This window comes from Pseudomonas corrugata (assembly GCF_050920615.1).
Classification (GTDB): Bacteria; Pseudomonadota; Gammaproteobacteria; order Pseudomonadales; family Pseudomonadaceae; genus Aquipseudomonas; species Aquipseudomonas corrugata.
On record NZ_CP130434.1, the window covers coordinates 1,552,227 to 1,609,000 of the forward strand.

Consider the following 56,774-nt stretch of genomic DNA (forward strand, 5'->3'; position numbering starts at 1 on the left):
GGAACGGCAGGCCGGACAGGGCCCAGTCGATGTGCCAATCCAGTTGATGCTTGTCGAGAATGTCGGCGACGCGCTGTTGCAGGCCTTCGACGGTGGACTCGGTGGAGAAGCGGAAGTTGAACACCGCCACCAGGTCGCCCGGGATCACGTTGGTCGCGCCGGTGCCGGCGTTGAGGTTGGAGATCTGGAAACTGGTGGGCGGGAAGAAATCGTTGCCATGGTCCCAATGTTCGGCGGCCAGTTCCGCCAGTGCCGGAGCCGCCAGGTGGATCGGGTTCCTCGCCAGGTGCGGATAGGCCACGTGGCCTTGCTTGCCGCGCACGGTCAGCTTCGCCCCGAGGGAGCCGCGACGGCCGTTCTTGACCACGTCACCCACCAGGGTGGTGCTCGACGGCTCGCCGACGATGCACCAGTCCAGGCGTTCCTGACGGGCCTTGAGGCGCTCGACTACAGCCTTGGTGCCGTGGTGGGCCGGGCCTTCTTCATCACTGGTGATCAGGAAGGTGATCGAGCCCTTGTGGTCCGGGTAGTCAGCGACGAACCGCTCAGCCGCCACCACCATCGCCGCGAGGCTGCCTTTCATGTCGGCCGCGCCTCGGCCACAGAGCATGCCCTCATCGTCGATGACCGCATCGAACGGATCGAGCTGCCAGGCCTGCACCGGACCGGTCGGCACTACATCGGTGTGCCCGGCGAAGCACAGCACCGGACCGTCATGCTTGCCGTGGCTGGCCCAGAAGTTATCCACATCCTCGATGCGCATCGGTTCGAGCTTGAAACCTGCATCGCCCAGGCGCTGCATCATCAGTTTCTGGCAATCGGCATCCACCGGCGTCACGGACGGACGGCGGATCAGGTCGCAGGCGAGTTGCAGGGTCGGCGAGAGGTCGGCGTGGGCCGTCATGGAAACTCCGGGAATATTGTGTGAACGCAAGGCGAGTGCTGAAGCGGGCAGGCTCCCGCAAAATGGCGGTTATCTTATAGCAAAACGGCAATCGTTGGCCGCAGTGTCTATCGGCTGGAGCACAAAACCTTGTGGGAGCGAGCCTGCTCGCGATGGTGGAGGATCTGTGGCGGTGATATTGACTGAAGCACCGCCATCGCGAGCAGGCTCGCTCCCACAATGGTTTTCCGGTGCCCTATAATGCGCGTCGGTTTTTGGGGTATTGGTCATGAGTACAGAAGATCCACGGTTTGCCGGCATCGCCCGTTTGTATGGCCTCGAAGGCCTGGAGCGCTTGCGGGCGGCCCATGTGGCGATTGTCGGGGTGGGCGGGGTCGGTTCCTGGGCGGCGGAAGCCATTGCCCGGTGTGGTGTGGGCGAGATTTCGCTGTTCGACCTGGACGACGTCTGCGTCAGCAACGCCAACCGCCAGTTGCACGCCCTGGACAGCACCGTCGGCAAACCCAAGGTCGAGGTGATGGCCGAGCGTCTGCGCGGGATCAATCCTGATTGCACGGTGCACGCCGTGGCGGATTTCGTCACCCGCGACACCATGGCTGAGTACATCACGCCGAACATCGACTGCGTGATCGACTGCATCGACAGTGTCAACGCCAAGGCAGCGCTGATCGCCTGGTGCAAGCGCCGCAAGATCCAGATCATCACCACCGGCGGCGCGGGCGGGCAGATCGACCCGACGCTGATCCAGGTCTGCGACCTGAACCGTACCTTCAATGACCCGCTGGCGTCGAAAGTACGTTCTACCCTGCGCCGCGACTACGGCTTTTCTCGCACCGTGACCCGTCACTACAGCGTGCCCTGCGTGTTTTCCACCGAGCAACTGCGCTACCCCAAACCCGACGGCAGCATCTGCTTGCAGAAGAGTTTTGTCGGCGACGGCGTGAAGCTCGACTGCGCCGGCGGGTTTGGCGCGGTGATGATGGTGACGGCGACGTTCGGCATGGTCGCGGCGACCAAGGCTGTGGATAAGATTGTCGCGGGTGTGCGGCGGCCGGCGGATAGGCTAAAGAGCGGGCAGTAACCGCTTTTGTGGCGAGGGGATAAATCCCCTCGCCACAATCATTGCGCCAGTTGGTGCATCCGCTTCAACACTGCATTCAAGCCATTGCTGCGCGACGGCGACAGCTGTCGCGACAGTCCCAACTGATTGAACCAGCCCGGCAAATCCACCTGCTGCAACGCTTCGGCCGACAAGCCGTTGACCCGTGCCAGCAGCAGCGCCACCAACCCGCGAATCAACCGCGCATCACTGCTGGCAGCAAACTGCCAGTGTCCGTCCTGCAACCGCCCCACCAGCCATACCTGACTTTCGCAGCCATTGACGAGGTTGGTGTCGCACTTGTCCGCCTCGTTCAGCGGCGGCAGGCGGTCGCCCCACTGCATCAGCAGCCGGGCCCGTTGTTCCCAGTCCGAGGCGTCCTGGAAGATTTGCAGCGCTGTGGCGGCATCGGCCGGCAGGTTCATCGCAGCATCTCCAGGGCCTGATCGAGGGCTTCGAAGAAACGCTCGATATCGGCGGAGTCGTTGTACAGCGCCAGCGATACCCGGATCGCTCCCGACAGCTGCAGATGCTTGAACAGCGGCATGGCGCAGTGATGCCCGGCGCGCACGGCAATGCCTTGCTCGGTCAGCAGATGAGCGAGGTCGGCGTTGTGCACGCCGTCCACCACGAAACTGACCAGCGCCAGCCGTGGATTGCCCACCAGGCGCACGCCGTTGCGCGCCAGCAGGCCGTGGAGCAGGTAGTCGTGCAACGCAGTCTCATGGTCAATGACATCTTGTGCGTCGAGGGTGGACAGGTAATCCAGGGTCGCCCCCAAGCCTATCACGCTGGCGATGGGCGGTGTGCCGGCTTCGAAGCCCAGGGGCGCAGGGCGGAACGTGGCGCGGTGGTAGTCGGCCTGCTGCACCATTTCGCCACCGAACTGCCAATGACGCAGCTCGCGAAGCGCTTCGTCGCGGCCGAACAACACCCCCAGCCCTTCGGGCCCGTAGAGCTTGTGGCTGGAAAATACATAGAAATCGCAGCCCAGGCCCTGCACATCGTGACGGCCATGGACCACTCCCTGGGCACCGTCGATGACCGTCAAGGCGCCTTGGGCCTTGGCCAGTGCCAATAGCGGCGGCAAGGGTTGCCAGGTGCCAAGCACATTGGACAGTTGGCTCACGGCGAGCAAGCGTGTACGCGGGCCGATCAGGTCGGCGGCGGCGTCGAGGTCGATGACGCCGTGGGAGTCGAGCGGCAACACCACCAGCGTCAATGAACGGCGCTCGGCCAGTTGCTGCCAGGGCAGCAGGTTGGCGTGGTGCTCCAGGGCGCTGATGACGATTTCATCGCCTGGATTGAACAGGTGTTCGAGCCCGTAGGCCAGGAGATTCAGCGCCGAAGTGGCGCCGTGGGTAAACACGATCTGTCCGCATTCCCCCGTATTGAGCCATTGCGACACCTTGAGACGACTGTCTTCGAACGCTTGGGTGGCATGGGCGCCGGGCAGGTGTTGCGCACGGTGCACATTGGCTGCGCCGTTGGCGTAGTAATGCGCCAGGGCATCCAGCAATGCTTGGGGTTTTTGCGTGGTGGCGGCGTTGTCCAGGTAGGTCTGGCCTTGCCGTTGCAGGGCGGCGATGGCCGGGAAATCGGCACGCCAGGGGGATGGAATCAACATGCTTTCGGGCCCTGCTGAAGTGAAGCTGGACCCTGTGGAAGCGGGCCCTGTGGGAGCCGAGCTTGCTCGCGATGGGAGCAACACGGTTTAACTGCAAGACCGTGTCATCGTTCATCGCGAGCAAGCTCGGCTCCCACAAAGCTTGCTCCCACAGGTGACGGTAAAGCGGCTTAGTTATGCGCGTGCAGTGCTTCGTTCAGCTCGATGGCCGACTTGTGGGTCTTGCATTCCACCGCGCCGGTTTCGGAGTTGCGACGGAACAGCAGGTCGGGCTGGCCGGCCAGGTCGCGGGCCTTGACCACTTTGACCAGCTGGTTGTTCTCGTCCAGCAGCGCCACCTTGGTGCCGGCGGTCACGTACAGGCCCGATTCCACGGTGTTGCGGTCGCCCAATGGAATACCGATACCGGCGTTGGCGCCGATCAGGCAGCCTTCGCCGACCTTGATCACGATGTTGCCGCCGCCCGACAGGGTGCCCATGGTGGAGCAGCCGCCGCCCAGGTCCGAGCCCTTGCCGACGAAGACGCCAGCCGACACACGGCCTTCGATCATGCCCGGGCCTTCGGTGCCGGCGTTGAAGTTGACGAAACCTTCGTGCATCACGGTGGTGCCTTCGCCCACGTAGGCACCCAGGCGGATCCGTGCGGCATCGGCGATACGCACGCCGGCCGGAACCACGTAGTCAGTCATTTTCGGGAACTTGTCCACCGAGAACACTTCCAGCAGCTCGCCACGCAGGCGGGCTTCGAGCTGGTGCTCAGCCAGTTCGCCCAGGTCGATCGCACCCTGGCTGGTCCAGGCCACGTTCGGCAGCAGCGGGAAAATGCCAGCCAGGTTCAGGCCATGGGGCTTGACCAGGCGATGGGACAGCAGGTGCAGCTTGAGGTAGGCCTCGGGGGTGGAGCTCAGTTGCGCATCTTCAGCCAGCAGGGTGGCGACCAGCGGCTTGTGGCTTTCGGCCAGGCGGGTCAGTAACGCGGCTTGCGCGGCATCGACACCCTTCAGAGCCTCAGCCAGTTGCGAGGCCTGGGCGGTGGTGAAGGTGATGGCCTGGTTGCCTTCGCTGTAACCCAGGATCGGCGCGATGGCCTTGACGATGTCGGCCGACGGGTTGAGCAGTGGTTGTGCGTAGAACACTTCCAGCCAGGCGCCTTGACGGTTTTGGGTGCCGACGCCGAAGGCCAGGCTGAACAGGGTAGTGGACATGAGCATTACCTCAACAAAATGGACTGGGCAGGCTTACTTGATTTCTGCCGCGTAGATATCTGGCTTGAAGCCAATCAGGGTACGGTCACCGAGATCGAGCACCGGGCGCTTGATCATCGAGGGTTGGGCGAGCATCAGTTCGATGGCTTTCGACTGGTCGAGATCGGCTTTGCGTTCGTCGTCGAGCTTGCGAAAGGTCGTACCGGCACGGTTCAACACCACTTGCCAGCCATGCTCGTCGCACCATTGGGTCAGGTGCTCACGGTCGATGCCGGCGCTCTTGTAGTCGTGAAAGTCGTAGCGCACGGCGTGCTCATCGAGCCAGGTGCGCGCCTTTTTCATGGTGTCACAGGCTTTGATGCCGAAAAGGTGCAACGTTTTGCTTGAATCGGTCAAGGAACTGCCCCCTTTGCAGGTGCCGGAAATAAAAGGTGAAGGATTATGCCATGACCGGACGGCTGTGGGAGCGTGGCTTGCCCGCGATGAACGATGACGCGGTCTTCTGGCAGAGGCGAGGCTTGGTAGCCTAACTGGCTCAAGAGCCTGGACACCGATTCTGCATCGGTTAGTAAGGCTTTCGAACTTTCATATTGTCCTCAACCCGGTATTGCATAGGCTGCCTACTTTGTATGCGACTTGACCTGCCCTTTGCATCGGAATAACCGGCACGGGAAGGCAGGCCTTCACTCCTGCGATTACGCGTTGCATGTCCTCAGAGCCTAGGCGAGGAACAAAAGTATTCGCGGCCCTTTCAATCCTCGACCCTCTTTAAAAGCAAAGCCGCCCGAAGGCGGCTTCAATTGACACGCGGTTGAGCTTGCTTCGCCCTTTCCGCGCCGCTGGGTCAACCTCGAGAGAGACCCAGACTCCTGCCAGCTTTCGCTGGTGACGGGGTCGATTATGGCTAGCGGCGATAGCGAATTCAAACCAGCTTGAACTCTCGAAACAAGGTTGCATGGGATCTGTCAATGGACTAAGTCCACGAAATCAATGGCTTGGCCTGACGCAGTACGTTTTATTTCATTTCTTGTCTGAGCAGGCGCTTGTGGTCTGTCAGACGCACCGAAGTTTCCGACAAGTTTTTAAGGTTGTCCGTCGGAAGCGAGGGCTCTAGCCTCTGGGGGTCGCTGCCAATTCAGCGACCGGACGTGAGAATCCGATTTCCCCTAGTAGGCGCGCAGGCGCCGACCATATAAAGTGCAGGCGCTTTTCGCCTGGGCATTGTGTTATGGCGGCTGTGCGCGGGCATGCTTCGGCATGGCCGGGCTTCTAGGGACCCGGATTCTCACCCCGCGTATGGCTGCCACCCTCCAGTCCGTGAGAAGACCCGGTGGCGGCTTCTAATTTCCCTAGGAGCAATGACATGATCAAGGAAACGCCGAATCCTCCAAAACCAGCACCCACTTTCCCCTACGGCGACTACGCCCCCGAAAAGCTGCAAGAAGCTGCTGATCGTGCGCTGGATCATTACCTCAAGCCTGACGACAGCGAGTCAGACCCCGAATCCTCTACGCAGTTGTTCATTGTGGCGGACAGTGTCGACACCGAAGTTCTGTTAGCCAACCTCAGCGAAACCCTGGCCTCGGCCAATGCCATGCTGAGTGACCTGGCCTTCGATCTGGCCGGTTCGCGGCGGCATGTGGCATTGGGGGTGGTGCAGATGATTGAGTTGGGGGCACTGCTGGCGGAGAAGGCTTTGGACCGGGTAGAGGTTCGGGCCTGATGCAATAAGTGCCGGCCTCATCGCGAGCAGGCTCGCTCCCACAGTGGATGGATGTACTCACAAGACTTGTGATCGACACCGGACCCTGTGGGAGCGAGCCTGCTCGCGAAAGCGGTGGATCAGCTTGCGATGTTGTCGACTGTGCCGCCGTCATCGCGAGCAAGCTCGGCTCCCACAGGTTTCGGCGTCGCTACGGGGAGAGTGGGAACCCGTAATTCAGTGTGGGAGCGGGCTTGCTCGCGAAAGCGGTGTTTCAGTCTACGGATAGGCCACTGAACTGACGCCTTTGCGAGCAAGCCCGCTCCCACAACAACCCTTAACCCCGGCGCTGGATGAATGCGCGGATTCGCTCCGCCGCTTCCACGCATTCGGCCAGCGGTGCGACCAGGGCCATGCGCACGCGGCCGGCGCCCGGGTTGACGCCATCGACTTCGCGGGACAGGTAGGAGCCCGGTACCACGGTCACGTGTTCCTGTTCGAACAGATCCCGGCAGAAGGCTGCGTCGTCGCCCGCCACGTTTGGCCACAGGTAGAAGCTGCCATCAGGGCGTTGCACGTCCAGCACTGGGCTGAGGATGTCCAGCACGGCGTCGAACTTCTCCCGGTACAGCGTCCGGTTGGCCCGTACATGTTCTTCGTCGTTCCACGCGGCGATGCTCGCCAGTTGGGTCTGCACCGGCATCGCGCAGCCGTGATAGGTGCGATACAGCAGGAAACCCTTGAGGATGTCTGCGTCGCCCGCCACGAAACCGGAGCGCAGGCCCGGCAGGTTGGAGCGCTTGGACAGGCTGTGGAACACCACGCAGCGCTTGAAATCCTGACGGCCGAGTTCGACGCAGGCGCTGAGCAGGCCCGGTGGCGGGGTCTGTTCGTCGAAGTACAGTTCGCTGTAGCACTCGTCGGCGGCGATCACGAAGTCGTGCTCATCGGCCAGGGCAATGAGTTTCTTCAGCACGTCCACCGGAATCAGGGCGCCGGTCGGGTTGCCAGGGGAGCACAGGAACAGGATCTGGCAGCGCTTCCAGACGTCTGGCGAGACGGCGTCGAAATCCGGGTTGAAGCCATTCTCGTCCAGGCACGGCAGGTAGTGCGGCTTGGCTCCAGCCAGGAACGCGGCGCCTTCATAGATTTGATAGAAAGGGTTGGGGCTGACTACCAGCGCATCGTCGCCACGGTTGACCACGGTCTGGGTGAAGGCGAACAGCGCCTCCCGGGTGCCATTGACCGGCAGCACATGGCGCGCCGGGTCAAGCCAGCCGTTGGGCACGCTGAAGCGTCGCTCGCACCAGTCGGCGATGGCTTCCCGCAGGGCGGGGATACCCAACGTGGTCGGATAGACGGCCATCTGGTCCAGGTTGCCGGCCAGGGCTTCGGCGACAAAACTGGGTGAACGGTGCTTGGGTTCGCCGATGGACAACGCGATCGGCCGCTTGTCCGGGTTGGGCGTGACACTGCCAAGCAGGGCGCGAAGCTTTTCGAACGGGTAGGGCTGCAACTGGTTCAGAGCGTTGTTCATGGGGGCCTCGTTCAATGTGGGACTGTGGGAGCGAGCCTGCTCGCGATAGCGGTGGGGCAGGCGATCTCAATGCTGAATGTCGCGCCGCCATCGCGAGCAGGCTCGCTCCCACAGGGGAATTTATGGGTCAGATGTTGATGCGTGTCAGGTGGGTATCAGGTTCCTGGTTGACGCTCAAATGCTGGACGATCGCGTCCTGCAGGCGACTGCACAGCAGAGGATCGGACAGCGGCTGGTTGTGGGCGTCGGTGATGAAGAAGACGTCTTCCACTCGCTCGCCCAGGGTGGCGATCTTGGCGTTCTGCAACGACAGGTCGAACTCCAGGAAAATATGACCGATCCGTGCCAGCAGCCCGGGACGGTCCGGGGCGCTGAGTTCCAGCACCGTGATCTGGCGGTGGGCATCATTGTGGATCGTCACCTGCGGGGCGAACGCGAAGTGCTTGAGCTGGCGTGGCACCCGCCGCTGGATGATGGTCGGGTAGTCCGCCGGGTTGCGCAGGGCGTTGGTGAGACCGTCGCGAATCTGCTTGACCCGTGTCGGGTTGTCGCCAATCGAATCGCCGTCGGTATCGAGCACGATGTAGGTGTCGAGGGTGAACTGGCTGCTGGACGTGATGATCCGCGCATCGTGGATATTGAGGTTGAGCTGGTCCATGGCGGCCACGGTCACGGCGAAGAAGTCATGTTGGTCTGGCGCATAGATGAAGATCTGCGTGCCGCCTTCGAACTCGCGCTGCGTAGTCTCCTTGATCAACACCAACGGCCCGCCGTCGGCCGGTTGTTGCAGGATCGCGTCGCTGTGCCAGGCCACGTCGCCGGCGGTGTGGCGCAGGAAATAATCATCGCCCAGTTGTGACCAGAGCTGTTCGACATCGTCCGGGTCGGTGCCACCGCGCACCAGGATATCCAGTGCAGCGCTTTGGGTGCGACGGATCTGCTCTTCACGGTCCACCGGGTTTTCCAGGCCACGGCGCAAGGCCCGCTTGGTTTCAGTGTAAAGCTGGCGCAACAGGCTGGCCCGCCAGGAGTTCCACAAGGTCGGGTTGGTGGCGTTGATGTCGGCCACCGTCAGCACGTAGAGGTAATCCAGGCGCGTTTCATCACTGACGATCTGGGCGAAGTCGTGGATCACCTGCGGATCGGACAGGTCCTTGCGCTGGGCGGTGGTCGACATCACCAGGTGATTCTGTACCAGCCAGACGATCAATCGGCTGTCCCAAGCGGGCAACTGGTGCCGCTGGCAAAACGCCTCGGCATCCACCGCGCCGACTTCCGAGTGGTCGCCCTGGCGACCCTTGCCAATGTCGTGGTACAGCCCGGCCATGTAGATCAGTTCAGGCTTGGGCAGCTTGCCCATGAGTTTGCTGGCCAGCGGGAATTTTTCCGAGACCTGGGTGTACTGCAGCTTGCGCGAATGCTTGATCAGGTTAAGGGTATGGGCATCGACGGTATAGATATGAAACAGGTCGTGCTGCATCTGCCCGACGATAAAGCCAAACTCCGGCAGGTAGCGCCCCAGGATCCCGTAGCGGTTCATGCGTCGCAGGTTGCGGTGCACGCCGATCTTGCACTTGAACAGCTCGATGAACAGGCTGGTGTTGCGGATGTCGTTGCGGAAGTCGTCATCGATCAGGTGACGGTTCTCCCTCAGCAGGCGAATGGTATCGGCGCGTACTCCCTTGATCTCCGGCTGCTGGGCCATCAGCACGAAGATTTCGAGCATGGCGAAGGGGGTGCGACGGAACACATTGGCATTACGTGCTTCGATGTAGCCGTCGTGCAACTGGAAGCGGGAGTTGATCGGCTGCGGCGGCGCGGTATCTTCCGGTGCGAGGATGACTTCCTCGAAGTGCTGGATGATCAGTTCGCTGAGCTGGGCGATGCTCATCACCACCCGGTAGTACTGCTGCATGAAGTTTTCGATGGCCTGCTTGGCATCCTGGCCTTCGAAACCCAGCAGGGCCGCGATGGAGCGCTGGTGGTCGAACAGCAAGCGGTCTTCGGCACGCCCGGCGAGCATGTGCAGGGCGTAGCGGACCTTCCACAAAAACTCCTGGGATGAGGCCAGCAAGGCGTTCTCGCTCTCTACCAGGAACCCTTCGCCGGCAAGGTTGCGCAGGTTCAGCGTGCCGTACTGGCGGCGGGCGACCCACAGGATGGTCTGGATATCCCGCAGCCCGCCCGGAGAGCCTTTGACGTTGGGTTCCAGGTTGTATTCGGTGTCGTTGTACTTGTGGTGGCGGGCCTTTTGCTCGGCGCGTTTGGCCAGGAAGAAGTCCTTGCTCGGCCACATGTGCGCCGTGCTGGTCACCTCGAGCATGCGCTGGCGCAGCCCCTCGGGGCCGGCGATGGTGCGACTTTCCATCAGGTTGGTCACCACCGTCAGGTCGGCGCGGGCCTCGTCGGCGCACTCCTGTACCGAGCGCACGCTCTGGCCGACTTCCAGGCCGATGTCCCACAGCAGGGTCAGGAAACGCTCGATGGAGTCACGAAAGATCTCGTGATCGGCGTTGTCCAGCAGGATCAGCAGGTCGATGTCGGAATAAGGGTGCAATTCGCCACGCCCATAGCCACCCACTGCCACCAGGGCGATGTCGGCATCCAGGCTCCAGTCGAACTGCTCCCAGGCCTTCTGCAGGATGTTGTCGACGAACCAGGCACGGTCCTCGATCAGCCGGCGGATATCCCTGCCATCGCGAAAGCGCTGGTCGAGTACTTCGTGGGCCTGGCGGATCGCCTTCTTGAAGGCCGAGATGGGACTTGCCTTCAGGGCCAGTTCAGCCTGGAACTGGCCGCGGTCGAAGAGTTCTGGATCCACCTGCGGCATCGAATGGCTTTCCTTTCTATCTAAAGCTGTACGCTGGGTTCGGCTCAGGCGGAAACGCGAGGGATGGTGTCGTCGCCGCGCAGGGTGAAGATCTCGTACCCGGTCTCGGTCACCAGCAGGGTGTGCTCCCATTGGGCCGACAATTTGCGGTCCTTGGTGATGGCGGTCCAGCCGTCGCCCAGGACCTTGGTGTCGGCGCGCCCCTGGTTGATCATCGGCTCGATGGTGAAAGTCATGCCCGCCTGGAGCTCCATGCCGGTACCGGCGCGGCCGTAGTGCAGGATCTGCGGTTCTTCGTGGAAGACCTTGCCAATGCCGTGGCCGCAGAATTCACGCACTACCGAAAAGCCGTTCTTCTGCGCGTGTTTCTGGATCACTTCGCCGATGTCTCCCAGGCGGCAGCCCGGCTTCACCAGTTCGATGGCCATGTACATGCATTCCTGGGTGACTTTCGACAGGCGCTGGGCCCACTCCGGCACGTTGCCGACATGGAACATGCGGCTGGTGTCGCCGTGATAGCCATCCTTGATCACGGTGACGTCGATGTTCAGTGTGTCGCCATCCTTCAACGGTTTCTCGTTGGGAATGCCGTGGCAGACCACATGGTTGATCGAGGTGCAGATCGACTTGGGGAAGCCCTTGTAGTTGAGCGGCGCCGGAATGGCTTTCTGCTCGTTGACAATGTAGTCGTGGCAGATACGGTCCAGCTCTTCGGTGGTCACGCCCGGCTTGACGTAATCGGCGATCATTTCCAGCACATCGGCGGCAAGTTTGCCGGCGACGCGCATTTTTGCGATGTCCTCGGGAGTCTTGAGGGTGACGGTCATACAGGCTCTCTCTGCGCCCGGCGGCGCTGTTCGAAACGAAATGGGCGGCGGATGATGACCAGCACGGCCCTGAAAACGCGATTCTAACAGACGAACAGTACAAAGAACTGCCCAGGCCGAACTCAGTGGCGAGGGGGAGGGGGGGAAGCAAAGCTTGCTCGCGACCCAGGCGACTCGATTTCTGAGGGACCGCATAGGCTTCATCGCGGGCAAGCCTTGCTCCCACAATCCCTCGCCACAGAGGATTTCAGAATCCGTATTCCGTTTTCGCCCTTGCTGTGGTATAAAATGCGCCGCTTTCCGGGGATGACCCCGTGAGCTTAAATCCACACACGTGTCGACACGATGACCTGGGTGCCTTCGGCTTATACAGCTGCTGGTTGGTCATTGGGATACGTGGAGGCCAAACCCGACTTATCAAGGAACTATCATGTCCCAAGTCAACATGCGCGATATGCTGAAGGCCGGTGTGCACTTCGGTCACCAGACCCGTTACTGGAACCCGAAAATGGGCAAGTACATTTTCGGCGCGCGTAACAAGATCCACATCATCAACCTTGAAAAAACCCTGCCGATGTTCAACGAAGCACTGACCTTCGTAGAGCGCCTGGCCCAGGGCAAAAACAAGATTCTGTTCGTCGGCACCAAGCGTTCCGCTGGCAAGATCGTTGCTGAAGAAGCAGCACGTTGCGGTTCGCCGTACGTCGATCACCGCTGGTTGGGCGGCATGCTGACCAACTTCAAGACCATCCGCGCTTCCATCAAGCGTCTGCGTGATCTTGAGGTCCAGTCCGAAGACGGCACTTTCGCCAAGCTGACCAAGAAAGAAGCGCTGATGCGCACTCGCGATCTTGAGAAGCTGGACCGCTCCCTGGGTGGTATCAAGGACATGGGCGGTCTGCCTGACGCGCTGTTCGTGATCGACGTTGACCACGAGCGCATCGCGATCACCGAAGCCAACAAGCTGGGTATCCCGGTCATCGGCGTTGTCGATACCAACAGCAGCCCGGAAGGCGTTGACTACATCATCCCAGGCAACGATGACGCCATCCGCGCCATCCAGCTGTACATGGGTTCGATGGCTGACGCTGTTATCCGTGGTCGCAACAATGTTCAAGGCGGCACCGAAGTCTTCGCTGAAGAAGCTCCGGCAGCAGCCGCTGAGTAATTGACGCCCTGGCGTTGACTCAGTAAGCAAAAAGGGGGCTTGGCCCCCTTTTTGCCACCTCGAAAACCATTTGTCGCCAGCGCAGCTACCTGTTTGTAATCTGCCGCGGTCTATAAGCAGTGGTTTTCAGGAAGAATTGATCGCCCGTTCGATCGGGTGGAATGGTTGAAAACCTATCCAAGAGGATTTTGAAATGGCAGAGATTACTGCAGCGTTGGTCAAAGAACTGCGCGAGCGTACCGGCGAAGGCATGATGGACTGCAAGAAAGCCTTGACCAAGGCTGGCGGCGACATCGAGAAAGCCATTGATGACATGCGCGCTTCGGGCGCCATCAAGGCTGCCAAGAAGGCTGGCAACGTTGCCGCTGAAGGCGCCATCGCCATCAAGGACGACGGTAAGGCCGCCGTTCTGCTGGAAGTGAACTCCCAGACCGACTTCCTGGCTCTGCAGGACGACTTCAAGGCATTCGTCGCTGCCAGCGTCGACAAGGCCTTCGCTGACAAACTGACCGACGCAGCGCCGCTGATCGAAGCTCAGGAACAAGCGCGCCTGGTACTGGTTGGCAAGACCGGCGAGAACGTCAACATCCGTCGTCTGGTTCGCGTTGAAGGTGACGTGGTCGGTACTTACCTGCACGGCAACAAGATTGGTGTGGCTGTCGTCCTCAAGGGCGGTGACACCGAGCTGGCGAAAGACATCGCCATGCACGTGGCAGCGACCAACCCTGAATTCCTGCTGCCTTCGGACGTTTCGCCTGAAGCGATCGAGCGCGAAAAAGGCGTTTTCCTGCAGTTGAACGAAGAGAAGCTCAAGGGCAAGCCTGCCGACATCGCCGAGAAGATGGTGGCCGGTCGTATCTCCAAGTTCCTGGCTGAAGCCAGCCTGGTTGAGCAGGCGTTCGTCAAGAACCCTGAAGTCAAGGTCGGTGACCTGGCGAAGAAAGCCGGTGCTGAAATCGTCTCCTTCACCTACTTCAAAGTAGGCGATGGCATCGAGAAGCCGGTCGACAACTTCGCTGAAGAAGTTGCCGCCCAGGTAGCAGCTGCCAGCAAGCAATAAGACAGGTTTTTACAACTGTCGCCCAGAAGAGGCTGCCCGCTCACGCGCGCAGCCTCTTTTCGGATGAGGATGCCGATTTTTATTGGTTTCCTGTCGGAACTGGCTTACAAAGCCGTGTTCCGATGGCGCTGTGTCAGCGTCACGCTAGAGTGAGAGCAGGCTGCAAACAGTCTGCCAAGAATTTTCGTAAATACGCCGCAGGAGAGATTCGCAATGGCTCAGCAGGGCAGTGGTTATCAGGCTCGCTATAAACGCATTCTACTCAAGCTTAGCGGCGAGGCCCTGATGGGCTCGGAAGAGTTCGGGATCGATCCGAAGGTGCTGGACCGTATGGCCCTCGAAGTGGGTCAGTTGGTCGGGATCGGCGTTCAGGTCGGTCTGGTCATCGGCGGCGGCAATCTGTTCCGTGGTGCGGCGCTGAGCGCGGCCGGCATGGATCGGGTTACGGGCGACCACATGGGCATGCTGGCCACTGTGATGAATGCCCTGGCTATGCGCGACGCCTTGGAGCGTGCCAATATCTCGGCCATCGTGATGTCGGCCATTTCCATGGTTGGCGTGACTGATCACTATGATCGCCGCAAAGCCATGCGCCACCTCAACGCCAAGGAAGTGGTGATTTTTGCCGCCGGTACCGGTAATCCGTTCTTTACCACGGATTCGGCGGCCTGCTTGCGAGCGATCGAAATCGATGCCGATGTCGTGCTCAAGGCAACCAAGGTCGATGGTGTGTACACCGCCGACCCGTTCAAGGACCCGCATGCCGAGAAGTTCGATCATCTGACCTACGATGAAGTGCTGGATCGCAAGCTGGGGGTCATGGATCTGACGGCTATCTGTCTGTGCCGCGACCACAAGATGCCATTGCGTGTCTTCAACATGAACAAGCCCGGTGCCCTGCTGAATATCGTGCATGGTGGCGCCGAAGGAACCCTGATCGAGGAAGTTCAACAATGATCAACGAAATCAAGAAAGACGCTGAGCAGCGCATGCAGAAGTCCGTGGAGTCTCTGGCGCACAACTTCGGTCGCATCCGTACCGGCCAGGCACACCCGAGCATCCTCGAAGGTGTGATGGTGCCTTACTACGGCTCCGATACCCCGATCAAGCAAGTGGCCAACATCACTGTCAAGGACGCGCGCACCCTGCAAGTCGTGGCTTTCGAGCGCAACATGCTCGCCGCGGTCGACAAGGCTATCGGTAGTGCCGGTTTGAACCTGAACCCGACCAACCTGGGTGAGTTGCTGCTGATCTCCATGCCGGCCCTGACTGAAGAAACCCGCAAGGGCTTCACCAAGCAGGCTCGCGATGTGGCTGAAGATGCCCGTGTCGCTGTGCGCAACATCCGCCGCGACGCCAACAGCCAGTTGAAGGACCTGGTCAAGGAAAAGGAAATCAGCGAAGACGAAGAGCGTCGCGCCACTGGCGAAATCGATGACCTGACCAAAAAATATGTGGCTAAGATCGATGCGGATTTGGCACAGAAAGAAAAAGACCTGATGGCCGTATAAGGGTCTCGTTTTCATGGATAAGACCAAGCAGGCCGCGTCGTTCGCGGTGCCGCGCCACGTAGCGATCATCATGGACGGCAACAACCGCTGGGCCAAGAAACGCTTCATGCCCGGTGTCGCCGGGCATAAGGCGGGGGTCGATGCGGTTCGCGCGGTCATCGAGGTGTGCGCCGAGGCTGGCGTCGAGGTGCTGACCCTGTTCGCGTTCTCCAGCGAAAACTGGCAGCGTCCGGCCGACGAGGTCAGTGCCTTGATGGAGTTGTTCCTCAAGGCCTTGCGTCGTGAGGCCAAGCGTCTCAACGAAAACAGCATCAGTCTGCGCATCATCGGTGATCGCTCGCGGTTTCATCCGGAGTTGCAGGCTGCGATGCGCGAGGCCGAAGCCGCGACGGCCGGCGCTGACCGCTTTGTCCTGCAGATTGCCGCCAACTACGGCGGTCAGTGGGACATAGCCCAGGCTGCCCAGCGGCTGGCGCGGGAAGTCCAGGCCGGGCACTTGCGGCCGGAAGACATCACGCCGGAACTGCTACAGACCTGTCTGGCTACGGGTGACCTGCCGCTGCCGGATCTGTGCATCCGTACCGGTGGCGAACATCGCATCAGCAATTTTCTCCTTTGGCAGCTGGCTTACGCCGAGCTGTACTTCTCCGACCTGTTCTGGCCGGACTTCAAACACGAAGCCATGCGCGTTGCGCTGGCCGATTTCGCTTCCCGTCAGCGTCGTTTCGGTAAAACGAGCGAGCAGATCGAAGCTGGAGCCCGGGTTTAATGCTCAAACAACGAATCATCACTGCACTGATCCTGCTGCCCATCGCCCTGGGTGGGTTCTTCCTGCTTGACGGTGCGGGTTTCGCCCTGTTCATTGGGTTGGTCGTGACGCTGGGGGCGTGGGAATGGGCGCGGCTGGCGGGTTTCGCCGCGCAGTCGGCCCGTGTGATCTATGCCGCAGTCGTGGCGGCCATGCTGTTCGTCATGTACGTGGTGCCCGGTATTGCGCCCTGGGTGCTGGGCGCTTCGGTGCTATGGTGGGCGACGGCGACCTTCCTGGTATTGACCTACCCCCACACGACCCATCACTGGTCCAACGCCGCGACCAAGCTGTTGATCGGCCTGTTGATCCTGCTGCCGGCCTGGCAGGGGCTCATCTGGATCAAACAAGGTGCGCTGGGTAACTGGCAGATCATGGCCGTGATGGTGCTGGTCTGGGGGGCCGATGTCGGGGCTTACTTCTCCGGCAAGGCATTCGGCAAGCGCAAGCTCGCGCCTAAGGTCAGTCCCGGCAAGAGCTGGGAAGGGGTCTACGGTGGTCTGGCCCTGAGCCTGGTCATTACGACGATCGTCGGTGTCATGCGGGAATGGACGGCCGGCCAGTTGCTGATCGGTCTGTTTGGCGCCGCCCTGATTGTCTTTGTCTCGGTGGTCGGGGACCTGACCGAAAGCATGTTCAAGCGCCAGTCCGGCATCAAGGACAGCAGCAACCTGCTGCCTGGTCACGGCGGCGTGCTGGATCGTATCGACAGCCTTACCGCCGCAGTCCCGATCTTTGCTGTGCTGCTGTGGATGGCGGCATCGTGAGTCGCCCCCAGCAGATCACCGTCCTTGGCGCTACCGGGTCGATCGGCCTGAGTACGCTGGACGTCATCGGCCGGCATCCGGAGCGTTATCAGGTGTTCGCCCTCAGCGGCTTCACGCGTCTGAGCGAGCTGCTGGCTTTGTGCATTCGTCACACCCCGCGGTTTGCCGTGGTGCCCGAGACTGGCGCAGCACGGGCGCTGCAGGATGAGCTGCGTGCAGCTGGTCTGCAGACCCGCGTACTGGTGGGAGAGGAGGGGCTGTGCGAAGTGGCCTCCGATCCTGAAGTCGATGCGGTGATGGCGGCGATTGTCGGTGCTGCGGGCCTGCGCCCGACGCTGGCAGCGGTGGAGGCCGGCAAGAAGATCCTGTTGGCCAACAAAGAAGCGCTGGTCATGTCCGGCGCGTTGTTCATGCAGGCAGTGGGCAAAAGTGGTTCGGTACTGCTGCCGATCGACAGTGAACATAATGCGATTTTTCAATGCATGCCGCGGGATTTCTCCCGTGGCCTGGGTGCTGTGGGTGTTCGGCGGATCTTGCTGACAGCTTCCGGCGGTCCGTTCCGGCAGACACCGCTGACAGAATTGGAGCATGTTTCACCCGAACAGGCCTGTGCCCATCCGAACTGGTCCATGGGACGCAAGATTTCCGTGGATTCGGCCAGCATGATGAACAAGGGGCTTGAGCTGATCGAGGCTTGCTGGCTTTTCGATGCCAGGCCGTCCCAGGTCGAAGTGGTCATTCATCCTCAGAGCGTGATCCACTCTCTGGTGGACTATGTAGATGGTTCGGTACTGGCCCAATTGGGCAATCCGGACATGCGCACACCCATCGCCAACGCGCTGGCCTGGCCGGATCGAATCGATTCGGGTGTGGCGCCGCTGGACCTGTTTGCCGTCGCCCGCCTGGATTTCCAGGCCCCCGATGAGCAGCGCTTCCCTTGCCTGCGCCTGGCGCGGCAGGCGGCCGAGGCAGGCAACAGTGCCCCGGCCATGCTGAACGCCGCCAATGAGGTGGCGGTGGCCGCGTTTCTCGATGGACGTGTCCGTTACCTCGAGATCGCGAGTATCATCGAGGAAGTCTTGAATCTCGAGGCCGTGGTTGCCCTCGATGACCTCGACGCAGTGTTCACCGTGGATGCTCGGGCCCGCGAGCTGGCGGGTCAGTGGTTGAGGCGCCACGGACGTTGAAGCTGCGGTACGTTAGCCGGGGCTGCCCTGGACAGGATTGCGGAGAAAACAGATGAGCGCGCTCTATATGATTGTCGGCACCCTGGTTGCGTTGGGTGTGCTGGTCACTTTTCACGAATTCGGTCATTTCTGGGTCGCCCGTCGCTGTGGCGTGAAGGTCCTGCGTTTTTCCGTCGGCTTTGGCATGCCCTTGCTGCGCTGGCATGACAAGAAGGGCACCGAATTCGTTGTGGCCGCCATCCCGCTGGGCGGTTACGTGAAAATGCTCGACGAGCGTGAAGGCGAAGTGCCCGCCGATCAGCTCGATCAATCCTTCAATCGCAAGACTGTCCGGCAGCGCATTGCCATCGTGGCGGCGGGGCCGATCGCCAACTTCCTGCTGGCCATGGTGTTCTTCTGGGCGCTGGCCATGTTGGGTAGCGAGCAGGTACGTCCTGTCATCGGCGCGGTCGAGGCTGGCAGCGTCGCGGCCCGGGCGGGATTGAGCGCGGGAGAGGAAATCGTTGCCATCGACGGCGAGCCGACTTCCGGTTGGGCTGCCGTCAACCTGCAACTCGTGCGCCGCCTGGGTGAAAGCGGTTCGTTGAAGTTGATGGTGCGCGAGCAGGGCTCGGCAACGGATTCTCCGCGGGAACTGGTGCTGGACAACTGGCTCAAGGGGGCCGATGAGCCGGATCCGATCCGTTCCCTGGGCATTCGCCCGTGGCGTCCGGCGCTGCCGCCGGTGCTGGCCGAACTTGATCCGAAGGGGCCGGCTCGGGCTGCCGGGCTCAAGACCGGTGATCGTCTGTTGGCCGTTGACGGCCAGTCGGTCAGTGACTGGCAGCAGGTGGTTGATGCGGTTCGTGTACGTCCTGATACCAAAATTGTGCTGCGCGTCGAGCGCGACGGTGCTCCAATCGACGTCCCGGTGACCCTGGCCGCCCGCGACGAGAGCAAGACGCCGGCAGGTTACCTGGGGGCGGGCGTCAAGGCTGTCGACTGGCCGCCGGAGATGATCCGCGAGGTCAGTTTCGGCCCGGTTGCGGCGATTGGCGAAGGTGCGCGTCGTACGTGGACCATGAGTGTCCTGACCCTCGACTCACTGAAGAAAATGTTGTTCGGCGAGCTCTCGGTAAAAAACTTGAGTGGACCGATAACCATTGCTAAAGTGGCGGGCGCTTCTGCCCAGTCGGGCGTTGTTGATTTCCTGAATTTCCTTGCTTATCTGAGCATTAGCCTGGGGGTTCTGAATTTGCTGCCCATCCCGGTACTGGATGGGGGGCATCTGCTGTTTTATCTGATCGAGTGGGCGCGTGGTCGTCCCTTGTCGGATCGGGTTCAAGGTTGGGGGATACAGATCGGTATCAGCTTGGTGGTCGGGGTGATGTTGCTTGCCCTGGTCAACGATCTGGGTCGTCTGTAACGCTTCGCTGAATTGCGAATCTGCCGCATTTTGCGGCAGTTTGTTTATTGCCAGTTGGAATAAGAAAGGACTTCATGAAACGTCTGCTGCTAACCGCGGTTCTTACCGTGTTGATGATCGCCGAAGTTCACGCCGAGTCCTTCACTATCTCTGATATTCGCGTCAACGGCCTCCAGCGGGTTTCCGCGGGTAGCGTCTTTGGTGCCTTGCCGTTGAACGTCGGCGAGCAGGCGGATGATCGGCGCCTGGTGGAGTCCACTCGTGCGCTGTTCAAGACCGGTTTCTTTCAGGATATCCAGCTGGGCCGTGACGGTAACGTCCTGGTCATTACGGTCGTCGAGCGGCCGTCAGTCGCCAGCATCGAGATCGAAGGCAACAAGGCGATTTCCACCGAAGACCTGATGAAAGGCCTCAAGCAGTCCGGCCTGGCCGAAGGCGAGATCTTCCAGCGTGCCACCCTCGAAGGTGTGCGTAACGAGCTGCAGCGCCAGTACGTCGCCCAAGGGCGCTACTCGGCCACCGTCGACACCGAAGTGGTACCGCAGCCGCGCAACCGTGTGGGCCTGAAGGTCAACATCAACGAAGGCACCGTGGCAGCCATCCAGCACATCAACGTGGTGGGCAACACGGTTTTCCCCGACGAAGACCTGATCGACCTGTTCGAACTCAAGACCACCAACTGGCTGTCGTTCTTCAAGAACGATGACAAGTACGCCCGTGAAAAACTCTCCGGTGACCTGGAGCGCCTGCGTTCCTACTACCTGGACCGTGGCTACATCAACATGGACATCGCTTCGACCCAGGTGTCCATTACCCCGGACAAGAAGCACGTCTACATCACCGTCAACGTCAACGAAGGCGAGAAGTACACTGTCCGCGATGTCAAGCTCAGCGGTGACCTGAAGGTGCCCGAAGACCAGGTCAAGTCCCTGCTGCTGGTACAGAAAGGCCAGGTGTTCTCGCGCAAGCTGATGACCACCACGTCCGAGCTGATCACCCGTCGCCTGGGTAACGAGGGCTATACCTTCGCCAACGTCAGCGGCGTGCCGCAGCCCCACGATGAAGATCACACTGTCGACATCACCTTCGCCGTAGACCCGGGCAAGCGTGCCTACGTCAATCGCATCAACTTCCGTGGCAACACCAAGTCCGAGGACGAGGTGCTGCGTCGTGAAATGCGTCAGATGGAAGGTGGCTGGGCTTCGACCTACCTGATCGACCAGTCCAAGACCCGTCTGGAGCGTCTGGGCTTCTTCAAGGAAGTCAACGTCGAGACACCGGCAGTGCCGGGCGTCGACGACCAGGTCGATGTGAACTACAGCGTCGAAGAGCAAGCGTCCGGCTCGATCACCGCCAGTGTCGGTTTCGCCCAGAGCGCCGGCCTGATCCTCGGTGGCTCGATCACCCAGAACAACTTCCTGGGTACCGGTAACAAGGTCAGCGTCGGCCTGACCCGCAGCGAATACCAGACCCGCTACAACTTCGGTTTCGTGGACCCCTACTGGACCGCTGACGGTGTGAGCCTGGGCTACAACGCCTTCTATCGCACCACTGACTATGACCAGCTCGACTCCGATATCTCCAGCTACGCAGTGGACAGCTATGGTGTCGGCGCCAACATCGGTTATCCGATCAGCGAGACCTCGCGCCTGACGTTCGGTCTTACTGCCCAGCAGGACAAGATCAACACCGGTAAATACACCGTCGACGAGATCTTCGATTTCGTTAACAAGGAAGGCGACAGCTACCTGAACTTCAAGGCGTCTGCCGGTTGGTCCGAATCGACCCTGAACAAGGGCGTTCTGGCTACACGTGGTCATTCCCAGAGCCTGGTCCTGGAAACGACGACGCCTGGCAGTGACCTGTCGTTCTTCAAGCTCGACTATCGCGGCCAGCTGTTCCAACCGTTGACCGACACCTACACCATGCGCCTGCATACCGAACTGGGCTATGGTGATGGCTACGGGTCGACCGATGGCTTGCCGTTCTACGAGAACTACTACGCAGGTGGTTTCAACTCGGTACGTGGTTTCAAGGACAGCACCTTGGGGCCGCGCAGTACGCCGAGCAAGGGTACCAACCCAGGTACCATCCGCGACCCGGACCAGGATCCGCTGCCATTCGGTGGCAACGTACTCATCCAGGGTGGTCTCGAGGTTCTGTTCCCGATGCCGTTCGTCAAGGATCAGCGCTCGCTGCGGACCTCGGTATTCTGGGATGTGGGTAACGTCTTCGACTCCACGTGCAGCGACACCACCAACGCTAACGGCACCAAGTCCAACACTCAGTGCAACGACATCAGCCTTAGCAACATGGCCAGTTCCGTTGGTGTAGGCGTGACCTGGGTCACCGCGCTCGGTCCTTTGAGCTTCGCGCTGGCGATGCCGGTCAAGAAACCGGATAACGCTGAAACCCAAGTGTTCCAATTCTCCCTCGGCCAGACGTTCTAAGCGTCTGACCCAAGATAACGACAATGGATTTTGTAGGAGTACATCGTGCGTAAGTTGACTCAATTGGTTCTCCTGGCGACCGTGCTGGTCGCAGGTCCGGCTTTTGCCGACATGAAGATCGCCGTACTGAACTATCAGATGGCTTTGCTGGAATCCGACGCGGCAAAGAAATACGCCGTGGACGCAGAGAAAAAGTTCGGTCCGCAGCTGACCAAGCTCAAGAGCCTGGAAAGCAGTGCCAAAGGTATCCAGGATCGCCTGGTCGCCGGCGGCGACAAGATGGCCCAGGGCGAGCGTGAGCGTCTGGAGCTTGAATTCAAGCAAAAGGCCCGTGACTTCCAGTTCCAGTCCAAGGAACTGAACGAAGCGAAAGCCGTTGCCGACCGTGAAATGCTCAAGCAGCTCAAGCCGAAGCTCGACAGCGCCGTGGAAGAAGTCATCAAGAAGGGTGGTTTTGACCTGGTGTTCGAGCGTGGCGCAGTGATTGATGTCAAACCTCAGTACGACATCACGCGCCAGGTCATCGAGCGCATGAATCAGCTGAAGTAATCCATGACAGCGACTATCAAACTCGGCCAGTTGGCCGAGTTCCTCGGAGCCACCCTGCGTGGCGACCCGGAGAAGGCAATTACTGGGCTAGCCACTTTGCAAGAGGCTGGCCCAGCTCAGTTGAGCTTCCTGGCAAATCCTCAATATCGCAAATACCTGGCCGATAGCCGGGCCGCTGCGCTGTTGCTCAAGGCCGCCGATGCCGAAGGTTTTGCCGGTGATGCGCTGATCGTGCCCGATCCATACCTGGCGTATGCGCGGATTTCCCATCTGTTCGACCCCAAGCCCAAATCGGCTGCCGGCATTCATCCCAGTGCGGTGATTGCGGCAGATGCGGTGGTCGACCCGACGGCCAGCATCGGACCTTTCGTGGTCATCGAGGGTGGGGCACGGGTGGGTGCCGGTGTCACACTGGGGGCTCATTGTTTCATTGGCGCCCGTAGCGAGATTGGCGAGGGCGGCTGGCTGGCTCCACGGGTCACCTTGTATCACGATGTGCGCATCGGCAAGCGAGTGGTGATCCAGTCCGGTGCGGTGCTGGGCGGTGAAGGATTCGGTTTCGCCAACGAGAAAGGTATCTGGCAGAAGATTGCCCAGATCGGTGGTGTCACCGTCGGCGATGATGTGGAGATCGGCGTCAATACCGCCATCGACCGCGGTGCGCTGGCTGACACGGTCATCGGCAATGGCGTGAAGCTGGACAACCAGATCCAGATTGCCCACAACGTCCAGGTCGGTGACCACACCGCCATGGCGGCCTGCGTGGGTATCTCCGGCAGTACCAGGATCGGCAAGCACTGCATGCTCGCCGGTGGGGTCGGGCTGGTGGGGCACATCGATATCTGTGACAACGTTTTCCTGACCGGGATGACCATGGTGACCCACTCGATTACCGAGCCGGGTGCCTATTCTTCCGGTACAGCGATGCAGCCTGCGGCCGAATGGCGCAAGAGCGCGGCCCGTATCCGTCAGCTCGATGACATCGCTCGACGCCTGAAACAGGTGGAAAAGCGTGTAGGGGACGTGACCCCTGACGGTAATGCTTCATCAGATGGCTGATACCATTTCCATATCAAGTGTGCACGGCCGCCAGGCTTCCTTGATTTGCTAGCGGAGCGCGCGTCTATCGCGCACCTCCCAATCTTTACATAGGCTTCCCCCCGAAATGATGGACATCAACGAGATTCGCGAATACCTGCCTCACCGTTACCCGTTCCTGCTCGTGGATCGGGTAGTGGAGCTGGATATTGAGGGCAAGCGCATTCGCGCCTACAAGAATGTCAGCATCAACGAGCCGTTCTTCAATGGTCACTTCCCTGCGCACCCCATCATGCCGGGCGTGCTGATCATCGAGGCCATGGCTCAGGCTGCCGGAATCCTTGGTTTCAAGATCATGGACGTGAAACCTGCGGACGGTACGCTCTACTACTTCGTCGGGTCCGACAAGTTGCGTTTCCGTCAGCCGGTGACCCCAGGCGATCAATTGATCCTCGAAGCCACGTTCATCAGTTGCAAGCGCCAGATCTGGAAGTTCGAATGCCAGGCTTCGGTCGACGGCAAGCCTGTCTGCTCCGCTGAAATCATTTGCGCGGAACGCAAGCTATGAGTTTGATTGACCCTCGCGCAATCATCGATCCGACGGCCGTCCTGGCCGCCGATGTCGAGGTCGGCCCTTGGTCGATTATCGGCGCAGGTGTGGAAATCGGCGAGGGTACGGTGATCGGCCCGCACGTGATTCTCAAGGGGCCTACCCGGATCGGCCGGCACAATCGTATCTACCAGTTTTCTACGGTAGGCGAGGACACTCCCGATCTCAAATACAAGGGTGAAGAAACCCGCCTGGTCATCGGCGATCACAATGTGATCCGCGAGGGCGTGACGATTCACCGTGGCACCGTTCAGGATCGTTCCGAAACAACCCTGGGCGACCACAACCTGATCATGGCCTATGCCCATATCGGCCATGACAGCGTCATTGGCAACCATTGCATCCTGGTCAACAACACCGCACTGGCCGGCCATGTCCACGTGGACGACTGGGCGATCCTGTCCGGCTTCACCCTGGTTCACCAGTACTGCCATATAGGCGCCCACAGCTTTTCCGGCATGGGCACCGCCATTGGCAAGGATGTTCCGGCTTATGTCACCGTGTTCGGCAATCCGGCCGAGGCTCGCAGCATGAACTTCGAAGGCATGCGCCGGCGGGGCTTCAGCGAAGAAGCGGTTGCCGCACTGCGTCGGGCCTATAAGGTTGTCTATCGCCAGGGTTTGACCGTCGAGCAGGCGCTCGTCGAGTTGGCAGAAGCATCGACCCAGTTCCCGGAAGTCGCGGTGTTCCGCGACTCCATCCAATCCTCGACCCGCGGCATCACTCGCTGACCATGGGCAATTTGCGTGTTGCGCTGGTGGCGGGCGAAGCTTCCGGCGATATCCTGGGTGCTGGCCTGATGCGAGCGCTCAAGGCGCAGCATCCGGCGGTCGAGTTCATCGGTGTCGGTGGGCCATTGATGCAGGCCGAGGGGCTGAGCTCCTATTTCCCAATGGAACGCCTGTCGGTGATGGGGCTGGTGGAGGTGCTTGGTCGGCTGCGAGAGTTACTGGCCCGGCGCAAGAAGCTTATTGCGACCCTGATTGATGAAAAGCCGGATGTGTTCATCGGTATCGACGCGCCGGATTTCACCCTCAACATCGAACTCAAGTTGCGTCAGGCCGGGATCAAGACGGTGCACTACGTCAGCCCATCGGTCTGGGCCTGGCGGCAGAAGCGCGTGCTGAAGATTCGCGAAGGCTGCGACCTGATGCTGACGCTGCTTCCATTCGAAGCCAGGTTTTATGAGGAGAAGGGCGTGCCGGTGCGGTTTGTCGGGCACACCCTGGCCGACACCATTCCCCTGGAAGCCGATCGCGAGGATGCCCGCCAGACGTTGGGCTTGTCCGACGGGCCGCTGGTGGCGCTGATGCCTGGCAGCCGGGGTGGCGAGGTAAGTCGCCTGGGTGGTTTGTTTTTCGACGCCGCCGAGCGCCTTCGGGCAATGCGTCCCGACGTGCGTTTTGTCCTGCCGTGTGCCAGTGCGCAGCGGCGTGAGCAGCTTGAGGCATTGTTGGTCGGTCGCGACCTGCCGGTCACGCTGCTCGACGGTCGCTCCCACGAGGCGTTGGCTGCTTGCGACGCGGTATTGATTGCGTCAGGTACTGCTACCCTTGAGGCGTTGCTGTACAAGCGCCCGATGGTGGTTGCCTATCGTCTGGCACCGCTGACGTTCTGGATCCTCAAGCGCATGGTCAAGAGTCCTTACATCTCCCTGCCGAACCTGCTGGCCCAGCGTTTGCTGGTGCCCGAGTTGCTGCAGGACGATGCAACGGCCGATGCATTGGCCAATACGCTGGCGCCGTTGATCGACGGCGGCCAGGAACAGACCCGCGGCTTTGACGAGATCCACCGCACGTTGCGTCGCGACGCCTCCAACCAGGCCGCAGACGCGGTACTGACCTTGATCGGTGCCAAACCATGAAGCATTCGAAGCAACAGATGGGCCTGGACTTCAACCTGGTCGCCGAAGTCGAAGAGCTGGTGGCGGGCGTCGATGAAGTGGGGCGTGGCCCGTTGTGCGGCGCGGTGGTGACGGCGGCGGTGATTCTCGACCCGAACCGGCCGATCCTGGGTCTCAACGATTCCAAGAAGCTCACCGAGGCCCGTCGCGAGAAGCTCTACGACGAAATCTGCGAGAAAGCCCTGAGCTGGTGCATCGCCCGGGCCGAGGTCGAAGAAATCGATGAGCTGAATATCCTGCACGCCACCATGCTCGCCATGCAGCGTGCGGTGCAAGGCCTGCACATTACACCGAAGCTGGCGATGATCGATGGCAATCGTTGCCCGAAACTGTCGATGCGCGCCGAGGCGGTGGTCCAGGGGGACGCGAAGGTGCCGGCTATCGCGGCGGCATCGATCCTGGCCAAGGTCAGCCGTGACCGGGAAATGAGCGCCTTTGAACTGATTTACCCAGGCTATGGCATCGGTGGCCACAAGGGTTACCCGACGCCCGTGCATCTGGAAGCCTTGGCACGCCTGGGGCCAACGCCGATCCACCGGCGCTCGTTCGCGCCGGTGCGGCTGGCTTATGAGGCGCGTGAAGGTTTGGTAACAGCGGGTCCCCTTCAGCCAAGTGCAATCCCCTGCGCAAGCGAGCTCGCTCGCGAAGAGGGCGGCACGGTTAACATTGATGTGGCCTGATACACAGCCTTCGCGAGCAGGCTCGCTCCCACAAGGTCGGTATTTCGACTGACGGGCATTCGCCACTCATACCCAAGGCCCGGTACAATCCGGGCCTTGTTGTTTTCATGACTTAACGCAGGATCACTATGCCGGCTTCATTCGTTCATCTACGCCTGCACACTGAATACTCCCTGGTCGACGGTCTGGTGCGGATCAAACCACTGGTCAAGACCCTGGTGGGCATGAACATGCCTGCCGTGGCGGTCACCGACCAGAACAACATGTGTTCGCTGGTCAAGTTCTACAAGACCGCCATGGGCGGTGGAATCAAGCCGATCTGCGGAGCCGACCTGTGGCTGTCCAGCAAGGATCCGGACGCACCGTTGAGCCGTATCAGCCTGCTGGTCATGAACGCCGTGGGTTACCGCAATCTGACTGAGTTGATCTCCCGCGGCTTTATCGATGGCCAGCGCAACGGTTCGATCATCATCGAGCGCGAGTGGGTGGCCGAGGCCAGCGAAGGCCTGATCATGCTGTCGGCGGCCAAGGAGGGTGAAATCGGCCTAGCCCTGCTCAGCGGCAACGCCGACGAAGCCGAGACCCTGGCTCGGGACTGGATGGACGTGTTCCCGGACCGCTTCTACATCGAAGTACAGCGCACCAACCGTCCCAACGACGAAGAGCACCTGCACGCTGCAGTGGCGCTGGCCGACAAGATCGGCGCGCCGCTGGTGGCGACCAACGACGTGCGCTTCATCAAGCAGGAAGATTTCGAAGCCCACGAAACCCGCGTCTGCATCGGTGAGGGCCGGGCTCTCGATGACCCGCGCCGGCCCAAGAACTACAGCGATCAGCAATACCTCAAAAGCGCCGAGGAGATGGCCGAGTTGTTCAGCGATCTGCCCGAGGCGCTGGAAAACACCGTCGAGATCGCCAAGCGCTGCAACATCGAAGTGAAGCTGGGCAAGCACTTCCTGCCCAACTTCCCGATTCCCGATGGCATGACCATCGACGAGTATTTCCGTAAAGTGTCGTTCGACGGCCTGGAGGAGCGCCTCAGCGTCCTGCTGCCCAAGGACACCACTCAAGACTACGAAGCCAAGCGCCAGGTCTACATCGACCGGTTGAATTTTGAGCTGGATATCATCATCCAGATGGGCTTCCCCGGTTACTTCCTGATCGTGATGGACTTTATCCAGTGGGCCAAGAACAACGGCGTGCCGGTAGGGCCCGGTCGTGGATCGGGTGCCGGGTCGCTGGTGGCTTATGTACAGAAGATCACCGACCTCGATCCGCTGGAATATGACCTGCTGTTCGAACGTTTCCTCAACCCGGAACGGGTTTCCATGCCCGACTTCGACGTCGACTTCTGCATGGATGGTCGTGACCGGGTAATCGATTACGTGGCCGAGAAGTATGGCCGCAACGCGGTGAGCCAGATCATCACCTTCGGTTCCATGGCCGCCAAGGCGGTGGTGCGTGACGTGGCCCGGGTACAGGGTAAGTCCTATGGCCTGGCGGATCGTCTGTCGAAGATGATTCCGTTCGAAGTCGGCATGACCCTGGAAAAAGCCTACGAACAGGAAGAAATTCTGCGGGACTTCATCAAGGTCGATGAAGAGGCGGCGGAAATCTGGGAGATGGCCCGCAAGCTCGAAGGCGTGGTGCGTAACGTCGGCAAGCATGCTGGTGGCGTGGTGATCGCGCCAACCAAGCTGACCGACTTCTCGCCGATCTATTGCGACGAAGAGGGCGACGGCCTGGTAACCCAGTTCGACAAGGATGACGTCGAGGCGGCGGGCCTGGTGAAGTTCGACTTCCTGGGGCTGCGTACCCTGACCATCATCGATTGGGCGCTCAAGACCATCAACCGCGACCGGGCCAAGGTCGGCGAGGAGCCGCTGGACATCGCGTTCATTCCTCTGGACGACAAACCGACCTACAGCCTGCTGCAGAAAGCGGAAACCACGGCGGTGTTCCAGCTTGAATCCCGCGGCATGAAGGAGCTGATCAAGAAGCTCAAGCCCGACTGCCTGGAAGACTTGATCGCACTGGTGGCCCTGTTCCGTCCGGGCCCGCTGCAATCGGGTATGGTGGACGACTTCATCAACCGTAAACACGGTCGCGCCGAGCTGGCGTACCCGCACCCGGATTACCAGTACGACGGCCTCAAGCCGGTACTGGCGCCGACCTACGGCATCATCCTGTATCAGGAACAGGTGATGCAGATTGCCCAGGTCATGGCCGGCTACACCCTCGGCGGCGCGGACATGCTGCGTCGGGCAATGGGTAAGAAAAAGCCCGAGGAGATGGCCAAGCAGCGCGGCGGTTTCATCGAGGGTTGTGCGAACAACGGTATCGATGCGGACCTGGCCGGTAACATCTTCGACCTGGTGGAAAAATTCGCCGGCTACGGCTTCAACAAATCCCACTCTGCCGCCTACGGCCTGGTGTCTTACCAGACCGCGTGGCTGAAGGCGCATTACCCGGCACCGTTCATGGCCGCCGTACTGTCGGCGGATATGCACAACACCGACAAGGTCGTGACCCTGATCGAAGAAGTGCGGACCATGAAGCTGCGCCTCGACGCGCCGGACGTGAACGCTTCGGAGTTCAAGTTCACGGTGAACGACGAGGGGCGCATCATTTATGGCCTGGGCGCGATCAAGGGCGTGGGCGAGGGGCCGGTGGAGGCCATCACCGAGGCGCGCCAGGATGGGCCGTTCAAGGATTTGTTCGATTTCTGTGCCCGGGTCGACCTCAAGCGTATCAACAAGCGCACCCTCGACGGTTTGATCCGCAGTGGCGCGCTGGACCGGTTGGGTCCTTATTTCCATGACGAGCCCAAGGCCTACCAGGCCAACATCGACCGCAACCGCGCGGTGCTGCTGGCGGCCATGGAAGAAGCGATCAAGGCTGCCGAACAGACCGCCCGCACCCATGACAGCGGCCACGCGGACCTGTTTGGCGGCCTGTTCGTCGAGGAAGATGCCGATGTCTACGGCAACCATCGCAAGGCCAAGGAACTGACCCTCAAGGAACGCCTCAAAGGCGAGAAAGACACCCTTGGGCTGTACCTCACCGGTCACCCGATCGATGAATACGAAGGCGAAATCCGCCGCTTCGCCCGTCAGCGCATCATCGACCTGAAGCCGGCTCGCGATACGCAAACCGTCGCCGGGATGATCATCGCCCTGCGGGTGATGAAGAACAAAAAAGGCGACAAAATGGGTTTCATCACCCTCGACGACCGTTCCGGGCGCATCGAGGCATCGTTGTTTGCCGATGCGTTCCACTCGGCGCAGTCTTTGTTGCAGACCGACGCGATGGTGGTGGTGGAAGGCGAGGTCAGCAACGATGACTTCTCCGGTGGCCTGCGGCTGCGGGTCAAGCGGGTGATGAGCATGGAGGATGCCCGGACCAACCTGGCCGAGAGCCTGCGCCTGAAGTTGCAGACTCAGGACCTCAAGGGCGACCAGCTACGCTGGCTGGGCGAGTTGTTCAAGCGCCATCGCGGTGCCTGTCCGATCACCATGGAGTATGTGCGCCCCGACGCCAAGGCCGTGCTGCAGTTCGGCGAGGGCTGGCGGATCGATCCGGCGGATGCGTTGATTCAAGCCTTGCGTGACCAGTTCGGCAAAGACAACGTCTTCCTCCAATACCGTTGACGGCCAGGGGCCACTCCTGGATCTGGAGTGTCCCTGACCGCGACCCGAATTTTTAATCTCGACCTGAACGCGCCTCTCCCTTAAGGTAGGGCGCGAATAGACAACCGGCCGGCCCAAGCTTTCTTGGACGTCGACCCAAGACGGACGCCTATGAACCCGAATTTTCTAGATTTCGAACAGCCGATCGCCGACCTGCAAGCCAAGATCGAAGAGTTGCGCTTGGTCGGTAATGACAATTCGCTGAATATCGGCGATGAGATCTCTCGTCTGCAGGACAAGAGCCGCACGCTGACCGAAGACATCTTCGGCAAGCTGACCAGCTGGCAGATCGCGCGCCTGGCGCGTCATCCTCGTCGTCCATACACCCTGGACTACATCGATCACATCTTCACCGAATTCGACGAACTGCACGGCGATCGTCACTTCTCCGACGACGCCGCGATCGTTGGCGGTGTCGCCCGCCTCGACGACCAGCCGGTGATGGTCATCGGTCACCAGAAGGGCCGCGAAGTGCGCGAGAAAGTCCGTCGCAACTTCGGCATGCCGCGTCCGGAAGGCTACCGCAAGGCCTGCCGCCTGATGGAAATGGCCGAGCGCTTCAAGATGCCGATCCTGACCTTCATCGACACCCCGGGCGCCTACCCGGGTATCGACGCCGAAGAGCGCAACCAGAGTGAAGCGATTGCCTGGAACCTGCGGGTGATGGCTCGGTTGAAAACCCCGATCATCGCCACAGTCATCGGCGAAGGCGGTTCGGGTGGTGCATTGGCGATTGGCGTCTGTGACCAGTTGAACATGTTGCAGTACTCCACTTACGCGGTAATTTCGCCGGAAGGCTGCGCCTCGATCCTGTGGAAGACTGCCGAGAAAGCGCCGGACGCCGCGGAAGCCATGGGCATCACCGCCGAGCGTCTCAAAGGCCTGGGTATCGTGGATAAAGTGATCAACGAACCAGTGGGCGGTGCTCACCGTGACCCGGCCGCGGCTGCCGCGCTGATTCGTGCAGAGCTGAGTTCGCAACTGTCGATGCTGAAGAAGTTCGACAACGACGCGCTGCTGGCCCGTCGCTACGAGCGGTTGATGAGCTACGGCCTCTGATTCGAACGCTATACCCCTGTGGGAGCGAGCCTGCTCGCGAAAGCGGTTTAACATTCAACAAATGAGTTGATTGATACACCGTTATCGCGAGCAGGCTCGCTCCCACAGTTGTTTGTGCCAAGGCTGATTCCTATGAACTCCCGCGCTGATCTCCCCACCCGACTCCTCACCCAACTGGCCCCCTGGCGCAACGCTACCGCCTGGCGCATCGCCTTCTCCGGCGGTCTCGACTCCACCGTCCTGCTGCACCTGCTGGCATCGCTCTCAAACACACACGCACTGCCTCCGCTCAGCGCTATCCACGTCCACCACGGTCTTCAGGCTGCGGCCGATGCGTGGCCGGATCATTGTCGTCGGGTGTGTGAGGCGTTGGGGGTGCCGCTGCAAGTGGTTGACGTTCAGGTCCGCCCCGGTGCGAGTCTCGAGCGGGCCGCCCGGGAGGCGCGCTATGGCGCCTTCGTCGCGGCGCTCCAGGGCAACGAGGTGCTGCTCACTGCCCAGCATCGCGATGACCAGGCTGAAACCCTGTTGTTTCGTTTGCTGCGGGGGGCGGGAGTCCGGGGCTTGTCGGCGATGCCGCAGCAGCGTCCCCTCGGGCAGGGGTGGTTGCTGCGCCCGTTGCTTGATGTGTCCCGTGCTGAGGTGGAAGCCTATGGGAAGCAGCAGGGCTTGAGCTGGATCGAAGACCCGTCCAATAACGATCATCGGTATTCGCGCAACTTCCTGCGTCAGCGGGTTTTTCCGCTGCTGACCGAACAGTGGCCCCAGGCTGCATCAACCCTGGCCCGTGGCGCCGCACACATGACGCAAGCCCAGGGTTTACTGGATGACCTGGCACGGATCGATCTGACCGATGCCACGCCTCCCGGCGCCTTTGGCTGGCTCGGATTGCCATCTCTGGCGCTGGCACCTTTGCAGACCTTGTCGGTGGCTCGCCAACGTAATGCATTGAGTCACTGGCTGACGGCCCTCACGACGCTGCCCGACAGCGACCACTGGGCCGGCTGGGATTCACTGCGCGACGCTGGGGGCGCTGCCCGGCCGATCTGGCGTCTGGCCGGCGGTGAGTTGCATCGGGCGGGTGGGCGGGTCTGGTGGTTATCCGACCATTGGCTGCAACCGGTCTCGGGCTGCGCCGAATGGCCCCGGGCAGTTGATACCTTGGGGCTGCCGGGTAATGGCCGGGTGACCCTCACTGGCAAAATTCCCGACGGTCGGCTTTGCGTGCGCTATCGTCAGGGCGCAGAGGTGATGGCCTTGCCGGGCCGTGGTCATCGGGATCTCAAGCGTTTACTCAACGAAAGTGGCTTGCCGGCGTTCGTTCGCGGCCGATTACCGCTGCTGTATCGGGACGAGCGATTGCTGGCGGTGGCCAACCTGCCGGGGCTCGACGGGGACGCTGATGGCACCTGGCAATTGCATTGGCAGCCACCGGAGCAAGATCTGGGTTTGAGCTGAAAGGGGCTTTCCGGTAGACTACGCTCCCTTCTTGATACAACTTCTGTGGATTCGCCTGAATTGCAGGAGTTGCCGATTACCAAGCAGTCTTTGCTGGGCGATTCCAAAAAATGTGTAGCGAGCAACGTACCGGTGATTTTTCTTCCGGTCTGTCCCAACGCGGCGGTTTTTTTGAAAGGTGCACTGTGATTAATGCAGGTGATCGGGGGCTTCGGCCTTCCTTCGCTTTCCCCGGCGGCTCGGACCGCTTTAACGCAGACTTCTAGGGTTTTTCATGACGCGCTACATATTCGTCACGGGCGGTGTTGTTTCTTCATTGGGGAAAGGCATTGCCTCGGCTTCATTGGCGGCCATCCTGGAGGCGCGGGGACTTAAGGTCACCATGCTCAAGCTGGACCCGTACATCAACGTCGACCCGGGCACCATGAGCCCGTTCCAGCACGGCGAAGTGTTCGTCACCCACGACGGCGCCGAGACCGACCTGGACCTGGGCCACTACGAGCGGTTCATCCGCACGACCATGACCCAGAACAACAACTTCACCACCGGTCGTGTCTACGAGCACGTGCTGCGCAAGGAGCGTCGTGGTGATTACCTGGGCGCGACCATCCAGGTCATCCCCCATATCACCGACGAGATCAAGCGCCGTATCATCAAGGGTGCTGGCGACGCCGACGTGGCAATGGTCGAGATCGGCGGTACCGTGGGCGACATCGAGTCCCAGCCGTTCCTCGAAGCCATCCGCCAGTTGCGTTTCGAAATCGGCGCCAAGCGCGCGATGCTGATGCACCTGACGCTGGTGCCGTACATCGCCACTGCCGGCGAAACCAAGACCAAGCCAACCCAGCACTCGGTCAAGGAGCTGCGCTCCATCGGCCTGCAGCCGGATGTGCTGATCTGCCGCTCCGATCACCCGATCGATATTTCCTCGCGTCGCAAGATCGCCCAGTTCACCAACGTTGAAGAGCGTGCGGTCATCGGCCTCGAAGACGCCGACACCATCTACAAGATCCCGGGCATCCTGCACTCCCAGGGCCTGGACGATTTCGTCGTCGAGCGTTTCGGCCTGCAATGCGCTGGCGCCGACCTGTCCGAATGGGACGCTGTGGTCGATGCCAAGCTCAACCCTGAGCACGAAGTCACCATCGCCATGGTCGGCAAGTACATGGAGTTGCTGGATGCCTACAAGTCGCTGATCGAAGCGATGAGTCATGCCGGCATCAGCAACCGCACCAAGGTCAACCTGCGCTACATCGACTCCGAAGACATCGAGAACCAGGGCACCGGCCTGCTCGAAGGCGCCGATGCGATCCTGGTCCCTGGCGGCTTCGGCCTGCGGGGCGTGGAAGGCAAGATCACCGCGGTCCAGTACGCTCGCGAAAACAAGGTGCCATACCTGGGTATCTGCCTGGGCATGCAAGTGGCGGTCATCGAGTTCGCCCGTAACGTGATGGGCTGGAAGGACGCCAACTCCACCGAGTTCGATCGCGCCAGCGGTCACCCGGTCGTGGGCCTGATCACCGAGTGGGAAGACGCCACCGGTGCCGTGGAAGTGCGGACCGAAACCTCCGACCTGGGCGGTACCATGCGCCTCGGCGCCCAGGAATGCCTGCTCGAAGCCGGCTCCCTGGTGCACGATTGCTACGCCAAGGATGTGATCGTCGAGCGTCACCGCCATCGTTACGAAGTGAACAACAAGCTGCTGCCACAGCTGATCGAAGCCGGCCTGAAAATCTCCGGCCGCTCCGGTGATGGCGCGCTGGTCGAAGTGGTCGAGTCCCCGGATCACCCATGGTTCGTGGCTTGCCAGTTCCACCCCGAGTTCACCTCGACGCCACGGGACGGTCATCCGCTGTTCAGCGGTTTCGTGAAGGCCGCTTTGGCTCAACACCAGAAAAAGGCATAAGACGATGGCCCAGAAGATCATTCGCGTTGGCGACATCGAAATTGCCAACGACAAGCCCATGGTGCTGTTCGGCGGCATGAACGTGCTGGAAAGCCGCGACATGGCGATGCAGGTCTGCGAGGAGTACGTCAAGGTGACCCAGAAACTGGGTATTCCTTACGTCTTCAAGGCCAGCTTCGACAAGGCCAACCGGTCGTCCGTGACCTCTTACCGTGGCCCGGGCCTGGAAGAGGGCATGCGGATCTTCCAGGACATCAAGCAAGCCTTCGGCGTGCCGATCATCACCGACGTCCACGAGCCTGACCAGGCCGCGGTCGCCGCCGAGGTCTGCGACATCATCCAATTGCCGGCATTCCTGTCTCGCCAGACCGACCTCGTGGTCGCGATGGCCAAGACCGGTGCGGTGATCAACATCAAGAAAGCCCAGTTCCTCGCGCCCCAGGAAATGAAACACATCCTGAGCAAGTGCGAAGAGGCCGGGAACGACCAGTTGATCCTCTGCGAGCGCGGTTCGAGCTTCGGCTACAACAACCTGGTGGTGGACATGCTCGGCTTCGGCATCATGAAGCAGTTCGAATACCCGGTGTTCTTCGACGTGACCCACGCGCTGCAGATGCCTGGCGGCCGTTCCGACTCCGCCGATGGCCGTCGCGCCCAGGTGACCGACCTGGCCAAGGCCGGCATGAGCCAGTCCCTGGCGGGCCTGTTCCTCGAGGCCCACCCTGACCCGGATAACGCCAAGTGCGATGGCCCTTGCGCCTTGCGCCTGAACAAGCTGGAGCCGTTCCTGTCTCAGCTCAAGGCGTTGGACGAGTTGGTCAAGGGTTTTCCGACGATAGAAACCGCGTAGCGCGGTTTTCTCCGGTAAAGTACCGCTCGATTATCGCTCTGGCCCGCTGGCCGCACTGCTCTTGTGGGAGCATGGCTTGCCAGCGATGGCGCCCTTGAGGCCCCCATCGCCGGCAAGTCGTGCTCCCACAGCGTTTCGTCAACTTTGGAGTGTTTACAACAATGGCAAAAATCGTCGACATCAAAGGTCGTGAAGTTCTCGACTCCCGTGGCAATCCCACTGTTGAAGCGGACGTGCTTCTCGACAACGGCATCATCGGCAGCGCCTGCGCGCCGTCCGGTGCTTCCACCGGCTCGCGCGAAGCGCTGGAGCTGCGTGATGGCGACAAGAGCCGTTACCTGGGCAAGGGCGTACTGAAGGCTGTTGCCAACATCAACGGTCCGATCCGTGACCTGCTGCTCGGCAAGGATCCTGCCGACCAGAAGGCCCTCGACCTGGCGATGATCAAGCTCGACGGTACCGAGAACAAGGCCACTCTGGGCGCCAACGCGATCCTCGCCGTGTCCCTGGCCGCCGCCAAGGCTGCCGCCCAGGACCAGGACCTGCCGCTGTACGCTCACATCGCCAACCTCAACGGTACGCCGGGCGTCTACTCGATGCCGGTCCCGATGATGAACATCATCAACGGCGGCGAGCATGCCGACAACAACGTCGACATCCAGGAATTCATGGTCCAGCCGGTTGGTGCCAAGTCCTTCTCCGAAGGCCTGCGCATGGGCACCGAGATTTTTCATCACCTCAAGGCTGTGCTGAAGGCCCGTGGCCTGAGCACCGCGGTTGGCGACGAAGGCGGTTTCGCACCGAACCTGGCGTCCAACGAAGACGCGCTGAAAGTCATCTCCGAAGCCGTGGCCAACGCCGGCTACAAGCTGGGCACCGACGTGACCCTGGCTCTGGACTGCGCCGCCAGTGAGTTCTTCGAAGACGGCAAGTACAACCTGTCCGGCGAAGGCCAGGTGTTCACTGCCGAAGGTTTTGCCGACTACCTCAAGGGCTTGACCGAGCGCTATCCGATCATCTCCATCGAAGACGGCCTGGACGAGTCCGATTGGGCTGGCTGGAAAATCCTCACCGACAAGATCGGCGAGAAAACCCAGCTGGTGGGCGACGACCTGTTCGTGACCAACACCAAGATCCTGAAAGAAGGCATCGACAAGAAGATCGCCAACTCGATCCTGATCAAGTTCAACCAGATCGGCACCCTGACCGAAACCCTGGAAGCTATCCAGATGGCCAAGGCCGCCGGCTACACCGCGGTGATCTCCCACCGTTCCGGTGAAACCGAGGACTCGACCATTGCCGACTTGGCCGTGGGCACCGCGGCAGGGCAGATCAAGACCGGTTCGCTGTGCCGTTCCGACCGCGTATCCAAGTACAACCAACTGCTGCGTATCGAAGAACAGTTGAACGGCAAGGCCAAGTACAACGGTCGTGCCGAGTTTCGCGGTTAAGCGGTAAATGATAAAAAGACAGCGGGTCGGGGCGAAAAAGTCGCTATAGCGGCGGTTTTGCTTCTAATCTGATGCCTTATGAAGCACAAGCCTGGTTCTTCCAGGCTTCGTGCTATCAGACGTTTCAAAGTTTGGCATGGCGGTCTTTTTTCACTGGATACCTGATATTCGATGCGCAGTCCCAATTGGTTGTTTCTTGTCTTGCTCCTGTTGCTGGCCGGCCTGCAGTACCGCCTGTGGGTGGGTAACGGCAGCCTGGCGCAAGTGGCCGACCTGACTCAGCAGATTGCCGACCAGCATGCCGAGAACGAGGCATTGCTGGAGCGTAATCGGGTGATGGACGCCGAAGTGATGGAGTTGAAAAAAGGCATGGAGACCGTTGAAGAGCGGGCTCGTCATGAGTTGGGCATGGTCAAGGAGGGCGAAACCCTCTACCAGTTGGCCCAATGAGTATCCGATTGCCGGCCTTCTGGGCCGTGATTCCTGCCGCGGGCGTCGGAGCCCGTATGGCCGCGGACCGTCCCAAGCAATACCTGCAACTGGGCGGGCGCACAATTCTTGAACACAGCCTCGGCTGTTTCCTCGATCATCCGACCGTCAAGGGCGTGGTGGTCTGCGTTGCACACGATGATCCTTACTGGCCGACCCTGGCTTGTGCCGACGACGCTCGCATCCAGCGGGTAGACGGTGGCGCGCAGCGTTCGGATTCGGTGCTCAATGCCTTGCTGCATCTGCATGCCCAAGGCGCTGACGATCATGATTGGGTGCTGGTGCATGATGCCGCCCGGCCCAACCTGTCCAGGGACGATCTGGACACGCTGCTCGGCGAGCTGGCGAACGACCCGGTCGGTGGCCTGCTGGCCGTCCCGGCACGCGATACCCTCAAGCGCGTCGACAAGCACGGTCGTGTGCTGGAAACCGTTGATCGCAGCGTGATCTGGCAAGCCTATACACCGCAGATGTTTCGCCTTGGAGCCTTGCATCGAGCGTTGGCCGACAGCCTGGTGGCGGATGCGGTGATTACCGATGAAGCTTCGGCCATGGAGTGGGCGGGGCAGGCACCCCGGTTGATCGAAGGGCGGTCGGACAATATCAAGGTCACCCGTCCCGAAGACCTGGAGTGGTTGCGCCAGCGTTGGGCTTATCGCCACTGAGTGAAATCGCCATCGCGAGCAGGCTCGCTCCCACAAGGGTTTCTGTCGTACACAGAGTATGTGTCGATTTAAGATCCACTGTGGGAGCGAGCCTGCTCGCGATAGCTATTGCCCAGGCCCTGAAACACTGGCTTCATCCCCGGTACTCCGGTCGCTCAGCCAACCCTTCCTTCAAATAATCCACCAGCTTGCGCACCTTCGGCGACAGATGCCGTTGCTGTGGATACAACGCCCACACCGCCGTATTCGGTGGCTGATGCGCTTCCAGCAGCGAGATCAACGCGCCGCTGTGCAAATGCTCCAGCACGTAGTAATCCGGCAACTGACACAGCCCGACCCCTTGCAAGGTCGCCTCCAGCACCGCCTGGCCGCTGTTGCAGCGCCAGTTTCCCTGCACGCGCTGGGAAAATTCCCGCCCGTTCTGCTCCAGTTGCCAGAGGTCGGAACTGCCGATCAGGCAGTTATGGCGGCTCAGTTCCGACAAGCTATGGGGTCGACCATACCGTTCCAGGTAAGACGGCGAGGCGCACAGGTACATGCGACGTGGTGCGAGGCGCGTGGCAATCAGGCGAGAGTCTTGCAGGCGACCCAGGCGAATCGCCAGGTCCAACCCTTCGTGGACCAGGTCGAGGGGGCGATTGCTCAGCTCGATGTCTACCCGCAATTGTGGGTAGAGCCCCATGAAACGGGTGACCAGCGGCACGATGAACCGCTCGCCGTAGGCCACCGCGCAGGTCATTCGCAACATGCCCTTGGGTTCGCTGGTGAGATCACCCACAGCCCGGAGTGCCTCTTCGCGGCCATCCTGCAGCCGTTGGCAATGCTGCAAAAACGTCTGCCCGGCCTCGGTCAGGGTGACTCGACGGGTGCTGCGGTACAGCAAGCGTGTCTGTAGCCGCTCTTCAAGTCGCACGATCTGTCGACTGATGTGAGAGGAGGACACCCCGAGGCGTTCGGCTGCAGCGGTGAATTGGCTGCATTCGGCCACGGCGACGAATTCGTCGATCCCTTCCCAGCGGTTATCGGACATGAAGGATTATCCCTGTATGGCAATAATGTTTTGCTTTTGATTGGATTATTCATCGTCCTGCGGCGGATTACACTCCCGGTCTTGTTTTTATTTGATGGAGAGACCGGATGATCAAGTCGCGCGCTGCCGTTGCCTTCGAGGCCAAGAAACCCCTGGAAATCGTTGAAGTCGATGTCGCCATGCCCAAGGCAGGGGAAGTGCTGTTGCGTGTGGTGGCTTCCGGTGTTTGCCATACCGACGCCTACACCCTGTCGGGCGCCGACCCGGAAGGTATTTTCCCCTCGATCCTCGGCCACGAAGGCGGTGCAATCGTCGAAGCCATCGGTGAGGGCGTGACGTCGGTTGCAGTAGGTGACCACGTGATTCCGCTGTACACGCCGGAGTGCGGCCAGTGCAAATTCTGCAAGTCGGGTAAGACCAACCTCTGCCAGGCCATTCGCGCCACGCAGGGCAAAGGCCTGATGCCGGACGGCACTTCGCGCTTTTCCTACAAGGGCGAAACCATTTTCCACTACATGGGTACCTCGACGTTCTCCGAGTACACCGTGTTGCCGGAAATCTCCGTTGCGAAAATCCCGAAGGAAGCACCCTTGGAAAAGGTCTGCCTGCTGGGTTGCGGCGTCACCACCGGTATCGGCGCGGTGATCAACACCGCCAAGGTCAAGCCGGGTGACACCGTGGCCATCTTCGGCCTGGGTGGTATCGGCCTGTCGGCGGTGATCGGCGCCGTGAAAGCCAAGGCATCGCGGATCATCGCCATCGACATCAACCCGGCCAAGTTCGAGATTGCCAAGCAGTTGGGCGCTACCGATTGCGTCAATCCGAAAGACTTCGACCGTCCGATCCAGGAGGTCATTGTCGACATGACCGACGGCGGCGTGGACTTTTCCTTCGAGTGCATCGGCAACGTCCAGTTGATGCGTGCCGCACTGGAATGCTGCCACAAGGGCTGGGGCGAGTCGGTGATCATCGGCGTGGCCGGTGCCGGCCAGGAAATCGCCACCCGTCCGTTCCAACTGGTGACGGGCCGCGTCTGGCGCGGTTCGGCGTTTGGCGGCGTGCGCGGTCGCAGCGAGTTGCCCAGCTACGTGGAAATGGCCGAGAAGGGCGAGATCCCGTTGGATACCTTCATCACCCACACCATGGGCCTGGAAGATATCAACAAGGCATTCGACCTGATGCATGAAGGCAAGAGCATCCGTACCGTCATTCATTTTTAAGAGCAGCAGCAAGCCAAAGGCTACAAGCTGCAAGTGAAGCGCGGTGCTTTTTCTTGCGGCTTGCAGCTTGGAGCTTGGAGCTGAGGTGAAGTTATGAACCTCGAAAATATCTCCTGCCAGAAAAGCTTCGGCGGCTGGCACAAGCGTTACCGGCACCGCTCCGAAGTGCTCGGCTGTGACATGGTGTTTGCCGTGTACCTGCCACCGCAGGCCGAGCAGGGTGGCAAGTTGCCCGTGTTGTATTGGCTGTCCGGGCTGACCTGCACCGACGAGAACTTCATGCAGAAGGCCGGTGCCCAGCGTATGGCTGCCGAGTTGGGTTTGATCATCGTTGCGCCGGATACCAGCCCTCGGGGCGCCGATGTACCGGGTGATCCGGACGGCGCCTGGGACTTCGGCCTTGGTGCGGGCTTCTACCTGAACGCCACGCAGGAACCCTGGGCGCGGCACTATCGGATGTATGACTACGTGGTGCAGGAATTGCCGGCGTTGGTCGAGGCGCATTTTCCGGCGTCGGACAAGCGCAGCATCAGTGGTCACTCCATGGGCGGCCATGGCGCGCTGGTCTGCGCCTTGCGCAATCCGGGACGTTACCGTTCGGTGTCGGCCTTTTCGCCGATCAACAATCCGATGGATTGCCCATGGGGTCAGAAAGCCTTCTCCCGTTACCTGGGGGAAGACCGCTCGAAATGGCGTGAATGGGATGCCTGTGCGCTGATTGCCGAGGCTGACGAGAAGCTACCGTTGCTGGTGGACCAGGGCGATCGCGACGATTTCCTGGCCAACCAGCTCAAGCCTGAAGCCTTGCAACAGGCGGCGAAGGCTGCGGGTCATCCCCTGGAGTTGCGCCTGCAACCGGGATACGACCACAGCTACTTCTTCATCGCCAGTTTCATTGATGACCATCTGCAACATCATGCACGCGCTCTAAACGTCTAATGCAGGTAGAATCACGCCCTGACAGAAATCAGGGCTTTTTTTTATGCGTATTGGCCACGGCTACGATGTTCACCGTTTCACTGAAGGCGATTTCATTACGCTGGGCGGCGTGCGTATCGCACACGGCTTCGGGTTGCTCGCGCATTCTGACGGTGATGTCCTGCTGCACGCCCTGAGCGACGCATTGCTCGGCGCGGCGGCCCTGGGTGATATCGGCAAGCATTTTCCCGACACCGATCCTCGATTCAAGGGCGTCGACAGCCGCGTGCTGCTGCGCCATGTGGTCTCGCTGATCCAAGCCAAGGGCTGGAAGGTCGGCAATGTCGATAACACCATTGTTGCCCAGGCGCCGAAAATGGCGCCGCACATCGAGGCCATGCGCCAGTTGATTGCCGAGGATCTTCAAGTTGAGCTGGACCAGGTGAACGTGAAAGCCACCACCACCGAGAAGCTGGGTTTCGTCGGTCGCGAAGAAGGCATTGCCGTCCATTCCGTTGCCTTGTTGCTGCGCCCATGACCGAACTGGAATTGTTGGGGCCGCGTGCCTATGGCGAGTCACTGGGCAGCGCGGTGCTCAAGGCCACTGCTGAAGATTTCCAGGTCGATGAAGTGCTCGACATCCCGTTGACCGGCGATGGCGAGCATTTGTGGCTCTGGGTCGAAAAGCGTGGCTTGAACACCGAGGAGGCGGCCCGGCGAATTGCCAAGGCCGCCGGTGTGCCGCTGCGTACCGTCAGCTACGCCGGGCTCAAGGACCGTCAGGCCCTGACGCGGCAATGGTTCAGCATTCAATTGCCGGGCAAGGCGGATCCGGACCTGTCGGCGGCAGAGAACGACACGCTGAAGATCCTCAAGACCGGTCGCCACAAGCGCAAGCTGCAGCGCGGCGCGCACTCGGCCAATGGTTTCACGTTGCGTCTGACCCAGTTCAAGGGCGACCCGGCGGCCATCGACGCGCGCCTGCAACAGATCGTCCGCCAGGGAATCCCCAACTACTATGGTACCCAGCGCTTTGGTCATGACGGCGGCAACGTCGTCGATGCCCGTGCCTGGGCGGCACGCAGGGCCTTGCCGGAGCAACGCAACGTGCGTTCGCGGCTGTTGTCGGCAGCCCGCAGTTTCCTGTTCAACCGTGTATTGGCGGCACGGGTGGCCGACGGTACCTGGCGACAAGCCCTGGTGGGCGACTTGCTGGCCTTCACCGACAGCCGCAGCTTTTTCCCGGCAGGTGAAGCTGAATGCAACGATCCGCGCCTGGCGATTCTCGATCTGCACCCGACCGGGCCACTGTGGGGCGAAGGCCCTTCGCCGGCCTCGGGCGTGACCCACGATCTGGAACAGGCCGTCGCCGAGCGCGAAGCGGACTTGCGCGATTGGTTGGTAAACGCGGGAATGAGTCACGAACGTCGCATCCTGCGACTGCCCATTGGCGGGCTGTCGTGGCATTATCCCTCGCTAGACATTCTGCAACTGGAATTCGTCCTGCCGGCCGGATGTTTCGCCACTGTCTTGGTGCGCGAACTCGTCGATCTGGTGCCGGTGGGGCAGACGGACAGCCCATGCGTATTCTGATTTCTAACGACGACGGGGTGACAGCACCCGGTCTTGCCGCGCTTTATGCTGCGTTGGCGGATTTTGCCGAGTGCGTGGTGATCGCCCCGGACCAGGACAAAAGCGGCGCCAGCAGCTCGCTGACGCTCGACCGTCCGTTGCACCCCTGTTATCTGGATAACGGTTTCATCAGCCTCAACGGCACCCCTACCGATTGCGTGCACCTGGGCCTCAACGGCCTGCTGGAGCGCGAGCCGGACATGGTGGTCTCGGGCATCAACCTGGGCGCCAACCTGGGAGATGACGTGTTGTATTCCGGTACAGTCGCCGCCGCCCTGGAAGGTCGCTTCCTGAAACAGCCATCGTTTGCCTTTTCGTTTGTTTCACGGCAGGTCGATAACTTGCCTACCGCTGCCTACTTCGCCCGCAAGCTGGTAGAAGCCCATGGCGAACTGGACCTGCCGCCGCGCACGGTGCTGAACGTGAACATCCCGAATCTGCCCCTGGATCACATTCGTGGTATCCAACTCACGCGTCTGGGCCATCGTGCCCGCGCCGCCAAGCCCATGCACGTGGTCGACCCGCGGGGCAAGGCCGGTTACTGGATCGCCGCCGCCGGTGACGCGGAGGATGGTGGGCCGGGCACCGATTTCCATGCGGTAATGCAGGGGTATGTCTCGATCACCCCGTTGCAGCTAGACCGGACCTTCAACGATGCCTTTCGAAACATTGATGGCTGGCTGGAGGGGCTGAGTTGATGCGTGAGCAAGACGATATGCTGCGCCGGGGGATCGGCATGACCTCCCAGCGAACCCGAGAGCGACTGATTCAGCGGCTCTACGAAGAAGGCCTGTCCAACGCCCAAGTGCTGGAAGTGATTCGCCGTACGCCTCGGCATTTGTTCGTCGATGAAGCCCTGGCCCATCGCGCCTACGAAGATACGGCGTTGCCGATCGGTCACAACCAGACCATTTCCCAGCCTTATATGGTGGCCCGCATGAGCGAGTTGCTACTGGAGGCGGGGCCGTTGGACAAAGTGCTGGAAATCGGCACCGGTTCGGGCTACCAGACGGCGGTGTTGTCGCAACTGGTGGAGCGGGTGTTTTCCGTGGAACGAATCAAGGTGCTGCAGGATCGCGCCAAGGAGCGCCTGGTTGAACTGAACCTGCGCAACGTGGTGTTTCGCTGGGGCGATGGTTGGGAGGGCTGGCCGGCGCTGGCACCTTATAACGGCATCATCGTCACCGCAGTGGCCACCGATGTACCTCAGGCCCTGCTGGATCAACTCGCCCCCGGTGGGCGGATGGTCATTCCGGTGGGTTCCGGTGAGGTTCAGCAGTTGATGTTGATCGTGCGTGAAGAACAAGGTTTTTCACGCCATGTCCTGGGTGCGGTGCGGTTCGTGCCGCTACTCAACGGGCCATTGGCCTGAGCATTTATAAACGGACGCTGAATTCCGAGGCGTGGGTTGTGTCTTACAGCGGCCCCCCAATGTCGAACAGGGCTCAATGGCGTCGAGCAAACGTGTGCGACAGCGCTTGGCGCTTCATTAATAGAGACGCAGTCGCGCTCCGTTATACTTGCATAGTGTCTGCCCGGGCAGGCAGTTTCCAATTTTTCAACCACCACAAAGGGAGCGGCGGGTGAGTCTCACAGTCATTGCGCAGCGTATGGGTATCACGAGTTTTCAGCGCCTGGTGACTGGCCTTGTCTTGAGTACCTTGCTGGTCGGTTGTTCCAGTACGCCACCGGGCAATGTCCGGGTTGTCGATCGCAACAGTGCTGCACCGCAGCGTCCTACAGTAACGACCGGTCAGTATGTAGTCCGTCGCGGCGATACCATGTTTTCCATCGCTTTTCGCTACGGCTGGGACTACAAGTCCCTCGCCGCGCGGAACAACATTCCTGCGCCTTATACGATTCATCCAGGTCAGGCGATTCGCTTCGATGGTCGCAGTGGGTCAACGCCTACGGCGGTCGTCACGCAGTCGGATACGACACCTTCGTCATCGAGCAAAACTACGGTCATCCGCCGGCCGATCGGGGCTGCGACGACGACAGTACCGTCCGTCGCGAGCAAACCGGCACCTGCCCCCCTGCCTCCTGCAGGCCCCGCCCCGACTGGCTGGGGATGGCCTTCTAGTGGCGTTCTCATTGGAAAATTCTCTTCAAACGGTAGTTTGAATAAAGGAATTGATATCGCCGGGGATTTGGGACAGCCTGTTTTAGCCGCGTCTGATGGCACGGTTGTGTACGCCGGGAGTGGTTTGAGGGGCTACGGCGAACTCGTGATCATCAAACACAGCGATACCTACGTCAGTGCCTACGGTCACAACCGCAGGCTGTTGGTTCGGGAGGGGCAGCAGGTCAAGGTCGGACAGACAATTGCCGAAATGGGTTCCACAGGTACAGACCGGGTGAAACTGCACTTTGAGATTCGCCGACAAGGTAAACCGGTAGATCCACTGCAATTCCTGCCACGTCGTTGATTTGGTTGTCAGCCTGTTCCGTCACGTAGAGGGAACAGGCTCCAGCGTTGCCAAGGATAAAGGCGTCGCTTGAGCTTGAGGTCGAACTCACCAAAGGACTATAACAATGGCTCTCAGTAAAGAAGTGCCGGAGTTTGACATCGACGATGAGGTTCTCCTGATGGAGACCGGCATCGCTATGGATTCGATGTCGAATGATGAGGGAGCGTCTCCTCCTTCCGTTCGTGCCAAATCCAGACACTCCACTTCACTTAAACAACATAAGTACATCGATTACACCCGGGCGCTTGACGCCACTCAGCTGTACCTCAACGAAATCGGTTTCTCACCGCTGCTCTCCCCAGAGGAAGAGGTTCATTTTGCGCGGCTGTCGCAAAGCGGTGACCCGGCTGGTCGAAAACGCATGATTGAAAGCAACTTGCGCCTGGTGGTGAAAATCGCCCGACGCTACGTCAATCGTGGGCTTTCGCTGCTGGACCTGATCGAAGAGGGCAACCTGGGGCTGATTCGCGCCGTCGAGAAATTCGACCCTGAGCGAGGCTTCCGCTTCTCGACCTACGCGACCTGGTGGATCCGCCAGACCATCGAACGGGCGATCATGAATCAGACGCGTACCATCCGGTTGCCTATTCATGTGGTCAAGGAGCTTAACGTCTACCTGCGGGCCGCCCGTGAGCTGACCCAGAAGCTCGATCATGAGCCTTCACCCGAAGAGATCGCCAATCTGCTGGAAAAACCGGTGGGTGAGGTCAAGCGCATGCTTGGGCTCAATGAACGGGTTTCCTCGGTGGATGTCTCGTTGGGGCCGGACTCGGACAAGACCCTGCTGGACACCCTTACTGACGAGCGCCCCACGGACCCTTGTGAACTGCTTCAGGATGACGACTTGTCCCAGAGCATCGACCAATGGCTTTCGGAGCTGACGGACAAGCAGCGGGAAGTGGTGATCCGCCGCTTTGGCCTGCGTGGCCATGAAAGCAGCACCTTGGAAGATGTAGGCCTGGAAATCGGCTTGACCCGCGAGCGGGTGAGACAGATTCAGGTGGAGGGCCTCAAGCGTCTGCGCGAGATCCTGGAGAAGAACGGCCTCTCGAGCGAGTCGCTGTTCCAATAGCAACCCGGCAAGTGCAGCAGGAAAAGCCCCGACTGGTTCGGGGCTTTGCCGTTTCTGGGGGGAGGGTCTCGGCCCTGCCATGTTTCCGGCTCGGCTTGTAAGCTTTTGCCTAGTGTTGTGTAAGTGTTCGGTTCCTCGTGGCCGGGGACAGACGACAATCAATGCCGCTTCTTTTTATTATCCTATTGATTTTAAAGGGTATTTAAATAGATGAACGAGGCGTGACAGGTGCTGTCGGCCGCTTCGGATGAATTGCGCTCGCTGGGGAAAACACTAATATCAGTCCTGTGTCGACGGACAGACACACCCGTCACGGACGATGGGGAAGGAAGGACATCGCAGGATGCGATTCATCAGGATGATGAAAAGGATCAAAGGGATTAGGGAAAAAATGTGGGCGGGTCAAACCGCCCCTTTTTTTTGCCTGCGAATTGGTAACGGGCTGCTTGGGAACGCCTCTACGGACGCACTGCGTTCGACCTCTCTGATCGATTCCAGCCGCCGGAAAGCAAAAAGGCCCGCAAGGGGCCTTTTCGAAGAACGCAGATGATCAGCGTTCGAGGTCTGCGATCTTGCCTGGCTTGCCATCCCACTCTTCGGCGTCCGGCAGCGCATCTTTCTTCTCGGTAATGTTCGGCCAGATGTCCGCCAGTTCGGCGTTCAGCTCGATGAAGTTCTCCATGCCGGACGGCACTTCGTCTTCCGAGAAAATGGCGTTCGCCGGGCATTCCGGTTCACACAGGGCACAGTCGATGCACTCGTCCGGGTGAATGACCAGGAAATTCGGCCCTTCGTAGAAGCAGTCCACCGGACAGACTTCTACGCAGTCGGTGTACTTGCACTTGATGCAGTTGTCGGTGACGACGAAGGTCATTTCTAATTCTCTCCTCAGGCGGCGGCAGCGGATCCCTCTTCACGGTGGGGTCGCCAGGCTTGGGAGCGGACCAGGCTAATAGTCCGCAGCATCCCAAACCGCGCGCGATTCTAACAGCTTGAACGCCCTTGCGTTAGATCCGTGTCTTCAATGCATAGAGTAAATCCAATGCCCGGCGTGGTGTCAGGTCATCCAGGTCGAGCTTGGCCAGCTCATCAAGCACCGGATGGGGCAGGCTGGCGAACAGGTCGCTTTGCTGCGGTACGGCCGGTTTGCCTTTGTTCGGGCGTGGTGTTTCATGGGGCAGGCTGGAGGTTTCCAGGCGGCTCAAGTGCTCGCGGGCGCGGCTGATCACCTCGCCCGGCACGCCCGCCAGCTGTGCCACTGCCAGTCCATAGCTCTGGCTGGCCGGGCCGGGTAGCACGTGGTGCAGGAACACGATGCGTTCGTTGTGCTCGGTGGCGTTGAGGTGGACGTTGGCCACCAGCGGCTGGCTTTCCGGCAGCACCGTCAGCTCGAAATAATGGGTGGCGAACAGCGTGTAGGCCCGCAGGTGCGCCAGGCGTTCGGCCGCCGCCCAGGCCAGCGACAGGCCGTCGAAGGTACTGGTGCCGCGCCCGACTTCGTCCATCAGCACCAGGCTGCGTTCGGTGGCATTGTGGAGGATGTTCGCGGTTTCGCTCATTTCCACCATGAACGTGGAACGCCCGCCGGCCAAGTCATCACTGGAGCCGATCCGGGTGAATATCCGGTCGACCAGGGACAATTCGCAGCTTGCCGCGGGTACGAAGCTGCCAATGTGGGCCAGCAGCACGATCAGGGCAGTCTGGCGCATGTAGGTGGATTTACCGCCCATGTTAGGACCGGTGATCACCAGCATGCGGGTGTTGTCGTCCAGACTCAGATCGTTGGCCACGAACGGGGTGGTCAATACTTGCTCGACCACCGGGTGGCGACCCTGGCTGATGCGCATGCACGGCTCGCTGACAAAGCGCGGGCAGTTGAGGTCCAGGTTCAGCGCACGCTCGGCCAGGTTGCTCAGCACGTCCAGCTCCGCCAGTGCGGCAGCGGTGTCCTGCAGGGGCGGCAGTTGGCTGATCAGGTCTTCGAGCAGCGCCTCGTAGAGCATCTTCTCCCGGGCCAGGGCGCGGCTCTTGGCCGACAGCGCCTTGTCTTCGAAGGCCTTGAGTTCCGGGGTGATGAAGCGTTCGGCACCCTTGAGCGTCTGGCGACGAACGTAGTCGGCCGGTGCTTGCTCGGCTTGTTTGCTCGGCAATTCGATGAAGTAGCCGTGGATGCGGTTGTAGCCGACCTTGAGGTTGCTCAGGCCGGTCCGGGCTTTTTCCCGGGCTTCGAGATCGATCAGGAACTGGCCGGCGTTTTCGCTCAGGGCTTGCAGCTCGTCGAGCTCGGCGTCATAGCCGGTTTTCAACACTCCACCGTCACGGATCACGGCGGGCGGGTTATCGATGATGGCTTTTTCCAGCAACGCGGCCAGGTCCGGGTAGGTGCTGGTGATCCGTGCCAGTTGTTGCAGATGCGGCGCTTCAAGGTCGGTCATCGCCACCTGGAGTTCCGGCAGCGCGCCGAGGGCATCGCGCAGGCGCGCCAGATCCCGTGGGCGGGCGTTGCGCAGGCCGATACGCGCCAGTATTCGCTCGATGTCACCGATTTCCTTGAGCTGCGGTTGCAACTGCTCGAAGCGATAACGATCCAGCAGGCAAGTAATGGAGGTCTGCCGCGCCAGCAACACCGTCAGGTCCCGCAGGGGACGGTTCAGCCAACGGGTCAGCAGCCGGCTGCCCATGGCGGTCTGGCAACGATCGACCACCGACTGCAAGGTGTTGTCCCGTCCACCGGCCAGGTTGGTGTCCAACTCCAGATTGCGCCGGCTCGCCCCGTCCAGCACCACCGTGTCGTCCAGGCGCTCGTGGCGCAGACTGCGCAAGTGGGGCAGGGCGGTGCGTTGGGTTTCCTTGGCGTAGGCCAACAAGCAACCGGCGGCACCGATGGCCAGGGTCAGGTTTTCGCAACCGAAGCCCTTGAGGTCCTGGGTGGAAAACTGTTGGCAGAGACTTTTCAGGGCCGAGTCGCGCTCGAAATCCCACGGCGCCCGACGTCGGACCCCACGTCGTTTCTCTGCCGGCAGGTCCTTGGGCCAGTCGTCGGGAATCAACAGCTCCACCGGGTTGACCCGTTCCAGCTCCGCCAGCAGGTTTTCCCAACCCTTGATTTCCAGCACCGAGAAATTGCCACTGGTGATGTCCAGCACCGCCAGACCGAACAGGCGCTCGTCCCCCAGCACGGCGGCAATCAGGTTGTCCCGGCGTTCGTCCAGCAGCGCCTCATCGCTGACCGTACCCGGTGTGATGATGCGCACCACTTGCCTTTCCACTGGTCCCTTGCTGGTGGCCGGGTCACCGACCTGCTCGCAGATCACCACCGACTCACCCAGCTTGACCAGTTTCGCCAGGTAACCTTCCGCCGCGTGGTAAGGAATCCCACACATGGGAATCGCCATGCCTGCCGATTGCCCACGCGCCGTCAGGGTGATGTCCAGCAGCTTGGCGGCCTTCTTCGCATCCTCATAGAAGATCTCGTAGAAGTCGCCCATGCGGTAGAACATCAACTGATCGGGGTGCTGATTCTTCAGGCGCCAGTACTGTTGCATCATCGGCGTATGGGAGGACAGATCGTTCACGGCTGTATTCATCGGTGTCAGGCAAACTCGTTGAAAGGGGTAGGGCAAAAGGAGGGGCATCGGCCCGGCTTTTCCGCGATGGGCGCAAGGTTAACATGGGGGGGCTGGTGCGACCCAGATGGAGTGGCTCCAATGGGCTTTGAATGGTAGCCCTTGATTGCCGGCAAAAAAAACGACATATGGCTGATGTCGGTCGGATAAGCCGCGGGGTAACCCTGTGGGAGCGAGCCTGCTCGCGATAGCGGCGTGTCAGGCAACGTATCTGCCGACTATTGCGCCGCCATCGCGAGCAGGCTCGCTCCCACATGGGGTCATGCGTTGATGAATGCGTTACCTCGGCTCAACCACATCCAACGCCCGGTTCGCCAGCAACTGGCCCAGCTCGATCATCTGTTGGACCCCTAGCGCGATATGCCGCCGCGAGCCCTCCAGGTCGAACGCCAGGTCACTGACCATGGCATTGGCCGAGGCCAGGGTTTCGCTGAGGTTGGCGAGCAGGCATTCGGCGTCGATGTTCGGGGCGATGATGAAAAGAGTGTCGAGGATGTCGCAGGTTTCTTTGTCGGCTTTTGGTTTGAGGTAATAGTCCAGGGCGCGGGTGGCGGCTTCGTCGAGTTTCTTGGCGTTGGCCGATTGGCTGCGGGAGACGTGATCGTCAGGGGGATTTGGAGTGTTCTTCGGCATTCTATGGATCCTTGAAGTTGAGCCACCACGCACTCGCGACTAAACGAGGGGTGGCAGCTGTACGCAGGTTAGTCGACCGGGGATCCAAGAAACCGGCGCGCCCGAGGGCGCCCTGCGCACAGCCACCATCAAGTACAGGGATGAGATACCTGACTAATGGAGCAGTGAGCACCTTGGAGTACCGAGCGACTAAACCCGATCACTGATGGGCAGTGACGAGAACCAAAGTACCGATGGGATCCAAGATGGACAAGCCGGCGGATTCTGGCGCAGTTGTAGGCAGAGACGCAAGGCGATGTAGCCTGGTGCCGCGCATTTGAAGGACGCAGGGGCGGCGGCTTCCTAAGAATGTGTAGGAGGCGTTTCTTCGTGGCCAGCAAGCTCTTATGGCGAGGGGATTTATCCCCGTTGGCTGCGCAGCAGCCCCTAGAGTCAATTCAATGGCTGCGGCATTTGGGGCCGCTTCGCGCCCCAGCGGGGATAAATCCCCTCGCCACACTGGCCTGAATAGGCTTCAAGTGTGCTGCATCCCATGTTTATGCAAATCAGCATTTGTCTTCTTCGAAAAGAACAAGCACTATGCGCGTTATGCAAAAACGCAACGTTTCTACCGTATTAAGAGCATTGCTCGATCAGCACGGGATCTCCCCCACGGAGCTTCACCGGCGTACCGGCGTGCCTCAATCCACCCTCTCGCGGATCCTCAGCGGCAAGATCGTCGATCCTTCGGATAAACACATCTCGAAGATCGCCGAGTACTTCGCCGTGAGCACCGACCAATTGCGCGGGCGCGCCGATGTTTTGCCTGCCGGCAACAGCCGCCGCGACGAGCCGCATTCCGAGCTCAAGGACATAAGCCTTTGGGATGACGATACCCCAGTCGAAGAAGACGAGGTGTCGGTTCCTTTTCTGCGTGAGGTTGAATTGGCTGCTGGATCAGGAAGATTCGTCATCGAGGAGAGCGAGCGCTCAAGCCTGCGCTTTGGCAAGCGCAGCCTGCGTCATAACGGCGTGCAGTTCGACCAGGCCAAATGCGTGACAGTACGCGGCAACAGTATGTTGCCGGTGCTGCGCGATGGCGCCACGGTCGGGGTGAATGCGGGTAAATGCGGAATCGGCGACATCGTCGACGGTGACCTCTACGCCATCAATCACAACGGCCAGTTGCGGGTGAAGCAGCTTTACCGTCTGCCCACCGGCATCCGCCTGCGCAGCTTCAACCGCGATGAGCATCCGGACGAAGACTACAGCTTCCAGGAAATGCAGGATGAGCAGATCGTCATCCTCGGCCATGTCTTCTGGTGGGGCATGTACGCCCGCTAACCCTTCCGCTGTCAGATAAAACCCGCCGATGTGCGGGTTTTTTTTCGCCCACGAAAAGGGCGCCAACCCTTGTTCCCACTGGGCGGCAATGCGCTGATGCATTTGTCGCGCATAAATAAATGCATTTGTGCATTGACTGTATATGCATCCATGCATATTCTGTGTCCAAGCCGCTCGACAAAGTGGCTGGCAACAACCGCTCTTTAGTTTCATCAACAGGCAGCGATGAACCGGCCTCAACGGTTCAGAGGGTTGGCAACTGGCCCAGGTGTGCAGCGTAAAGCACCAGAAGCAGTTATCCGGCGGGCAGGGACCGCGGCCGGAGGAACAATTTGAATGGATCCGTACCGCGCCAGTCGCGCCGAAAGATCAAGCGCATTACTGAAAAGCCTGGGCGACCGGGCTTTTTGGAATGCCTGCGCCGTGAGGCGCTTCAAATCATCACCGCCGCCAATGGAGGGCTTTCAAATGCTGAAGGATTTCAGATGCGGTCGCTGCAAACGACTTCTGGCCCGCATGGGCGAGAACACCGAACTCCAGATCAAATGTGCCCGGTGTGGGACGTTGAATCATGTGAAGGCCGTTGAGCCTCGAGTGAACGCCTTTGAGCGACATGAATGCGGAATGCTCCGCGCAAGAACATCGACTCTTCAGGTGAAAGCATGAAAAAAATCAAAAAACTTATTGGTTCGTTCGTCCTGTCCATGGCGATGTTGGCGGTGGGCAGTTCTGCCTTCGCGGCCAACCTGGTCGTGAATGGCAGTTTTGAAACCCCCGGTTGTGGCAATGACTGCGTTCTGAATACCCCTGCCCAAGCCGACTTCGTAACCGGTTGGACCACGTTTCTGTCGGGTGTGGAATACATCAATGTCAGGGCTGCCATTGGCAGCTCAGTCGCCGCTGAAGGGGCGATGAGTGTTGACCTCGCCAACTACACCTATCAAAACGGCGGTGGCATCCAGCAAAACATCAGCACGGTAGTTGGCGCAGGTTATCGCCTGACGTTCAGTGCTGGCAGTTCCAAATACGTGAACCGCACGGGGACCGGCATCATCAACGTCAAGGTGGCAGGTCAGGCCGCCCGTTTCGACACCCCTGTCGCCACCAGCGACGCAACGGTGTGGGAAACCAGAACCTACGATTTCACCGCGGTGAGCGATCAAACCACGCTGAGTTTTTGGAATGAGCAGGATCCGAATGCTCACTTCGCTTTTGTCGACAACGTCATTGTCGAGCGGTTGTAAAACACCGTTCGTCCCGCAATTGCCCACCCCAATCACCCCCAGGAGGCGTGAATGACAAACGAGCAACAAGCGTTGCTGGACATGCCGATCTGGCTGGTCATCCTGCTCGCCCTGGTGGGCGGGGTGTCCGGCGAGATGTGGCGTGCCGACAAGGAAGGTGCCCGAGGCTGGTCGCTGTTGCGGCGCCTGGCCTTGCGCTCCGGCGCCTGCGTGATCTGCGGTGTCTCGGCAATCATGCTGCTGTATGCCCTCGGCATGTCGATCTGGAGTGCCTGCGCCTTGGGGTGCCTGACCGCCATGGCCGGTGCCGATGTGGCCATCGGTCTCTACGAACGTTGGGTTGCCAAGCGGATTGGCGTTTGTGAAGTGCCACCGCCGGATTCCCGTCCCGACCAACAATGAGCCGGTGCCGCCGATCCACAGGAATGAGGCCATCCAATGCCCACTCTCATCGAAAAACCCTCGCAGTTGTTTTCCGCCATTGCCGAGACGCTGCGTACCACCTTTCCCGACTTGAAGGTTGGGAGTCTCCAGGACTTTGACGACACCGGCGATCAGTCTTGGGTATTGATCGCCATCGAACGCGACACGTCAGGCAACCGTGCCAATGACGGGCGTATCGCCCATGTCCTGACGCTTTCCATGCAAGTCGTTTCGCCCGGCACGGGTTTGACGGCCTGCGACCTGGCCTGCCAGTTGAAACGCCTGATCGTCGACAACCGTTGGGATCTGTCAGCTGAGCAGTGCAGCCGGCCCACGGATATCGAGGGCGTTGCATCGGTGTTCAACGGAGGGACCCGGCCATACAGCGCCTGGGCCGTTTCATTCACCCAAACCCTGTACCTCGGTCCGACGCTGCTGGAGGACCCGCTGGGCATCCCGAAATTCGCCCGCACCTGGGAAGTGTCGAACATCGACGACCCGGACCAATACACCGCACTGGAGGGCTGAACCATGTTCGATGCGCTTCTACGCATGTACCTGGGGCCGATCATCGAGCGCCTGGCCGGGATGGAAACCGAGCTCGAAGACTTGTACCGACGCGCAGACAATCTCTGTCGCATCGGCGTCTGCCAGGAGGTCGATGCGGCCACCAATACCTGCAAGGTCGCCCATGGAGAGCTGTTGACCCCGGCGATCCGCTTTTTCAACCCGAGTGCCGGCGCCCAGAGCGAGTCGCGGATTCCCTCCGTGGGCGAGCAATGCCTGCTGCTGAACCATGGCGGCGGCGATGGCGGCGGACAGTCGGTGGCGTTGTTCGGCCTCAACGGCGGTCAGTTTCCCCCCGTCTCGACACAGGCAACGCTGACCCGTCGCCTTTACCCGGACGGCTCGGAAAACGGCTACGACCATGCCAGTCATGTCCTGCACTGGAAAAACGGCCCGGCGACATTCACCGGTTCCCGTGAATCCCTCGAATTGACCATCGGCCCGTCGCGGCTGGCGATGACACCTGAGGCCATCGACTTGCAACTGGGTGCCGTCGGTATCCGGCTCGACGCTTCCGGTGTGCACCTGAGCGGCCCGCTGGTGGATCACCAGGGGCGAGTCATCAGCACCGCATAAAGAGCTTCCCATGATCGGAATCGATAGAAACACCGGCGCCACGGTGGATGACTGGCCGCAGTTCGTGCAGCGCGCCACCCGGGCGCTGACCACCCCCTTGGGCACCCGCCAGAAACGCCCTTTGTATGGCTGCGCGCTCACGCAATTGCTGGGGCAGAACCTCGGCGATGACCTGCTGATTCTTGCCCAGAGCCACGCAGCCCAAGCCTTCTACAACCCACACAACGGCATCGGCGACTTCGAGCCGCAGGTCATCGTTGCCAGCCGCCAAGGCGCCGGATTGCTGCTGCGCTTCGCCGGCACCTGGAAAAACCGCAAACAGACGTTCGAGGTGGTGACATGAGCATGCTGATACCCGGCCAGAACCAACTGGCCGAACCGGCCATCGTCACCGTCGACGCGTTCGAGGACCTGCTCGCCGAGTTCAAGACCTTCGTGGTCGAGTACGTCGGTGCGCGCTCTCCCGACAGCGCGGCGAGGCTTGCGGTCAGCCTGGAAAACGAAAGCGAGTTGCTGACCCTGGCCCTGGAGGCGTTCTGCGTGCGGTTGCAAACCCACGAACGCAAATACAACGCCCGGATCAAGCAGATGCTGGCGTGGTGGGCCACTGGCAGTAACCTCGATGCCCGCCTGGCCGACATGGGCCTCGAACGCCAGTTGCTCGACCCGGGCGATCCGGCGGCGTTCCCACCCATCGCCCCGGTCTACGAAAGCGACGATGACGCCCGGTTGCGTTATTACCTGGCGCCCCATGCCCCGGCGGCCGGTTCGCGCATGCAGTATCGGCGGGAGATTTTTACCCTTGGCGCACGCCCCGCAGTAAAGGTGGACAGCAGTGCGGCGGGTGTCGTGACGGTGACGTACAGCTTCGACCCGGATGGGCTTGCCGCCCAGGTCAAGGACGGCAATGGACGCCGCACGGCACCGGGTGAAGTTACGGTGACGGTGCTTTCCCGAGAGGGTGACGGTACACCGTCGGAGGCATTGCTCGAGGGTGTTCGCCAACATTTCGCCCGGCCTGATGTACGACCGGAAACGGATCTGGTCATCGTCCAGGCCGCGCAGATCAAACCTTACAAGATCCGTGTCGTGGCGAAGATCAATGCCGGCCCTGACTCGGGCCTGACCAAGGTCGCCGCGCAACAGCAGTTGCAAGCATACGCCGAGGCGTGTCATCGCCTGGAGGGCCGGGTCGATCCAAGCTGGATCGACTACATGCTGCACAGCGTAGGGGCGGTTCAATTGCAAATTCTCGAACCGCTGGTGCCGATAGTGACGACAGCTTTCCAAGCCCCGTATTGCACGGGCGTCGAGGTTGAGGTGGACACGCTATGAGTGATGACGCCTCTCGTCCGAGCCTGTTGCCCGCCAACAGCTCAGCGTTGGAACGAGCACTTGACCTGGGTTTCGCCCGGTTGCTGGAGCGCATTGATCCGCCATTCCCCGAGCTGATGAACGCGAGCCAGACACCGTCCTCCTTCTTGCCTTATCTGGCGGCGGATCGCGGCGTCAGCGAATGGGATGCGACAGCCAGCGATCTGGAAAAGAGATTGACGGTTTCGCTGTCCTGGCAGATCCAGCGCCAGGCGGGCACCCGCCAGGCCT

At 60.6% G+C, this 56,774-nt stretch carries 53 protein-coding genes and 1 pseudogene (2 of these 54 cut by a window edge); 42 read left to right on the forward strand and 12 right to left on the reverse strand.

The genetic code is table 11. The annotated features are described in order from the left end of the window. Positions 1-904, reverse strand: partial view of a succinyl-diaminopimelate desuccinylase gene (gene dapE / locus QZH45_RS06900; protein ID WP_024779000.1) — the 5' portion only. Its footprint begins 248 nt before the window's first position; 904 of the gene's 1,152 nt are visible here — the first part of the coding sequence; it begins with the start codon at positions 902-904; the stop codon falls past the left edge of the window. Positions 905-1,172: 268 nt separating this feature from the next. Here dapE and tcdA point away from each other — a divergent pair, with 268 nt between their 5' ends. Continuing rightward, positions 1,173-1,985 carry a tRNA cyclic N6-threonylcarbamoyladenosine(37) synthase TcdA gene (gene tcdA, locus QZH45_RS06905; RefSeq protein ID WP_024779001.1) on the forward strand — a complete coding sequence of 271 codons (813 nt, stop codon included), beginning with the start codon at positions 1,173-1,175 and terminating at the stop codon, positions 1,983-1,985. 38 nt (positions 1,986-2,023) lie between these two features. Here the strand turns inward: tcdA and QZH45_RS06910 are convergent, their stop codons facing one another. From QZH45_RS06910 to QZH45_RS06925, 4 genes are all read right to left on the reverse strand, one after another. After that, complete coding sequence (locus QZH45_RS06910; protein ID WP_055135883.1) at positions 2,024-2,428, reverse strand: SufE family protein; 405 nt, start codon at positions 2,426-2,428, stop codon at positions 2,024-2,026. Further along, on the reverse strand, positions 2,425-3,630 hold the full coding sequence (locus tag QZH45_RS06915; RefSeq protein ID WP_055135884.1) for an aminotransferase class V-fold PLP-dependent enzyme: 1,206 nt from the start codon (positions 3,628-3,630) through the stop codon (positions 2,425-2,427). Before QZH45_RS06915 ends, QZH45_RS06910 begins: the two co-directional genes overlap by 4 nt. A gap of 170 nt (positions 3,631-3,800) precedes the next feature. Next, positions 3,801-4,835, reverse strand: coding sequence for a 2,3,4,5-tetrahydropyridine-2,6-dicarboxylate N-succinyltransferase (gene dapD, locus QZH45_RS06920; protein WP_024779004.1), 1,035 nt, complete (start codon positions 4,833-4,835; stop codon positions 3,801-3,803). Between the two features lie 33 nt (positions 4,836-4,868). Further along, positions 4,869-5,231 (reverse strand): ArsC family reductase, encoded by a 363-nt coding sequence (locus QZH45_RS06925; RefSeq protein ID WP_024779005.1) that lies wholly within the window; start codon positions 5,229-5,231, stop codon positions 4,869-4,871. Between the two features lie 967 nt (positions 5,232-6,198). Here QZH45_RS06925 and QZH45_RS06930 point away from each other — a divergent pair. Further along, complete coding sequence (locus QZH45_RS06930) at positions 6,199-6,558, forward strand: DUF6124 family protein (RefSeq protein WP_069018477.1); 360 nt, start codon at positions 6,199-6,201, stop codon at positions 6,556-6,558. Positions 6,559-6,874: 316 nt separating this feature from the next. On the opposite strand, the gene dapC is transcribed toward QZH45_RS06930, so the two are convergent. The 3 genes from dapC to map form a co-directional block, all read right to left on the reverse strand. Continuing rightward, the gene (gene dapC / locus QZH45_RS06935) at positions 6,875-8,074 is read right to left on the reverse strand and encodes a succinyldiaminopimelate transaminase (RefSeq protein WP_055135914.1); all 1,200 of its coding nucleotides are present in this window, start codon (positions 8,072-8,074) and stop codon (positions 6,875-6,877) included. 127 nt (positions 8,075-8,201) lie between these two features. Continuing rightward, the gene (locus QZH45_RS06940) at positions 8,202-10,904 is read right to left on the reverse strand and encodes a [protein-PII] uridylyltransferase (RefSeq protein WP_055135913.1); all 2,703 of its coding nucleotides are present in this window, start codon (positions 10,902-10,904) and stop codon (positions 8,202-8,204) included. A gap of 44 nt (positions 10,905-10,948) precedes the next feature. Then, entirely contained in the window at positions 10,949-11,731 is a 783-nt protein-coding gene (map, locus tag QZH45_RS06945) for a type I methionyl aminopeptidase (RefSeq protein ID WP_024779009.1), read from the reverse strand. 430 nt (positions 11,732-12,161) lie between these two features. Between map and rpsB the strand changes: the two genes are divergently transcribed. The 23 genes and pseudogenes from rpsB to ispD all read left to right on the forward strand — a co-directional run bounded on the left by rpsB (position 12,162) and on the right by ispD (position 38,434). Then, entirely contained in the window at positions 12,162-12,899 is a 738-nt protein-coding gene (rpsB, locus tag QZH45_RS06950; protein ID WP_033034560.1) for a 30S ribosomal protein S2, read from the forward strand. A gap of 193 nt (positions 12,900-13,092) precedes the next feature. Next, positions 13,093-13,959 carry a translation elongation factor Ts gene (gene tsf / locus QZH45_RS06955; protein WP_024779011.1) on the forward strand — a complete coding sequence of 289 codons (867 nt, stop codon included), beginning with the start codon at positions 13,093-13,095 and terminating at the stop codon, positions 13,957-13,959. A 213-nt stretch (positions 13,960-14,172) separates the two neighbouring features. Next, positions 14,173-14,916: a UMP kinase gene (gene pyrH / locus QZH45_RS06960; protein ID WP_024779012.1), complete on the forward strand. Its 744-nt coding sequence runs from the start codon at positions 14,173-14,175 to the stop codon at positions 14,914-14,916. Beyond that, positions 14,913-15,470, forward strand: coding sequence for a ribosome recycling factor (frr, locus tag QZH45_RS06965; protein WP_024779013.1), 558 nt, complete (start codon positions 14,913-14,915; stop codon positions 15,468-15,470). The genes pyrH and frr overlap by 4 nt, the downstream gene beginning before the upstream one ends. A gap of 13 nt (positions 15,471-15,483) precedes the next feature. Beyond that, a complete protein-coding gene (gene uppS, locus QZH45_RS06970) occupies positions 15,484-16,239 on the forward strand; it encodes a polyprenyl diphosphate synthase (RefSeq protein WP_024779014.1) in 756 nt (251 codons plus the stop codon). Further along, positions 16,239-17,045, forward strand: coding sequence for a phosphatidate cytidylyltransferase (locus tag QZH45_RS06975; protein ID WP_024779015.1), 807 nt, complete (start codon positions 16,239-16,241; stop codon positions 17,043-17,045). The genes uppS and QZH45_RS06975 overlap by 1 nt, the downstream gene beginning before the upstream one ends. Continuing rightward, positions 17,042-18,232: a 1-deoxy-D-xylulose-5-phosphate reductoisomerase gene (gene ispC / locus QZH45_RS06980; protein ID WP_053192717.1), complete on the forward strand. Its 1,191-nt coding sequence runs from the start codon at positions 17,042-17,044 to the stop codon at positions 18,230-18,232. The genes QZH45_RS06975 and ispC overlap by 4 nt, the downstream gene beginning before the upstream one ends. Before the next feature lie 52 nt (positions 18,233-18,284). Then, a complete protein-coding gene (rseP, locus tag QZH45_RS06985; protein ID WP_053192719.1) occupies positions 18,285-19,637 on the forward strand; it encodes a sigma E protease regulator RseP in 1,353 nt (450 codons plus the stop codon). A 74-nt stretch (positions 19,638-19,711) separates the two neighbouring features. After that, positions 19,712-22,087, forward strand: a complete 2,376-nt coding sequence (gene bamA / locus QZH45_RS06990) for an outer membrane protein assembly factor BamA (protein ID WP_024779018.1) — start codon at positions 19,712-19,714, stop codon at positions 22,085-22,087. Between the two features lie 45 nt (positions 22,088-22,132). After that, complete coding sequence (locus QZH45_RS06995; RefSeq protein ID WP_024779019.1) at positions 22,133-22,636, forward strand: OmpH family outer membrane protein; 504 nt, start codon at positions 22,133-22,135, stop codon at positions 22,634-22,636. Positions 22,637-22,639: 3 nt separating this feature from the next. Beyond that, a complete protein-coding gene (gene lpxD, locus QZH45_RS07000; protein WP_053192721.1) occupies positions 22,640-23,695 on the forward strand; it encodes a UDP-3-O-(3-hydroxymyristoyl)glucosamine N-acyltransferase in 1,056 nt (351 codons plus the stop codon). 106 nt (positions 23,696-23,801) lie between these two features. Further along, positions 23,802-24,242 (forward strand): 3-hydroxyacyl-ACP dehydratase FabZ, encoded by a 441-nt coding sequence (gene fabZ / locus QZH45_RS07005; RefSeq protein ID WP_024779021.1) that lies wholly within the window; start codon positions 23,802-23,804, stop codon positions 24,240-24,242. Next, positions 24,239-25,015, forward strand: coding sequence for an acyl-ACP--UDP-N-acetylglucosamine O-acyltransferase (gene lpxA / locus QZH45_RS07010; protein WP_024779022.1), 777 nt, complete (start codon positions 24,239-24,241; stop codon positions 25,013-25,015). The genes fabZ and lpxA overlap by 4 nt, the downstream gene beginning before the upstream one ends. 2 nt (positions 25,016-25,017) lie before the next feature. Beyond that, on the forward strand, positions 25,018-26,148 hold the full coding sequence (gene lpxB / locus QZH45_RS07015) for a lipid-A-disaccharide synthase (protein ID WP_053192723.1): 1,131 nt from the start codon (positions 25,018-25,020) through the stop codon (positions 26,146-26,148). Next, a pseudogene (rnhB, locus tag QZH45_RS07020) lies at positions 26,145-26,747 on the forward strand (ribonuclease HII); the annotation flags it as partial. The gene lpxB and the pseudogene rnhB, both read left to right, overlap by 4 nt. Before the next feature lie 248 nt (positions 26,748-26,995). Further along, entirely contained in the window at positions 26,996-30,517 is a 3,522-nt protein-coding gene (dnaE, locus tag QZH45_RS07025; RefSeq protein ID WP_024779025.1) for a DNA polymerase III subunit alpha, read from the forward strand. Between the two features lie 150 nt (positions 30,518-30,667). Further along, positions 30,668-31,615 (forward strand): acetyl-CoA carboxylase carboxyltransferase subunit alpha, encoded by a 948-nt coding sequence (locus tag QZH45_RS07030; protein ID WP_024779026.1) that lies wholly within the window; start codon positions 30,668-30,670, stop codon positions 31,613-31,615. A gap of 132 nt (positions 31,616-31,747) precedes the next feature. Further along, entirely contained in the window at positions 31,748-33,073 is a 1,326-nt protein-coding gene (tilS, locus tag QZH45_RS07035; protein WP_055135184.1) for a tRNA lysidine(34) synthetase TilS, read from the forward strand. Between the two features lie 274 nt (positions 33,074-33,347). Beyond that, positions 33,348-34,979: a CTP synthase gene (locus QZH45_RS07040; RefSeq protein WP_024779028.1), complete on the forward strand. Its 1,632-nt coding sequence runs from the start codon at positions 33,348-33,350 to the stop codon at positions 34,977-34,979. Between the two features lie 4 nt (positions 34,980-34,983). Continuing rightward, complete coding sequence (kdsA, locus tag QZH45_RS07045; protein ID WP_055135185.1) at positions 34,984-35,829, forward strand: 3-deoxy-8-phosphooctulonate synthase; 846 nt, start codon at positions 34,984-34,986, stop codon at positions 35,827-35,829. 161 nt (positions 35,830-35,990) lie between these two features. Then, complete coding sequence (eno, locus tag QZH45_RS07050; RefSeq protein WP_024779030.1) at positions 35,991-37,280, forward strand: phosphopyruvate hydratase; 1,290 nt, start codon at positions 35,991-35,993, stop codon at positions 37,278-37,280. Between the two features lie 171 nt (positions 37,281-37,451). After that, positions 37,452-37,730: a cell division protein FtsB gene (gene ftsB / locus QZH45_RS07055; RefSeq protein ID WP_024779031.1), complete on the forward strand. Its 279-nt coding sequence runs from the start codon at positions 37,452-37,454 to the stop codon at positions 37,728-37,730. Continuing rightward, positions 37,727-38,434, forward strand: a complete 708-nt coding sequence (gene ispD, locus QZH45_RS07060) for a 2-C-methyl-D-erythritol 4-phosphate cytidylyltransferase (protein ID WP_024779032.1) — start codon at positions 37,727-37,729, stop codon at positions 38,432-38,434. Before ftsB ends, ispD begins: the two co-directional genes overlap by 4 nt. A gap of 133 nt (positions 38,435-38,567) precedes the next feature. Here the strand turns inward: ispD and QZH45_RS07065 are convergent, their stop codons facing one another. After that, the gene (locus QZH45_RS07065) at positions 38,568-39,464 is read right to left on the reverse strand and encodes a LysR substrate-binding domain-containing protein (protein WP_024779033.1); all 897 of its coding nucleotides are present in this window, start codon (positions 39,462-39,464) and stop codon (positions 38,568-38,570) included. Between the two features lie 107 nt (positions 39,465-39,571). Here QZH45_RS07065 and QZH45_RS07070 point away from each other — a divergent pair, with 107 nt between their 5' ends. From QZH45_RS07070 to rpoS, 8 genes are all read left to right on the forward strand, one after another. After that, positions 39,572-40,684, forward strand: a complete 1,113-nt coding sequence (locus tag QZH45_RS07070) for an S-(hydroxymethyl)glutathione dehydrogenase/class III alcohol dehydrogenase (RefSeq protein WP_024779034.1) — start codon at positions 39,572-39,574, stop codon at positions 40,682-40,684. A 93-nt stretch (positions 40,685-40,777) separates the two neighbouring features. Then, complete coding sequence (gene fghA, locus QZH45_RS07075; protein WP_024779035.1) at positions 40,778-41,623, forward strand: S-formylglutathione hydrolase; 846 nt, start codon at positions 40,778-40,780, stop codon at positions 41,621-41,623. 43 nt (positions 41,624-41,666) lie between these two features. Beyond that, on the forward strand, positions 41,667-42,140 hold the full coding sequence (gene ispF, locus QZH45_RS07080) for a 2-C-methyl-D-erythritol 2,4-cyclodiphosphate synthase (protein WP_053192730.1): 474 nt from the start codon (positions 41,667-41,669) through the stop codon (positions 42,138-42,140). After that, the gene (truD, locus tag QZH45_RS07085; protein ID WP_024779037.1) at positions 42,137-43,195 is read left to right on the forward strand and encodes a tRNA pseudouridine(13) synthase TruD; all 1,059 of its coding nucleotides are present in this window, start codon (positions 42,137-42,139) and stop codon (positions 43,193-43,195) included. The genes ispF and truD overlap by 4 nt, the downstream gene beginning before the upstream one ends. Continuing rightward, positions 43,183-43,932 (forward strand): 5'/3'-nucleotidase SurE, encoded by a 750-nt coding sequence (gene surE / locus QZH45_RS07090; protein ID WP_024779038.1) that lies wholly within the window; start codon positions 43,183-43,185, stop codon positions 43,930-43,932. The genes truD and surE overlap by 13 nt, the downstream gene beginning before the upstream one ends. Positions 43,933-43,970: 38 nt before the next feature. After that, positions 43,971-44,606 (forward strand): protein-L-isoaspartate(D-aspartate) O-methyltransferase, encoded by a 636-nt coding sequence (locus tag QZH45_RS07095; RefSeq protein WP_162164412.1) that lies wholly within the window; start codon positions 43,971-43,973, stop codon positions 44,604-44,606. Between the two features lie 211 nt (positions 44,607-44,817). After that, entirely contained in the window at positions 44,818-45,663 is an 846-nt protein-coding gene (locus QZH45_RS07100; protein ID WP_024779040.1) for a peptidoglycan DD-metalloendopeptidase family protein, read from the forward strand. Between the two features lie 106 nt (positions 45,664-45,769). Continuing rightward, a complete protein-coding gene (rpoS, locus tag QZH45_RS07105) occupies positions 45,770-46,777 on the forward strand; it encodes an RNA polymerase sigma factor RpoS (protein ID WP_024779041.1) in 1,008 nt (335 codons plus the stop codon). A 550-nt stretch (positions 46,778-47,327) separates the two neighbouring features. Here rpoS and fdxA read toward each other — a convergent pair. From fdxA to QZH45_RS07120, 3 genes are all read right to left on the reverse strand, one after another. Further along, complete coding sequence (gene fdxA, locus QZH45_RS07110) at positions 47,328-47,651, reverse strand: ferredoxin FdxA (RefSeq protein ID WP_024779043.1); 324 nt, start codon at positions 47,649-47,651, stop codon at positions 47,328-47,330. 133 nt (positions 47,652-47,784) lie between these two features. Then, positions 47,785-50,352: a DNA mismatch repair protein MutS gene (gene mutS / locus QZH45_RS07115; RefSeq protein ID WP_167355726.1), complete on the reverse strand. Its 2,568-nt coding sequence runs from the start codon at positions 50,350-50,352 to the stop codon at positions 47,785-47,787. A gap of 330 nt (positions 50,353-50,682) precedes the next feature. Next, positions 50,683-51,036 (reverse strand): DUF6124 family protein, encoded by a 354-nt coding sequence (locus tag QZH45_RS07120; RefSeq protein WP_024779045.1) that lies wholly within the window; start codon positions 51,034-51,036, stop codon positions 50,683-50,685. A 588-nt stretch (positions 51,037-51,624) separates the two neighbouring features. On the opposite strand from QZH45_RS07120, the gene QZH45_RS07125 reads away from it, so the two are divergent. The 9 genes from QZH45_RS07125 to QZH45_RS07165 all read left to right on the forward strand — a co-directional run. Then, complete coding sequence (locus tag QZH45_RS07125) at positions 51,625-52,359, forward strand: LexA family transcriptional regulator (RefSeq protein ID WP_024779046.1); 735 nt, start codon at positions 51,625-51,627, stop codon at positions 52,357-52,359. A 468-nt stretch (positions 52,360-52,827) separates the two neighbouring features. Next, the gene (locus tag QZH45_RS07130; RefSeq protein ID WP_122319408.1) at positions 52,828-53,025 is read left to right on the forward strand and encodes a Com family DNA-binding transcriptional regulator; all 198 of its coding nucleotides are present in this window, start codon (positions 52,828-52,830) and stop codon (positions 53,023-53,025) included. Then, on the forward strand, positions 53,022-53,603 hold the full coding sequence (locus QZH45_RS07135) for a DUF642 domain-containing protein (protein WP_024779047.1): 582 nt from the start codon (positions 53,022-53,024) through the stop codon (positions 53,601-53,603). The genes QZH45_RS07130 and QZH45_RS07135 overlap by 4 nt, the downstream gene beginning before the upstream one ends. A 51-nt stretch (positions 53,604-53,654) precedes the next feature. Continuing rightward, complete coding sequence (locus QZH45_RS07140) at positions 53,655-54,005, forward strand: phage holin family protein (protein ID WP_024779048.1); 351 nt, start codon at positions 53,655-53,657, stop codon at positions 54,003-54,005. A 36-nt stretch (positions 54,006-54,041) separates the two neighbouring features. Then, positions 54,042-54,554: a hypothetical protein gene (locus tag QZH45_RS07145; protein ID WP_024779049.1), complete on the forward strand. Its 513-nt coding sequence runs from the start codon at positions 54,042-54,044 to the stop codon at positions 54,552-54,554. 3 nt (positions 54,555-54,557) lie between these two features. Further along, positions 54,558-55,169, forward strand: a complete 612-nt coding sequence (locus QZH45_RS07150; protein WP_055136030.1) for a phage baseplate assembly protein V — start codon at positions 54,558-54,560, stop codon at positions 55,167-55,169. 10 nt (positions 55,170-55,179) lie between these two features. Continuing rightward, entirely contained in the window at positions 55,180-55,512 is a 333-nt protein-coding gene (locus tag QZH45_RS07155) for a phage baseplate protein (RefSeq protein WP_024779051.1), read from the forward strand. Further along, a complete protein-coding gene (locus tag QZH45_RS07160) occupies positions 55,509-56,504 on the forward strand; it encodes a baseplate J/gp47 family protein (protein WP_053192736.1) in 996 nt (331 codons plus the stop codon). Before QZH45_RS07155 ends, QZH45_RS07160 begins: the two co-directional genes overlap by 4 nt. After that, on the forward strand, positions 56,501-56,774 hold the start of the coding sequence (locus QZH45_RS07165; protein ID WP_024779053.1) for a phage tail protein I. The gene runs 371 nt beyond the window's last position; 274 of the gene's 645 nt are visible here — the first part of the coding sequence; it begins with the start codon at positions 56,501-56,503; its stop codon lies beyond the right edge, outside the window. The genes QZH45_RS07160 and QZH45_RS07165 overlap by 4 nt, the downstream gene beginning before the upstream one ends.

Excerpts from the sequence above, each read along its gene's own strand:
- dnaE (WP_024779025.1), top strand. The coding sequence starts at position 26,996 with ATGCCGGCTTCATTCGTTCATCTACGCCTGCACACTGAATACTCCCTG.
- QZH45_RS06930 (WP_069018477.1), top strand. The coding sequence starts at position 6,199 with ATGATCAAGGAAACGCCGAATCCTCCAAAACCAGCACCCACTTTCCCC.
- lpxA (WP_024779022.1), top strand. The coding sequence starts at position 24,239 with ATGAGTTTGATTGACCCTCGCGCAATCATCGATCCGACGGCCGTCCTG.
- QZH45_RS07135 (WP_024779047.1), top strand. The coding sequence starts at position 53,022 with ATGAAAAAAATCAAAAAACTTATTGGTTCGTTCGTCCTGTCCATGGCG.
- QZH45_RS07150 (WP_055136030.1), top strand. The coding sequence starts at position 54,558 with ATGTTCGATGCGCTTCTACGCATGTACCTGGGGCCGATCATCGAGCGC.
- QZH45_RS06915 (WP_055135884.1), bottom strand. The coding sequence starts at position 3,630 with ATGTTGATTCCATCCCCCTGGCGTGCCGATTTCCCGGCCATCGCCGCC.
- QZH45_RS07140 (WP_024779048.1), top strand. The coding sequence starts at position 53,655 with ATGACAAACGAGCAACAAGCGTTGCTGGACATGCCGATCTGGCTGGTC.
- bamA (WP_024779018.1), top strand. The coding sequence starts at position 19,712 with ATGAAACGTCTGCTGCTAACCGCGGTTCTTACCGTGTTGATGATCGCC.
- QZH45_RS07160 (WP_053192736.1), top strand. The coding sequence starts at position 55,509 with ATGAGCATGCTGATACCCGGCCAGAACCAACTGGCCGAACCGGCCATC.
- QZH45_RS07065 (WP_024779033.1), bottom strand. The coding sequence starts at position 39,464 with ATGTCCGATAACCGCTGGGAAGGGATCGACGAATTCGTCGCCGTGGCC.
- QZH45_RS06910 (WP_055135883.1), bottom strand. The coding sequence starts at position 2,428 with ATGAACCTGCCGGCCGATGCCGCCACAGCGCTGCAAATCTTCCAGGAC.
- QZH45_RS07095 (WP_162164412.1), top strand. The coding sequence starts at position 43,971 with ATGACCTCCCAGCGAACCCGAGAGCGACTGATTCAGCGGCTCTACGAA.
- tcdA (WP_024779001.1), top strand. The coding sequence starts at position 1,173 with ATGAGTACAGAAGATCCACGGTTTGCCGGCATCGCCCGTTTGTATGGC.
- uppS (WP_024779014.1), top strand. The coding sequence starts at position 15,484 with ATGGATAAGACCAAGCAGGCCGCGTCGTTCGCGGTGCCGCGCCACGTA.
- QZH45_RS06975 (WP_024779015.1), top strand. The coding sequence starts at position 16,239 with ATGCTCAAACAACGAATCATCACTGCACTGATCCTGCTGCCCATCGCC.
- lpxB (WP_053192723.1), top strand. The coding sequence starts at position 25,018 with ATGGGCAATTTGCGTGTTGCGCTGGTGGCGGGCGAAGCTTCCGGCGAT.
- QZH45_RS07040 (WP_024779028.1), top strand. The coding sequence starts at position 33,348 with ATGACGCGCTACATATTCGTCACGGGCGGTGTTGTTTCTTCATTGGGG.
- QZH45_RS06940 (WP_055135913.1), bottom strand. The coding sequence starts at position 10,904 with ATGCCGCAGGTGGATCCAGAACTCTTCGACCGCGGCCAGTTCCAGGCT.
- kdsA (WP_055135185.1), top strand. The coding sequence starts at position 34,984 with ATGGCCCAGAAGATCATTCGCGTTGGCGACATCGAAATTGCCAACGAC.
- dapD (WP_024779004.1), bottom strand. The coding sequence starts at position 4,835 with ATGTCCACTACCCTGTTCAGCCTGGCCTTCGGCGTCGGCACCCAAAAC.
- frr (WP_024779013.1), top strand. The coding sequence starts at position 14,913 with ATGATCAACGAAATCAAGAAAGACGCTGAGCAGCGCATGCAGAAGTCC.
- QZH45_RS07125 (WP_024779046.1), top strand. The coding sequence starts at position 51,625 with ATGCAAAAACGCAACGTTTCTACCGTATTAAGAGCATTGCTCGATCAG.
- rpoS (WP_024779041.1), top strand. The coding sequence starts at position 45,770 with ATGGCTCTCAGTAAAGAAGTGCCGGAGTTTGACATCGACGATGAGGTT.
- fghA (WP_024779035.1), top strand. The coding sequence starts at position 40,778 with ATGAACCTCGAAAATATCTCCTGCCAGAAAAGCTTCGGCGGCTGGCAC.
- surE (WP_024779038.1), top strand. The coding sequence starts at position 43,183 with ATGCGTATTCTGATTTCTAACGACGACGGGGTGACAGCACCCGGTCTT.
- rpsB (WP_033034560.1), top strand. The coding sequence starts at position 12,162 with ATGTCCCAAGTCAACATGCGCGATATGCTGAAGGCCGGTGTGCACTTC.
- lpxD (WP_053192721.1), top strand. The coding sequence starts at position 22,640 with ATGACAGCGACTATCAAACTCGGCCAGTTGGCCGAGTTCCTCGGAGCC.
- pyrH (WP_024779012.1), top strand. The coding sequence starts at position 14,173 with ATGGCTCAGCAGGGCAGTGGTTATCAGGCTCGCTATAAACGCATTCTA.
- QZH45_RS07070 (WP_024779034.1), top strand. The coding sequence starts at position 39,572 with ATGATCAAGTCGCGCGCTGCCGTTGCCTTCGAGGCCAAGAAACCCCTG.
- QZH45_RS07030 (WP_024779026.1), top strand. The coding sequence starts at position 30,668 with ATGAACCCGAATTTTCTAGATTTCGAACAGCCGATCGCCGACCTGCAA.
- QZH45_RS07145 (WP_024779049.1), top strand. The coding sequence starts at position 54,042 with ATGCCCACTCTCATCGAAAAACCCTCGCAGTTGTTTTCCGCCATTGCC.
- fabZ (WP_024779021.1), top strand. The coding sequence starts at position 23,802 with ATGATGGACATCAACGAGATTCGCGAATACCTGCCTCACCGTTACCCG.
- eno (WP_024779030.1), top strand. The coding sequence starts at position 35,991 with ATGGCAAAAATCGTCGACATCAAAGGTCGTGAAGTTCTCGACTCCCGT.
- dapC (WP_055135914.1), bottom strand. The coding sequence starts at position 8,074 with ATGAACAACGCTCTGAACCAGTTGCAGCCCTACCCGTTCGAAAAGCTT.
- QZH45_RS07130 (WP_122319408.1), top strand. The coding sequence starts at position 52,828 with ATGCTGAAGGATTTCAGATGCGGTCGCTGCAAACGACTTCTGGCCCGC.
- fdxA (WP_024779043.1), bottom strand. The coding sequence starts at position 47,651 with ATGACCTTCGTCGTCACCGACAACTGCATCAAGTGCAAGTACACCGAC.
- tilS (WP_055135184.1), top strand. The coding sequence starts at position 31,748 with ATGAACTCCCGCGCTGATCTCCCCACCCGACTCCTCACCCAACTGGCC.
- tsf (WP_024779011.1), top strand. The coding sequence starts at position 13,093 with ATGGCAGAGATTACTGCAGCGTTGGTCAAAGAACTGCGCGAGCGTACC.
- map (WP_024779009.1), bottom strand. The coding sequence starts at position 11,731 with ATGACCGTCACCCTCAAGACTCCCGAGGACATCGCAAAAATGCGCGTC.
- QZH45_RS07120 (WP_024779045.1), bottom strand. The coding sequence starts at position 51,036 with ATGCCGAAGAACACTCCAAATCCCCCTGACGATCACGTCTCCCGCAGC.
- rseP (WP_053192719.1), top strand. The coding sequence starts at position 18,285 with ATGAGCGCGCTCTATATGATTGTCGGCACCCTGGTTGCGTTGGGTGTG.
- ftsB (WP_024779031.1), top strand. The coding sequence starts at position 37,452 with ATGCGCAGTCCCAATTGGTTGTTTCTTGTCTTGCTCCTGTTGCTGGCC.
- truD (WP_024779037.1), top strand. The coding sequence starts at position 42,137 with ATGACCGAACTGGAATTGTTGGGGCCGCGTGCCTATGGCGAGTCACTG.
- QZH45_RS07155 (WP_024779051.1), top strand. The coding sequence starts at position 55,180 with ATGATCGGAATCGATAGAAACACCGGCGCCACGGTGGATGACTGGCCG.
- ispD (WP_024779032.1), top strand. The coding sequence starts at position 37,727 with ATGAGTATCCGATTGCCGGCCTTCTGGGCCGTGATTCCTGCCGCGGGC.
- ispF (WP_053192730.1), top strand. The coding sequence starts at position 41,667 with ATGCGTATTGGCCACGGCTACGATGTTCACCGTTTCACTGAAGGCGAT.